Here is a 56,120-nt window from a genome sequence, read left to right on the forward strand (position 1 = left end):
GATAACTACATTGCCTTCTCGACGGAGTTGCCGACTGCGGCAATCACTGCGGTCGAAGCCGCTTGGGGCAAAGCGGAAGACGAAACAGGTTTGCGCGGAAGCTTCCCCTTCCGCGCCGCCACCTTCGGCAACGTCACCATCGCCCTCGCCCCCGACCGCGGCCGCTCCGTCGACCGCCGCGCCGACTACCACGACCCGACGCTGCCCCCGCGCCATGCGCTGATCGCCTTCGGCCTCTGGCTGCGCAAGTCGCTCGGCGTCCACGCGCTGGTCCATGTCGGCGCCCATGGCACGCTTGAATGGCTGCCGGGCAAAACCGTTGCTCTGTCGGAAAACTGCTTTCCGGAGATCGTCACCGGTCCCCTGCCCGTCATCTATCCCTTCATCGTCTCCAACCCGGGCGAAGCGGCGCAGGCCAAGCGGCGCATTGCCGCCGTCACCCTTGGCCATTTGCCGCCACCGCTGACCGGCGCCGGGCTGAACGAAAACCAGCACAAGCTCGAGCGGCTGGTCGATGAATATGCCCAGGCCGACGGGCTCGACCGTCGCCGCCGTGACCGACTGGCGAAACTGATCGTCGACACCGCGCAAAAAACCGGTCTCGCCTCCGAAGCCGGCGTCGCCACGACCGACGCGCCGGACGAGGCGCTGCGCCGCATCGACGCCTGGCTTTGCGATCTCAAGGATTTCGCCATCAAGGACGGGCTGCATATCTATGGCCGCGCTCCGGAGGATGAGCCCGACGCCATGCGCCGCCAGAGCGCTGAAGCCGAGAAGGCGGCGCTGCTTGCCGCGCTCGATGGCGGCCACGTCAAGGCCGGTCCGGCCGGCGCGCCTGCGCGCGGCCGCTCGGACGTCTTGCCCACCGGCCGCAATTTGTTCACCTCGGACCCGCGCACCATGCCGACGCCGACCGCCTATGATTTGGGCAGGGCAGCGGCGGAGGAAGTCGTGCGCGGCTACATGCAGTCGCATGGCGACTGGCCACGCTCGCTGGTCATCGATCTCTGGGGCTCGGCATCGCTGCGCACCGGCGGCGAGGAGATCGCTCAAGGCCTGGCGCTGATGGGCTGCCGGCCGCAATGGGATTTGGCCACCGGCCGCATCACCGGCATCGAAGTGCTGCCGCCGGCCACGCTCGGAAGGCCACGCGTCGATGTCACATGGCGCATATCAGGCCTGTTCCGCGACATGTTCCCGACCCAAATCGCGCTGATCGATGCCGCAGCCAACGCGGTTGCCGCGCGCGACGAGGACGATTCGGAAAACCCGCTCGCGGCCAAACCCCGCGCCGACGGCAAGATCAGCCCGCGCATTTTCGGCACCTCGCCCGGCACCTATGGCGCCGGCGTCGAGGATCTCATGTCCTCCGGCGACTGGAGCGCGCGCGACGAAATCGGCCGCGCCTATCTCGACGCTACATCGCACGCCTATGGCGGCGCCGGGGGCGAAGGCATCTCCGCGCCCGGCGTTTTCGAGGGCCGCATCGCCGAAGCCGATCTTCTCGTCCACACCGGCGACGACCCCGGCCGCGACATCCTCGAGGGCTCCGCCGATGTCGCCTTCATCGGCGGCTTTTCCGCAGCAGTTGCGGCGCTCGGTAGGAATGCCGACGTCATCGTGCTCGACACCACGGACCCGCAAAAGCCGAAGCCACGCTCGATCAGTGAGGCCGTAGCGCGCGTCGTGCGTGCCCGCGCCGTCCATCCACGCTTCATATCAGGCCAGATGCGCCACGGCCCGCGCGGCGCCTCCGAATTCGCCGAAACCGTCGACCGGCTGGTCGGCTTCGCCGAAACCACGCACGCCATTTCGGGAACGCTGATCGAGGCGGTTCATGATGCCTATCTAGGCGATCCCATGGTCCGCGCCTTCATCCTGCGCGAGAACCCCGCCGCGGCAAAAATCATTGCCGAACGCTTCCTGTCGGCGCGCCGGCGTAGTCTCTGGCATCCCTTGCGCAATTCCATCGACGACGATCTCGCAGCCCTGATCGCCGAGGCAGAAGCACTTGGGGTGGCGGCATGAGCGCCTTCTCGCGCCGCGGCGCCTGTCCGGCTTTGTCGGCACCGATGCAAACCGGCGACGGCCTGCTGGTGCGGCTCAACCCGGTTGCTGGGGGAATGTCGCCAGAGTCGTTGATCGGACTAGCCGAATCCGCTTTGCGGCACGGCAATGGCATCATGGAAGTCACCGCGCGCGGCAGTTTGCAGATACGCGGCCTGACGGCGCAAAGTGCTGCGCTGCTGGCGGCGGAGGTCGATGCGCTTGATATCGCGGTTCGCACCGGCGTGCCGGTCGAGACCGGGCCGCTGGCAGGCATTGATCCGCAAGAGATTGCCGACCCCCGGCCGCTGGCTGAACGTATCAGGGCTGCGATCGAAGAAGCTGGGCTCGTACAGCGCCTAGGACCGAAGGTGTCGGTCGTTGTGGACGGCTGCGGGCAACTCACCATGGATGCGGTCACGGCCGACCTGCGGCTTGCTGCAACGCGCACCGATGCGGGAGTTCGGTGGCGGGTGTCTGTCGCGGGCGACGGGAGGAATGCGAGGCCGCTGGCGTTTGCCGATCAAGGTGCGGCGCGCGATATTGCCGTTGCAGCTCTAAGGATGGTTGCAGAGAAAGGCCGCGAGGCTCACGCAAGGGATTTATCGGAGAGGCAATTAGTGTCCCTGGCGGGTTGGCTATGCTCGACGAGTTTGCGCGAGGCGCCCCGATCTGTCCTGCCGGACATCTCCCCCTCAGGGGGGGAGATTGGCAGCTTCGACGCCGGCTTTTCCTTAACAACACCGGAGATTGGCGAAACCATCGGTGACGGCGCAATCTCCCCCCTAGAGGGGGAGATGTCCGGCAGGACAGAGGGGGGCGCCTCGCGCAAACCTATCGGCCTTTTCCCCTTAGCCGGCCACGCCACCGCCCTCGGCATCGCCCTGCCCTACGGCAGCATGCCGGCCGACAAGCTCATCAGCCTCGCCCAACACGCCCTCGCCCTCGGCACGTCAGAAATCCGCCTCGCCCCCGGTCGCGCCCTGCTCTTCCTCGGTCAACCAATCGCCGCCAACCACCCCCTCCAGCACACCGCCGCCACCCTCGGCTTCGTCATCGCCCCCACCGACCCGCGCACGCGCATTGCCGCTTGCCCGGGCATGCCGGCCTGCGCCTCCGGCCGCATCGCCACACGCGACATCGCCGAGACGATAGCCGCTGAAACAGCCGACATCCTCGACTTCACCCTTCACATTTCCGGCTGTGCCAAAGGCTGCGCCCACCCCGGTCCGGCAGCGCTGACGATCGTCGGCGGCGAAAATGGAGCCGGACTTGTCGTGAACGCGACGGCAAAGGCCCTTCCTGCCGGCTACAGGCCGGGCTATGACGCCGCGCGCGGCATCGGCCGCGTCGCGGCGATGATCCGCAGCACACGATATCAAGGTGAAACCGCCGCCGCTTGCCTGACAAGGCTCGGGCCGGCCGGTATCGCCGAGGCCTACCGACAGGCCCAAACTGAAAAACGGAAATGAGCATGGCCGCCTACGACTACATCCATGACGGCACGGCGATCTACGAGCGCTCCTTCGCCATCATCCGCGCCGAGGCCGATCTGTCGCGCTTCTCCAAAGCTGAGGCCGATGTCGCCATTCGCATGATCCATGCCTGCGGCCAGGTCGAAGCTTCAAATCATTTTGTGTTCTCCAAGGATTTCGTTGCCGCCGCCCGCACCGCTTTGGCGGCCGGCGCGCCGATCTTCTGCGACGCGGAAATGGTCTCGCATGGCGTCACCCGCGCCAGGCTGCCGGCGGGCAACGAGGTGATCTGCACCTTGCGCGACCCGCGTACGCACGAAATTGCCAGGCAAATCGGCAACACCCGTTCGGCGGCCGCCATCGACCTCTGGGGCGAGCGCATGGCCGGCTCTGTGGTTGCCATCGGCAATGCGCCGACCGCGCTATTCTATCTCCTGGAAAAACTGCGCGATGGCGCACCAAAGCCGGCGGCCATCATCGGCATGCCGGTCGGCTTCGTCGGTGCGGCCGAATCCAAGGATGCGCTGGCCGAGAATTCCTACGGCGTTCCCTACGCCATCGTGCGTGGCCGGCTTGGCGGCAGTGCCATGACCGCCGCCGCGCTCAATTCATTGGCGAGGCCTGGCCTGTGAACGCCTTTCTCAAAGGCCGCCTCGTTGGCGTCGGCACCGGTCCTGGCGACCCCGAACTGCTGACCCTAAAAGCCGCCCGCATCCTGGCCGAGGCCGATGTCGTGGCCTATTTCGCCAAGCGCGGCAACAACAGCAACGCCCGTGCAGTCGTCGAAGCGCAGTTCCGGCCCGAAATGACGGAATTGCCGCTGCTCTATCCCGTCACAACCGAAATCGCCAGGGATCACGACGACTACCGCTCGCAGATCACGGCTTTCTACGAGGAGTCGGCCGAGAAGGTCGCCGAGCACCTCGAAGCCGGCAGAATGGTTGCGGTGCTGTCGGAGGGCGACCCGCTGTTCTACGGCTCTTACATGCATCTGCATGTGCGCCTCGCCCATCGTTTTCCGACCGAAGTCATCCCCGGCGTCACCGCCATGTCCGGCTGCTGGTCGCAGACCGGTATTCCGATCGTCCAGGGCGACGACGTGCTCACCGTGCTGCCGGGCACGATGAGCGAATTCGAGCTGAGCCGCCGGCTCGCCGACACCGATGCCGCCGTGATCATGAAGGTCGGCCGCAACCTGCCCAAGATCAGGCGGGCGCTGGAGGCTACGGCCAAGCTGTCGCGCGCCGTCTATGTCGAGCGCGGCACCATGGCCGGCAGCGTCTCGATGAAGCTTGCCGACAAAAAGGACGACAAGGCACCCTACTTCGCCATCGTGCTGGTCGCCGGCTGGTCCGGTCGCCCCGGCGCCGTGGGAGCACAGGCATGAGTGGCCGTCTCACCGTCATCGGCCTTGGGCCCGGCAATGCCGATCAGGTCACCCCGGAGGCCAGCCGCGCTGTCGCCGAGGCGAAATTCTTTTACGGCTACAAGCCCTATCTCGATCGGCTGGACCTGCGCCCGGACCAGACCCGCGTCGCTTCCGACAACCGCGAGGAACTCGCCCGCTCCAAGGACGCATTGAGCAAGGCCGCAGAGGGCCATGACGTCGCCGTGGTCTCCGGCGGCGATCCCGGCGTGTTCGCCATGGCGGCGGCCGTCTGCGAGGCGATCGAGGCCGGTCCGGTCGAATGGCGCGCGGTCGATGTCGCCGTGGTGCCCGGCATCACCGCCATGCTGGCGGTTGCCGCCCGCATCGGGGCGCCGCTCGGCCATGATTTCTGCGCCATCTCGCTCTCCGACAATCTAAAGCCATGGGAATTGATCGAACTGCGCCTGCTGGCGGCGGCCGGTGCCGGCTTCGTCATCGCGCTTTATAACCCGATCAGCAAGGCCCGCCCCTGGCAACTCGGCCGCGCCTTCGAGTGCCTGACCGCCATCCTGCCGGGCACCACGCCGGTAATCTTCGGCCGCGCCGCCGGTCGCCCGGACGAGCGTATCGAGGTCTACCTGCTGGCCGATGTCGAGGCTGAAAAGGCGGACATGGCGACCTGCATCATCATCGGCTCGCCGGAAACCAGGATTATCAAGCGCACGGAGAAGCCGGCGCTGGTCTACACGCCGCGCTCTTCCACGGGTCGGACAAAATGATCGACCCCAAATCGATCGACAATGGCGGCCAGCGCTTCGACGGTTTCAGCCGAGGGCACGTCCGGCAGATCAGGCCTGCGGATCATGACCACCTCGATGCCAAGCGCCCGCGCCGAGGCGATCTTGCCAAAGGTCGCCTCGCCGCCGCTGTTCTTGGACACCACGACATCGATGCGGTGCCTTTCGAGCAGCGCGCGTTCCTCCGCGTCGCGAAACGGGCCACGGGCCAACAGATATTCGGCGTCGGGCACGGCCAGCTTCGGCTCGACCGGATCGACACTGCGAATGAGATAGTGGTGCTGGGGCGCTGCTTCGAAAGCCGCAACCTCTTGCCGGCCCAGTGCCAGAAAAACGCGGCGCGGCGCCGGTCCAAGCGCTTGCGCGGCATCGCCGACCGTACCGACCAACGTCCAGCGGTCGCCTTCGACAGGATCCCAGCCGGGACGCCGCAGGGCAAGGATCGGCACGCCGGCCATGCGCGCGGCTTGTGCGGCATTGGCGGAGATTTGCGCCGCATAGGGATGCGTGGCGTCGATCAGCAGATCGGTGGCCGTTTCCGTGAGGTAAGCGGCCAGCCCGTCGGCGCCGCCAAAGCCTCCGCTTCGCACCGGCACGCCTTGCGCGACCGGGCTTTCGGTGCGGCCGGCCAGCGACAGTGTGACCGAGGCACGCGCCGCCAGTTTTCCGGCCAGTTGCCGCGCTTCGGTGGTGCCGCCGAGGATCAGGATACGGTGGGTCATTATGCCTGCTGAGCGTCAATCGCGAGCCGCCTGGCTGACAGTCGTCGGCATCGGCGAGGACGGTTTAGCGGGTCTCGGCGACGAGGCCAAGCAGCGGATTGCCCAGGCTGAGATCATCTTCGGCGGCAAGCGGCACCTCGCCCTTGTCGCTTCCTTCGCCAAGGGCGAGCCGCGCCCATGGCCGGTTCCCTTCGATGCCGAGATGGCTGACGTCCTGGCGCTTGCCGGCAGGAACGTCTGTGTGCTCGCGTCCGGCGATCCCTTCTTCCACGGCGTCGGCGCCACGCTCGCCCGCAAGGTCAAGGCGCAGGAGATGCACGTTATCCCCGCGCCTTCAGCCGTTTCACTGGCGGCCGCCCGGCTCGGCTGGGCGCTGCAGGATATCGAAACCGTCTCGCTGCACGGCCGGCCGCTCGACCTGATCCGGCCGCTGCTGCAGCCAGGCGCGCGCATCCTGGCGCTGACCTCGGATGCAGAAGCCCCCGCGGCGATTGCCCGCCTGCTCGCGGAACTCGACTTCGGCGCATCGCGGCTGACGATCCTGGAGGCGTTGGGTGGGCCAAGCGAGACCCAGCGCTCGGTCCGCGCCGATGCCTTCGACCTCGAAAACCTCAATCCGCTCAACGTGCTGGCGGTCGAAGTTGAATCCGGTCCGGACGCGCGCGTGCTGCCGCTCACATCAGGCCTTGCCGATCACCTGTTCGACCATGACGGCCAGATCACCAAGCGCGAAATCCGCGCGATCACCCTGTCGGCGCTGGCGCCGCGGCGCGGCGAGTTGCTGTGGGACATCGGCGCCGGCTCCGGTTCCATCGGCATCGAATGGATGCTGGCCCACCCTTCGATGCGCACTTTTGCCATCGAGGCCGATCCGGTGCGCGCTGCCCGTATTGGTCGCAACGCCGCTGCCTGTGGCGTTCCCGGCCTTGTCGTGGTCGAAGGCAGCGCGCCCAAGGCGCTTGCCGGGTTGGACACGCCAGACGCGATCTTCATCGGCGGTGGCGGCAGCGATGCCGGTGTCTTGAAAGCTGCCATCAAGGCCCTGCACACTGGCGGCCGTCTCGTGGCAAACGCGGTAACGCTGGAGATGGAAGCCCTGCTTCTTGCCCAGCATACGAAGCTCGGCGGCGATCTCACGCGGATAAACATCTCGCGGGCCTCGCCGGTCGGCTCGATGCAGGCCTGGCGGCCGGCCATGCCAGTGACGCAATGGAGCTGGATGAAGCCATGATGGTCGCAGGCATAGGCTGCCGAAAGGGCGTGGGCGTCGAAGAGGTGCTTGCGGCGATCGAAACGGCGCTGGAGGCGCATGGGTTGGCGATGACGGCGCTGTCGGCACTGGCGACTGCCGCGTTCAAGAAGGATGAAGAAGCGATCGCCGCCGCTGGCCGCACGCTGAGTCTTCCCGTCATCGTCGTCGACGACTCAGCACTTCAAGCTGCCTCGTCGGATACGCTCAGCCATTCCGATCTCTCGCAGGATGTTGCCGGCACACCATCGGTCTCCGAGGCGTCCGCCCTCGCCGTGGCCGGCACAGGCGCAAAACTGCTTGGCCCCCGCACAGTGCTCGGCCCGGTCACCTGCGCCATCGCCATCAGCGGAGATGCGCCATGACCGTTCATTTCATCGGCGCCGGTCCAGGTGCGGCCGACCTCATCACGCTGCGCGGCGCAAGGCTTTTGGCAAACTGCCCGGTTTGCCTGCATGCCGGCTCGATCGTCGCGCCCGAATTGCTGCAGCACTGCGCGCCGGGGACAAAGCTGGTCGACACCGCGCCGATGTCGCTCGACGAGATCGAGGCCGCCTATCTCGAGGCGCACAAATCAGGCCAGGATGTCGCCCGGCTGCATTCCGGTGACCTGTCGGTATGGAGCGCGGTCGCCGAGCAGATCCGCCGGCTGGAAAAGCACGGCATCCCTTATACGCTGACGCCGGGCGTCCCCTCCTTCGCCGCTGCCGCCGCAGCATTGCGCCGCGAGCTGACCATTCCCGAAGTGGCGCAAAGCCTTGTGCTGACCCGCATTTCCGGGCGCGCCTCCAAAATGCCACCCGGCGAGACGCTGGCCGGCTTCGGCCGCACCGGCGCCACGCTCGCTATTCATCTGGCCATCCACGCCATCGATCGCGTCGTCGCCGAACTGACGCCGCACTATGGCGGCGATTGCCCGGTGGCGGTCGTCTTCCGCGCTTCCTGGCCGGACGAGCGCGTGCTGACCGGCACGCTGGCGACCATCGAGGCACAGCTCGCCGCCGATCCGATGGAGCGCACGGCGATCATCTTCGTCGGCCGCTCGCTGGCGGCGCGAGGTTTTGGCGAGAGTTCATTATACGACGCCCATTATCAGCGGCGTTTTCGCGGACGGGACGGATTGTGAGCGGCAGCACCAAAAACACCGGCGAAAACGCCACGCTCGAAAAAGCCTTGTCCCGGCTGAACTTCAAGCCGCGCCAACTGGAGCCGGGCCATGTCTGGCTGGCCGGCGCCGGCCCCGGCGACCCCGGCTGCCTGACGCTTGAAGTGTTGGCGGCTTTGGCCGAGGCGGATGCGCTGGTCTACGACGCACTGGTGTCCCCTGACATTGTCGCAGTTGCGGAGAATGCCGAGCTTTTCTTTGCCGGCAAGCGCGGCGGCAAACCGTCGATGAAACAGGACGACATCACCGCCCTGCTGGTCCGGCTCGCACGCGAAGGCCGCCGCGTCGTCAGGCTGAAGGGCGGCGATCCCTATATTTTCGGCCGTGGCGGCGAAGAAGCTCTGGCGCTGGCGCGGGAAAGTATCCCGTTCCGCGTACTGCCCGGCCTGACCTCGGGCCTCAGTGCGCTGGCCGCGACCGGCATCCCCGCCACCATGCGCGGCATCAACAAGGCGGTGATCCTGGCCACCGGCCACGCCGCCGGCACCGATGACGATCTCGACTGGGCAGCGATCGCCCGCACCGGCCAGCCTGTGGTCGTCTATATGGGCATGGCCAATCTGCCCTTGATCGCCGCAGCACTGCTCGATGGCGGGCTGGCGCCGTCGACACCGGCGGCAGTGATCGTCGCCGCGACGACGCCGCAGGAACGAACCGTCGTCGCCACGCTCGCCACCATTGCCGAGGAAGCAGCGGCCGCCGGTCTCGCCTCGCCGGCGCTGATCGTCGTCGGCGGCATCGTTGCCATGCGCGCGGCCCTGGCGGGGCAAGCATGACGGCCCGCGCCATCATCATCGGCGCGCCGCGCTCCGGCTCCGGCAAGACCAGCGTCACCATCGGCATCCTGCGCGCGCTGACCCGGCGCGGCTTGAAAGTGCGCGGCGCCAAATCCGGCCCCGACTATATCGACCCCGGCTTCCACACCGCCGCCACGGGCCTCTCCGGTGTCAATCTGGACAGCTGGGCGATGCCGCCATCGCTGCTCAACGGGCTTGCCGCGCAAGCCGCCGATGACACCGATTTCGTCATCCTGGAAAGCGCCATGGGACTGTTCGACGGGATACCCGCGGCTCCCGGTCGAACCGGCTCGGCCGCCGACCTCGCCCGCCTCTACGGCCTGCCGGTGCTGCTGGTGCTCGACGTCTCCGGCCAGTCGACCACGGCGGCGGCTGTCGCCAAGGGTTTTGCCACCTATGATCCTGACGTGCGCATGGCCGGTGTCGCGCTCAATCGGCTGGGCAGCGAGCGCCATCGCAAGCTGTGCAGCGAGGCCATCGAGGCGATCGGCCTGCCGGTCGTCGGCGCCATCCTGCGCGATCCCACGCTGAACCTGCCCGAGCGCCATCTCGGCCTTGTCCAGGCTGGCGAATATGACGACCTGATGGCGCATCTCGACAGGCTGGCCGACATGGCGGAAAAGTCGCTCGATCTCGATGCGATCATGGCCCTGGCGACGCCCCTCACTCCGGCGCCCGGCGGTTTCGACGACGCGCTGGCGCCGCCCGGCCAACGCATCGCGCTGGCCGAGGATGCCGCCTTCACCTTCCTCTATCCGCATGTCGCCGCCTACTGGCGCAAGGCGGGTGCGGAAATCGTCCCGTTCTCGCCGCTCGTCGACGAAGCGCCCGACGGGACCTGCGACGTTTGCTGGCTGCCGGGCGGCTATCCCGAGCTTCACGCCGGCAAGCTCGCCGCCGCCGCGACTTTCCGCGCCGGCATGGCGCGTTTCGCCGCGACGAAGCCCATCCATGGCGAGTGCGGTGGCTTCATGGTGCTCGGCGAAGCTCTGGAGGACGCGTCGGGCGAAACGCATGCGATGCTCGGCCTGCTCGGCCACGCCACCAGCTTCGCCAGGCGCAAGATGAACCTCGGCTACCGCGAGGCGCGGCTGCGTGCCGATTGTCCGCTGGGTGCACAGGGCGCGCTGATCCGTGGCCACGAATTCCACTATGCGCAGATGACGGCCACCGGCAATGACGAGCCGCTGGCCGACCTTGCCGACGGCCAGGGCAATCCGATCGGCGCCTCGGGCTACCGGCGCGGCCATGTCAGCGGCACCTTCTTCCATGCGATTGCGAGGGGCTAGAGCATGAAATTCGGGAATCTGGCCCTCTCACCACGACAGGTCGTCGACGACATCGCGCTCTGCCTGGTCTTCTTCACCAGGCTGCCGCTGCCCGTCTTCGATTTTCGCGGCCGCAGCCTTGCCGCGGCGATCTGGGCCGCCCCCATCGCCGGTCTCGTCGTCGGCCTGATCGGCGCCATCGTTTTTGCCACGGCGGAACGGTTCGGCCTTGCCATGGGGCCGGCGGCCGCACTTGCCCTTGTGGCAACCCTGCTCACCACCGGCTGCCTGCATGAGGACGGCCTGTCCGACGTCGCCGACGGGTTTGGCGGCGGCAAATCGCGCGGCCGCAAACTTGAGATCATGCGCGACAGCCGCATCGGCGCCTATGGTGCGGCGGCGCTGGCTCTGTCGCTGCTGGTCCGCTGGAGCGCGCTGTCGGAGTTCGTCGATCCCACACAGGCCCTGTTTGCCCTCCTGGCCGCACACGCGGCCTCGCGCGGCCTGCTTGGCGCTTTCATGCATCTCTTGCCTCCAGCGCGCGTCGACGGCCTCTCGGTCGACGCCGGCACCGTGTCGCAGGAAACCGCCATGGCCGGCGCCTTGCTCGGCGCGATCCCGCTTCTCTTGCTCGGGCTGGGCGGCGCCGTCTTCGCGCTGATCCTGCTTGGCCTGCTGTTTGCCGCATTCCGCGCCCTTTGCTTCAACCAGATCGAGGGCCAGACCGGCGACACGATCGGCGCCTTGCAGCAGGCAAGCGAGATCGCGGTGCTGCTCGTCGCTTCCGTAGCGCTTTCCTGATCCCTTTGGCCTGATCCCCATGGCCTGATTCCTTTTCGGAGACTTTGCCCCCATGTCCTTCAAGTCCCTTAGTGAATTGCGCGCCGCCTGCCTCGACCTGCCGGCTGGCAGCGATGCCGCGGCCAATGCGGTCGCACGCCGCCAGGACACGCTGACCAAGCCGCAAGGCAGCCTCGGCCGGCTCGAGACCATCGCCGCGTGGCTGGCGCGCTGGCAGGGCCGCGACATGCCGAAACTCGACCGCGTCAAGGTTTTCGTCTTCGCCGGCAACCACGGCGTCACCGCGCAAGGTGTGTCGGCCTATCCCTCGGAAGTCACCGTGCAGATGGTGGCGAATTTCGCTGGCGGCGGTGCCGCCATCAACCAGCTTGCCCGCATAGCCGGCGCCGAACTCGACGTCATCCCGCTCGATCTCGACCATCCGACCGGCGACTTCACCCAAGGTCCGGCAATGGACGAAGCGCCCTTTCTGGCGGCGGTCTCGGCCGGCTATGATGCGGTGACGAAGGATCTTGACCTTATCTGCTTCGGCGAGATGGGCATCGGCAACACCACGCCGGCGGCTGCCATCTCAGCAGCCCTGTTCGGCGGCGGCGCGGAAAAGTGGACAGGGCGCGGCACCGGCGTCGATGACGCCGGCTTGAAGCGCAAGGTGGTCGCCATCGAAGCCGGCCTGAAGCGCCATGCCGCAGCCCTCGCCGACCCGCTTGCTATCGCTGCCGTGCTCGGCGGACGCGAACTGGCCGCCATCTTCGGCGCCACGCTCGCCGCCCGACATCTCGGCATACCCGTGCTGCTCGACGGCTTCGTCTGCACCGCCGCCGCAGCCCCGCTGTCGAAGCTGCACCCGACCGGCCTCGCCCACACCATCGCAGCCCATGTCTCCGCTGAGTCAGGCCATCGCGGCCTGCTCGAAGCGCTCGGCCTGCCGCCGCTGCTCGATCTCGGCATGCGGCTCGGCGAAGGCTCCGGCGCCTGCCTCGCCGTCAACATCGTCCGCTCGGCGCTGGAGTGCCATGCCCGCATGGCGAGTTTTGCAGAGGCTGGCGTTTCGGAGAAGTAGTTATTCATTCCCCGTATCGGCCGACAAAGATGCCGTTGTCACGACAAAGGAGGCATCTTACCGTAACGGCGATTCTCAAATAGATTTTTGTGGATGAAGAAATTTCATCCTGCCGCAGCTGCGGTGTTATCGCCGGGGCGGTCGCTGTTGTGTTCCGTCACAGCAGCTATTCAAGTCATGGCCCGATCGACACCGGCATTTTCGTTGTCTTCCTGGTCTTCTTCTGGTGGCCCATCAGCGATTTCTCCGGGGGAAAAGACGGAATTGGCGCCAGCGATGCTGCAGCCGGGGAAAAGAGCCTTGCTTTTCGATTCGGCCGGTTTCTGACCCGCATTTTCCAACGCGGCTGAATCGCCACAAGATCTGGATAGCGCGGTTAAAGAATCACAGTCAGACAGCCTGCCCGAGACGCGCCAAACGCGTCTCGCTTTCAGGGTCTTTCCACCAACTCTTCTAGGAATTTGGTGGGTGCGCACAGGATTGAACTGTGGACCCGCTGATTAAGAGTCAGCTGCTCTACCAACTGAGCTACGCACCCACTCGGCCGGCAAAAACCGGCGTTGGCGGGCATATAGCCGCCACCATCGGTCCTGTCCAGCCCTGCCGGAATCATTTCCCGACAAATCGACCGAGCATGCGTTCGATCAAACGAACAGCTTGCCCTCCGCCACCTTGATTGCGTTGCCGCCGATGCGCGCCGAGGCCAGTTTTCCGCCTTGCACGGTCAGTTCGAGGCGGATGCGCGATGGCCGGCCCATCTCCAGCCCCTGCTCGATCCACAGCTGTGAAATGCCATCGGTCGGCGCGTCGAAATGCATGATGGCGCCGGCAAAGGCGGCTGCCGCCGAACCGGTCGCCGGATCCTCGTAGGAAGGCGTGCCGGGCACGATCATGCGCACATGGAAGGCGCTTTCGTGGTTCACCGTCTCGCGGCAGTAGACATAGGGGCTGGCGAAGGCCCACTCGCTCTTGCGCGGCGCCAGTTCCGACCATGCCTGGTTGTCCAGCCGGATGCGGCCCGCCGCCTCGAGATTGGCAACCGGGATGGTGACGTAGGGCACGCCCGCCGACCAGAACGCGACGCGGTGATTCTCGAAGCCGATCTCATGCGGCGTCAACCCAAGCGCGGCACCGATCGCCTCCGGATCGGCATCGAGCTTCAGCGGCTCCGGCAGCTTCGCCAGATCGAACTCGGCAAAAGTGTTGCCGTCATGCTTGCTGACGGCGCACCGCACCGGACCGATGTTTTCCTCCAGCACGAAGATGCCGGCGCCGCCCTCCTCCGCAAGTTCGGCCAGCGCGATCGCGGCGCCGACCGTCGGATGGCCGGCGAACGGCATTTCATAGTCGGGCGTGAAGATGCGGATGCGGTTTTTGTGCTTGGGATTGTCCGGCGGCAGGACGAACACCGATTCGGACAGGTTGAATTCGCGCGCGATGGCCTGCATCGCGGCCGTGTCCAATCCCTTGCTGTCCAGCACGACGGCCAAAGGATTGCCGGCCAGTCGCTCGGTCGTAAACACATCGTAAAGCAAGTAATTCCGGGTTTTCATTCCTGCCTCAATCCCAACATGGGCGAAATTTAATTTGATATTTGAACCGGTAAGCCTGATCTGTGCACAGATAGGGACATTGCGCATTATAGGGGTCCAGCGTGGACCAGATTGTCAATCTGCCAAAGACGGAATCGGATTCCGCCATCGAGACGGCGCTTGGGCTCGACCAGACAGGCCGGCGCAGATCGCGCCGTCGTGGGTGGCTCTATGCGTTGCTGGCGCTGATCGTGCTCGTCGCCGCGCTTGGCGTCTATCAATGGTATGCCGGCTCGCCGGCCAGGATTGACTACACCACAGTGCCTGCCGCCAAGGCCGACCTCACAGTCGCGGTGTCGGCGACCGGCACGCTGCAACCACTCACCCAAGTCGATATTTCAAGCGAACTGTCCGGCATCATCCGCTCGGTCTCGGCCGAGGAGAACCAGCAGGTCAAGAAGGGTGACGTGCTGGCGACACTCGACACGGTGAAACTCGAAGTCCAGATCGAGCGCGCCGAAGCTTCGGCCAAGGCCGCCGCCGCCAATGTCGAGGACGCCACGGTTACGCTGGCCGAAAACGAGAAGGCGCTGGTGCGCGCCGCCGAACTGACCAGGCGCGGCATGGCGACCGACCAGTCGCTTGAAGCAGCAACCGCCACGCGCGACCGTTCCAAGGCAGCTCTAGACAGTGCGCAGGCCAACCTCGCCATCGCCCAGGCCGACCTCAAGGCGCAGCAGACCGACCTTGCCAAGAGCACCATCTATGCGCCGATCGACGGCATCGTTTTGACGCGCTCGGTCGATCCCGGCCAGACGGTCGCCTCCTCGCTGCAGGCGCCGGTGCTGTTCATCATCGCCGCCGATCTCAGGAACATGGAACTGGTGGCGGCGGTCGACGAGGCCGACATCGGTGCGGTCAAATCCGGCCAGCATGCCCGCTTCACCGTCGATGCCTTCCCCGAGCGGCCGTTCGATGCCGAGATCCGAGACATCTCCTATGCCTCGGTCACCACTGACGGCGTCGTCACCTACAATGCGCGGCTCGAGGTCGACAACAACGAGCTGCTGCTGCGGCCCGGCATGACCGCCACCGTTTCGGTCGTCACCAAGCAGGCCAAGGACGTGCTCACCGTACCGGCCACCGCCTTCCGCTATCGTCCTGCCCAACAGGCCGCACGCGGCTGGAGCCTCAGCGACCTGTTCACCGGCCGCATGGGCCGCCCCGGCGGCAACCGCCAGCGCCAGGCCGCCACAGTGCCCACCGACGGCTCGCGCACGCTCTATGTGCTGGAGAACGGGCGTCCGCACCCGGTCAACGTCAAGATCGGCTCGACCGACGGCGAACTGACCGAGATCATTTCTGGCCTCGACGAAGGCGCACAGGTCATCACCGCGTCGCAGCAGCGGAGCTGATACCGTGGCTGCCGGTGCTGCCCTCATCACCTTCGACAAGGTCTGGAAGAGCTATGGCCAGGGCGAGGCCAAGGTGCATGCGCTGGCCGGCATTGACCTCGCCATCCGGCGTGGCGAATTCGTCGCCATCATGGGGCCGTCCGGCTCCGGCAAGTCGACGGCGATGAACATCATCGGCTGCCTCGACACGCCGACGGCCGGAACCTATTCCTTCATGGGCATCGACGCCGGCCGCCTCGACCGCAACCGCCGCGCCATGCTGCGCAACCTCTATGTCGGCTTCGTCTTCCAGGGTTACAATCTGCTGGCCCGCACCACGGCGGCCGAAAATGTCGAACTGCCGCTGATCTATCGCGGCGTGGCCGCCCGCGAGCGCCGCGACCTTGCCATGCAGGCCCTGGCGGAGGTCGGCCTTGTCGGCCGCGAGCACCACACGCCGGCCGAACTGTCCGGCGGCCAGCAGCAGCGCGTGGCGATCGCGCGCGCCATCGTCACGCGGCCGACGCTGCTCGTCGCCGACGAGCCGACCGGCAATCTCGACACCGCCCGCACGCACGAGATCATGGAGTTGCTGACGCGGCTCAACAAGGAGCTTGGCCTAACCATCGCCATGGTCACCCACGAGGCCGATGTCGCCGACTATGCCGAACGCACCATCCGCTTCCTCGACGGCCACGTCGCCTCTGATTCCAGGAAGCTGGAGATCGCACAACCATGATCTGGGAAACCGTCCGCCTGTCGCTGCGCTCGATCCGCCGCAACGTGCTGCGCTCGTTCCTGACCTTGCTCGGCATCGTCATCGGCGTTGCCGCCGTCATTGCCATGCTCACCATCGGCTCGGGCACCACGCAGAAGGTCAAGGCCGACATCTCCAAGCTCGGCAGCAATCTGCTGGTCGTCCGCTCCGGTCGCCCGGCCGGTCCCGGTGGCCCGGGCGGGCTCGACCAGGTGGTGCGTCCGCTGGCCGAAAAGGAGCTGGCGGCGCTGGTTGCGCATCTGACTGGCGCCCGCGCCATTTCGCCGGCTTCGCAAAAGCAGGTCCGGGTCATCTTCGGCACCGAGAGCCTGACCTCGGGCGTCACCGGCACCGACAGCGCCTATCTCGATGCGCGCGACTGGAAACTGGTGTCGGGCCGCCCGTTCAGCGATTCCGAAACCCGCTCGGGCACCGGCGTGTGCCTGATCGGCGAGACGGTGCGCCAACAATTCTTCGGCGCTGGCGATCCCGAGGGCGAGATCATCCGCGTCAACCGCACCTCCTGCAAGATCATCGGCCTGCTCGAGCCCAAGGGCTATACCGGCTTCGGCCAGGATCAGGACAATGTCGTGCTGATGCCGCTGCACGCCTACCAGCGCCGCATCGCCGGCAACCGCGACATCGACAACATCTACATCGCCGCCGATGACCGCACGCCGACCAGCGAGCTGCAGCCGCGCGTCGAGGACATTCTGCGCGACGCCAGACGCATCACGCCCGATCGTGAAAGCGATTTCGCCATCCGCGACATGACCCAGATCGCCGACGCCATGGCCAGCGCCACCACCACCATGACCGGCATGCTGGGCGCCGTCGCCGGCGTCAGCCTGCTGGTCGGCGGCATCGGCATCATGAACATCATGCTGGTGTCGGTCACCGAACGCACCCGCGAGATCGGCATCAGGCTCGCCATCGGCGCGCATGAAAAGCACATCCTGATCCAGTTCCTGGTCGAGGCCACGGTGCTGTCGCTGCTCGGCGGCATCATCGGCATCCTGATCGGGCTGGCGCTGGCCGGCCTCGCCGCGGTGACGCTGACCATCCCGTTTGCGCCGAGCCCGGCGGTGATCCTGCTCGCCGTCGGCTTTTCCGCCCTGATCGGCATGGTGTTCGGCTTCTTCCCGGCGCTGCGCGGCGCCAGGCTCGACCCGATCGACGCACTTAGGCACGAATAGGGCAACCGGCCGAAACGCGGCCGGCGCTCCGACGGGTTTTTGCACAATCTTCGACATTTCCACCCAGCCCCGCCACTGTCGTCGCGCCGTTCATGATGCTAGGGCAATTCACGCTTGGGTGGAGGAATAGCCAATGAGCAAGAAGGCGCGACTGATCCTGGCGATGGTCATCATCGAGGCCTTCCTTGCAGGCATCTGGTGGTATCTCGCCCGCTTCGGCATGGCCAATCCCGATCGCGTCACAGCCGATTTTCAGGCAGTCGTCGGCCAGACCATGGGAATGGCGATGGGCGGTTTGCTGGGCATCGGCTTCATCCTGTTCCTCGTCGCCGCCCGCAACGATCGCAACGCGGCACAGAACAAGACGCGCCCTTAACTCCCGTTTGCGAAATGCCACTCGATCAGCGGCTTCATGTGCGGTGACAGGCCGACCGGCAGGTCGGCGGCATGGCGGATGATCACTGGCCCGTCGATCTCCGGCTCGGTTTCGGTGGCGACGAAGGCTGAGATGCGCTGGGCGATCTCGTCGGCGGGCGCCGCCGCGTGGTAGCGGCGGAAGATCACCGTGCCACTGTTGCTCGACATGGCATGGTAGCGCTTGCCGCGTTCAGCACCTGACAGGTCGAGCCCTGTTTCCTCGCGCACCTCACGCATCATGTTGAAATCGACATCGACCAGGCCATCGCGAAAATCGACCGGCTCGAATGAGCCGGCGGCAAAATAGACGCGGCCGGCGTTGACCGTGTGCGGACCCATGCGGATCGCCACCAGCGCATTGTCGGCAGCCACCAGCATGGCATGGGCATAGGCATGCTCGGCGCCCGAATTCTCGCGCCGCTTCCGCCACAGCATGAAAGTCGAATAGTTGACCGCATGGCAGCGGCCGGCGAGACGGTTGTCGCGGTAGGCAAGCTGCGACAGCAGCACCACCATGCCGTCGAACAGCGCCGGATTGGCAGCGATTTCGTGCTGCCAGTTCTCGGCGATCGCCTCTGCATTGTCCCTTGCGAACGGGTGCGGACCGGGATCGAGCCGGACGTCGATGGCGTCGACCGGCAGGATGACGTTGCGTGGCAGGTCGAAACTCATGCGTCAGGTCATGTCCAGCGTGATCGCCACCGGGCAATGGTCCGACGCCTTCGGCCGGTCCCAGCCGGCACGCGGAAACCGCTCCACTTCCTGCCCCGGCGGAAAGATGGTGCGCCAGGGCTGGCCGTTGCGGATGATGTCGGGAACAGCCGTCGCGTTGCTGGCGGCGAGCCCCTTCGACAGCAGGATGTAGTCGAGCTGGCACAGATGCCGCTCTTCCGGTCCGCGCGTGTGGTAGAAACTCCAGCGGTTCATCTCCGGCCGCCGCTCGACGACGTTTTCGCAGAAGCCGCCGGCCGTCAGCACGTTGATGCAGGACAGGGCTTCGTCGACGACCTCGAAGCGATAGCCGTCGATCGCATCGCCGGCCACCTTCACACGCTGGCGGTAATCGTTCATGTCGCCGCAGATTGCCCAGCGTTTGTCGGCGGCATAGTCCTTGCCGAAGCGCTCCTCGATGATGCGCCGCACGGCCTGCGCCTCCGCGATGCGCACCGGCATCGTCGCCTCGCGCCCGTCGAGCCCGTTGCGCGGCGAACCCATCGACTTGAAATGCACGAGATAGAGCGTCAGCGGCACGCCGCCCACGGTGACGTCGATCTCCAGGCAGTCGCGCCGGAAAATGCGCTCATTGGCCTGATTGCCCAGTGCCTCGAGTTCCGGCGTGTGCAGCCCGAACTGCTCGTAGGTGACATAGGCGTGGCTGGTCATGCGCACGAATTCGATCGGCTGGCCCTGGGCGGTCTCATTGCGCATCATCACGGCAACGTCGATGCCGCGTGAATCATTGCCCGATGTGGTGTATTTCTGCCGGTAGCCCTGCCCCACCATCTTGAACAGATAGCCATATTCGAAGGCCTTCAGCGCCTCGATGTTGTCGACCTCCTGCATGCAGATGATGTCGGCCCGGGTGGCAGCGATTGCCAGCGCCGTCAGCTGGCGCGTGTCGTCGGATTGGGCGATGGCGCGGGCCTGCTCCAGCATCCTGTATTCCGCCTCGCTCTGGATATCGAACAGCGCCAGCGTTCGATCCTCGTTGAGCTGGTTGCGATAGCCGGAATAATCGAACCTGTTCATCAGGTTCTCGACATTGAAGGTGGCAAGGCGCAGCGACATGCCATGACCTTTGCCCGCAAGTGCTTCGGAAAACAAGCGCGCAGGACCACCATCTGAGATCGATTGGTCCTGGGTGCGTTCGCGTCATGGTTGACGGAACCTTTCCGTTCATCCGCCGTTCAGATGCAAACATCCATTGTTGCCCCATTCCTCGGGTGGGCGTGGGGCCTGTAACTCTTGGAGAGTGCAATGAATTCGCTCTTTTCTTCCACGGTCAAATCGGGGCTGCTAGCCCTGGGTATCCTCTCCGGCGTCACGGCACCGTCCGCCGCCGGCCCGATCATGCAACCGGACCTGTCGATTCCCACCAGCACCGCGGCGCCGAATGTCACGCCGGTCCGCGACAGCTGGGCGGGCGGCAACAACAACCGTCAGTTCAACAACGACAATTGGAGATGGCGCCGGTCGGGCAATTGGGACGGCGGCCGTCGGCACTGGCACGGCGGCGGCGGTCACTGGAATGGTGGAGACAACTGGCGTTGGCGCCATGGTCGCCATCACTATCGCGGCGGCCGTTACTACGATGATGGCGCGAGTGCCGCGATCCTGGGCCTTGGCCTGGGGCTTGGCCTCGGCAGCATGTACAACAACTACGACTACTATGACCGGCCGGCGCCGCGCCGCTACTACCGCGCGGGACGGCTTTCGAGCGCCCATGTCCAATGGTGCTACAACCGCTACCGGTCGTACCGGGCCTACGACAACACGTTCCAGCCCTACAACGGCCCGCGCCAGCAGTGCTACTCACCCTATTGATGGGCTGGCCCTGTAGCTGAGCTGACCGACAGAATGAAAAAACGGCGCCACGTGGCGCCGTTTCTTGTTCATGGAAGCTGCTATTTTCGAGCGCTTGTGGATTTCGCTCAGTTCTTCGCCTTGTCGACCAGCTTGTTTTTGGAAATCCACGGCATCATCGCGCGCAGCTTGGCGCCGACTTCCTCGATCTGGTGGCTGTCATTGTTGCGGCGGATGCCCTTGAAGCGGGACATGCCGGCGCGGTACTCCTGCATCCACTCCGAGGTGAATTTGCCGGTCTGGATGTCCTTCAGCACGCGCTTCATCTCGGCCTTGGTCTCGGCGGTGATGATGCGCGGACCCGAGACATATTCGCCCCATTCGGCGGTGTTCGAAATCGAGTAGTTCATGTTGGCGATGCCGCCTTCATAGATCAGGTCGACGATCAGCTTGACCTCGTGGAGGCACTCGAAATAGGCCATCTCAGGCGCGTAGCCGGCTTCCACCAGCGTCTCGAAACCGGCCCGGATCAGCTCGACCAAGCCGCCGCACAGCACGACCTGCTCGCCGAACAGATCGGTCTCGCATTCCTCGCGGAAATTGGTCTCGATGATGCCCGAACGGCCGCCGCCGACGCCGCAGGCGTAGGACAGTGCCAGGTCGAGCGCATTGCCCGAGGCATCCTGGTTGACGGCGACCAGGCACGGCACGCCGCCGCCCTTCTGGTATTCGCCGCGCACCGTGTGGCCGGGACCCTTCGGCGCGATCATGACGACGTCGACCGTCGACTTCGGCTCGATCAGGCCGAAATGCACGTTGAGGCCGTGCGCGAAGGCGATCGCGGCACCATCGCGGATGTTCGGGGCGATCTCGTTCTTGTAGATGTCGGCCTGCAGTTCGTCCGGCGTTGCCATCATCATCAGGTCGGCCCATTTGGCCGCGTCCGCCACGCTCATCACCTTGAGACCGTCGGCCTCGACCTTCTTGGCGGTTGCCGAGCCGGCCTTGAGGCCGATGGCGATCTCCTTGGCGCCGGAATCCTTGAGGTTGAGCGCATGCGCCCTGCCCTGGCTGCCATAGCCGATGATGGCGACCTTCTTGCCCTTGATCAGATTGAGATCGGCATCACGATCGTAATAGACGCGCATTTTGTCTTCCTTCCCGTTTATAAATCAGAGCATGATGCCGAAAAGTGTGAAGCGGTTTTCGGACGACATCATGCTCTATCTTCTTGATTTAGAGACGGATTCAGATTTCAGGTCGACTTGACCTGAAATCATCCGGCTCTAGGGCCTTGCGGCCGGTTGTTGCTCCATGAAGAGCGAGAAACTGCTGCGTCGCCCGCGCGGCATCGCCGCCGATCGCCGCCTCAGTCAATTCCAGCCGGTCGCCGAGCAGCAGACGGATCTGCACATCGCGGGCGACCAGCCCGAAAAAGGTGCGGAACGCCGTCTCGGCATCCGCGAAATCCAAAAGCCCGGTCCGTCGGCCGGCCTCGAGCACCGGCTTCAGCCGCTTGGCCAATGCGAAGCGGCCGTTCTCCAGCACCACGGCGCCGAGATTGTCCTTGCCGGAGCCCGCATGGCTGACCGCCACCCGATTGAGCGCGATCGACGTGTCGCTGGAAATCACCTTGAGCCAATCCGAGGCGAAGCGCTCGAGGCTCGCGGTCAGCGAGGCAAGATCGAGCCCCTTGCGGTCGACCGGTGCCACCCGCACTTTAGAGGCCTGCCATTGCACCGTCGCCGTCAGCAGCCCGTCGCGGTCGCCGAACCATTTGTAGAGCGTTTCCTTGGAACAGCTGGCGCGGCGCGCCACGGCGGTCATGGTCAGCTGGTCGCCCTCTTCGACCAGCAGCCGCAACGCCGCGTCGAGCACGGCCTTCTGCCGCTCTGTCAGCGCTTCGCTGGTGTCGATGTCAGGCACGATGTGCAACACGCTCTTCTCTCGAAAGGTCGGCATTCCCGATAAGCCGTACCGTACGTTACGGTTCTGCATATTGCGCGATCCGAGGCCGTGCGCAAGAGGACGAGAGCAAAATATCTGCAAAATGGACAGGCGCTGGCGCGACAGGCTCGCTTAATCGCTGGCTGGCGGATGGCGCAACCGTCCAAGCAGTGCCGAGACCATGGTCAGCTCATCCGCCGACAGTTTGGCGCCAACCAGTTCGGCGATCGAGCGTCCGTAGACAGCCCACATCTGGCGGCGTGTCTCTCGCCCCTTGGCCGCGATGCGGATGGTCTGGCCACGGCCGTCATCGGCCACCGGCAGTTTCTCGACGAGCCCATCGGCCTCGAGCCGGGTCAGCAGGCGCGAAATGTTGTATTGCGCGAACAGCGTGTGCTCGATGAGCTGGAACGGCCGCAGCCCGCCCTCGCCCGCCTCGGCGAGTTCATGCAGCACGTCGTACCAGGCAAGTGGGGGCAGACCGGCGGCCTTCAACGCCTCTTCGGCGCTCTCCATCAACTGGCGCGATACGCGCATCAGGCGAGCCCAGGCCTTGATGGCTTCGGGCGAAGGCGCGGCTTTCTCGGTCATGGCGCACCTTAGACGATAGATGCAATTGCATCAAGCTTGACGATCAATGCATATGCATCTACATAGATGCAATTGCATTAATCAGGGAAAGCCAATCCGATGAAACACGAAATCTGCAAACGCGCCGACAAGCTCATTCTCGTCAGCCATCACCTCTGCCCCTATGTGCAGCGCGCCGCGATTTCGCTCACCGAAAAGGGCGTGCCGTTCGAACGCGTCGATATCGACCTCGCCAACAAGCCGGACTGGTTCAAGGCGATCTCGCCGCTCGGCAAGGTGCCGCTGCTGCGCGTGCAGCGAAATGGCGAGGAAACGGTGATCTTCGAATCGGCCGTCATCCTCGAATTCCTCGAAGAGACGCAGGCCAATCCCCTCCACCCTGCCGATCCCTATGCCCGCGCCCGGCATCGCGCCTGGATCGAGTTCGGTTCGGCAACCCTCAATGCCATCGGCCGGTTCTATTCAACATCGACCGAGGCCGGCTTCCTTGACGAATCCAGCGCGCTGTCCGCCATGTTCGACCGTCTCGAAGCCGAGCTGGCGGACGAGCCTGGCGGCCCCTGGTTCGCCAGCAAGCACTTTTCGCTGGTCGACGCCGTTTACGGTCCGGTCTTCCGCTATCTCGATGTCTTCGACCGGATCGGTGATTTCGGCATTCTTGACCGTAAGCCCCTCGTCCGCGCCTGGCGCCAGGCTTTGAGTGAACGCCCGTCGATCAGGCAAGCCGTGGCGCCGGACTACCCACAGCGCCTGCATACCTTCCTGCGGGCAAAGGGATCGTACCTTTCGAGCCTCATTGGCCAAAACGATCCGGCCACCGCGCTTCGACCAGTCCTATCCGCTTGAACGGATCGATTACGGTGCCGGCCACCATCGAGGCGAGAAACTGCGGCGCCGGCGGGATTTTTGCCACCGTCGCCACAAGCCTGTCGCGGATGAAGGGCAGCGCCACCGAATCCGACTGGTAGAACGGCGTGAACGCCAGCGACAGCGCCTGGAAGATGCGGACATGCCAGCGCCGCGCCCTCGCATAGGCTTCAAGTGCCGCTTCGATACTGTCCGTCCGCGCCAGCGCATGGCTGAGCGCCGCGGCATCGAGCAGCGCCATGTTGGCCCCTTGCCCGAGCTGCGGGCTGGTCGAGTGCGCCGCGTCGCCGATGATGGCCAGCCGCCGCCCAACCGGCCGCTTCATCGTGTGGTGGCCATAGCGCGCCAGCGAGAGCTGGTCGAAACTGTCGATCTGGCTGACATACGCCTCGCTCTGCGGCCACAGCCGGATCACCCTCTCCTTCCAGGCATCCAGGCCCCGGACGCGCACCTCATCGGCGTTCGACGGCTTCAGGCTCCAGAAGAAGGCCGCCATCTTTTCAGCGCCCGGCTGCGGCCGGCCGATCGGCAGCACGCCGATCATCACGCTCGCTCTGTCGTAGCGTTGCAGCAGCGCGCGCTCATCGAAACCGTCGCCGCGCCAGCCAAGCGAGGCCCAGAACGCGCCATAGGTGAGCGGTCGTGGCTCGCCTGCAGCGCTTGCGCCGCGCAGTTTCGAGCGCGAACCGCTGGCGTCGATGACGAGGTCGAACGGCCCCGCCCTTCGTCCGTTGCCGCAGATCAGCGTCGTCCGTTCGCCCGTCTCCAAGGCCTCGACCTCGACGCCGGTTTCGATGGCGATCGCTTCGCGTTGGGCGGCGCGGAAGAGCACGCCGAACAAGGCCGCCCGGTGCACCGCCAGCCCGAAGCGGCCACCGCGCTGCGCATCGTAGCGGACATCGAGCACGGTACGGCCTGTGGTGGCATCGGCGCCATGCAGGCGGTCGATGCGGCTGCCCAGCGCCAGCATGTCGTCAAGCAGGCCAAGATCGGCCAGCACCGTCAGCCCTGTCGGCTGCAGGATCAGCCCGGAGCCGACCGGCTTCGGCTCATCGAAGCGCTCAAAGACCGTGACCTGATGCCCGGCGCGCTTGAGATAGAGCGCCATGGCCAGTCCCGCCGGCCCGGCGCCTGCTATTGCGATGTCGTAGGAAATGCCAATGCCCCCAAAGCCGAACTGGCCGGGACAATCCTTCAGCAGCCCGGCGAAATCAAGCCGCACCCTGGGGCTTTAGCGGTCGTTCAAGCCTGGGCCTTGGCGGCCGTTCAAGCCTGGGACGCATCAAAATCGGCGCGCGCTGCGCGCACCGCATCATGGTTGAGTTCGGCCCACAGAATCAATTGGTGAAAGGCGCCGAACATAGAGCGCCCGAGATCGGTCAGGCTGTATTCGACGCTCGGTGGTTTGGTCGGGAACACCTCACGATGCACATAGCCATCGCGCTGAAGATCGTACAGCGTCTGCGTCAGCATGCGTTGCGAAATGTCGGGCACAAGGCGCCGCAACTCGCCGAAGCGATAGGGTTTTTCAGCCAGCGCCATCATCAGCAGCGATCTCCATTTGCCGCTCACCCCTTGAATGACCTCGCGAACCGGACAATTGGCAATATTGCCGCCGCCTGAGATGGCCTTATAGACCTCCAACTTCGATTTCAGATTGATGACCTTGCCGTCCATGGCTGGTTCCCTGCGTGTGCCTACCTCCCGAAAAACTGCCTTCTTTACGGCACCACGTCAATTCCTATTTTAGTGCTGGTCTCTTTTTGAGACTGCCACTCGAACCGCCTTAGCGGCGCAATGTCAGGACCTTCCATGAGCGAAACCCTTCTCGTCACCGGCGCTTCCGGCCAGCTCGGCCGCGGCGTCATCCAATATCTCCTGGACAAGCACAAAGTTCCACCGGCAAACATCATCGCCGCCACACGCAATCCGGAAAGCGTGGCCGATCTGGCGCTGCGCGGCGTCGTTGTCAGGGCCGCCGACTTCAACGACGCGGCGTCGCTGGAAACCGCATTCAAAGGCGCCGACAAGGTGCTGATCATTTCGACCGGCGATCTCGATCTCAAAAGCGGCAGGCGCCTGAAGCAGCACGAAAATGCCGTCGCCGCGGCCAAAAATGCCGGCATTTCGCATCTGCTCTACACCTCGATGCCCAATCCGGAGCCGGTATCGCCAGTCCTGTTTGCAGATGACCACTACAGCACCGAGCAGGCGATCAAGGCGAGCGGCATCCCCTACACGATCTTCCGCAACGGCTGGTACCAGGAAAACCTGTTCATGGCCCTCCCGCACGCGATCGCCTCGGGAAAATGGTACACGTCGGCCGGCGACGGGCGCATTGCCCACGGTGCGCGCGACGACATGGCAGCGGCGATCGCCGCCAGCCTCGCTGGCGCTTCAAACGAAAGCAAGACCTACACCTTGACCGGTCCGCACGCCTACACCACGGCAGAGATTGCCGCCCTGGTAAGCGAGGTCACCGGCAAGTCGCTCGATGTCCTGCAGGTTCCGGATGAAGCGCTCACCGAAGGGGTAAAGGCATCAGGCGTTCCCGAGGATTTTGCTGAAGTCATCGTGTCCTTCGACGTCAACACGCGCTCCGGCCGCATCCCCATGGTGACCGACGCGATCGAGACGCTTTCCGGCCGCAAGCCAAAAACGCTGAAGCAGTTCCTCGAGGCGAACAAGGCCGCGCTGGCCGGTTGAAGCGGAGTGACATGGACTGTGCCGCAAGACACAGCTCATTCGCCAGGACATATCGAGATTCAGGTCAGGCTGGACCGAGAATGTGGGTTCCGAGAACCGGAACGGAGCGGACACTTGGTCCGTGAGTACCGGAAGCGCAGGAACCTGCCGTTCGCAGGCCGGCCTCACCTGAATATCGGCATGTCCTAGATGGCCACCTGAGTGCCGATCTCCACCACGCGCCCGGTCGGGATCTGGAAATACTCCGTCGCGTCGGCCGCCGTGCGCGCCAGGCCGATGAACAGCCGGTCCTGCCACACCGGCATGCCGGAATTGGGCGAGGCCTTGAGCGAACGCCGCGACAGGAAGAACGAAGTCGTCATGATGTCGAATTTCCAGCCCTGCTTGCGGCAGATCGCCAGCGCGCGCGGGATGTTGGGCTGCTCCATGTAGCCGAAGGTCAGAGTCACGCGCATGAACAGCTCGTTGACCGTCTCCATCTTGACCCGGTCGCTGTCGGGCACCACCGGCTGCGGCGCGGTCACCACTGAAAGGATGACGTTCTGCTCATGCAGCACCTTGTAGTGCTTCAGGCTGTGCATCAGTGCGGTTGGCGCGCTGAGCGGATCGCTGGTCAGGAACACGGCGGTGCCTGACACCAGCTGCGGCTTCTTCTTCAACAGATTGCCGGCGAGGAAATCGAGCGGGATCTCGTTGCGGCGGGTCTTGTCGAACAGATAGCGGCTGCCGCGCACCCAGGTCCACATGGCCAGCACAATGGTGAAGGCAACGGCCAGCGATGCCCAGCCGCCCTCAAACACCTTGACGATGTTGGAGGCAAAGAAACCGACGTCGATGAAGCCGAACAGCGCCGTCAGCGAGACCGCCAGCCACAGCTTCCATTTCCAGATCCGCGTCATGACCACAAACAACAGCACCGTGGTCACCAGCATGTTGCCGGTCACCGAGATGCCGTAGGCCGATGCCAGCCTGCTGGACTCGCCGAAGCCCACCACCAGCATCATCACCACCAGCGCCAGCAGCAGGTTGACGCGCGGCATGTAGATCTGGCCGGACTGTTTCTCCGACGTATGCAGAATTTCCAGGCGCGGCAGCATATTGAGCTGCACCGCCTGCCTGGTCAACGAGAAGGCGCCCGAGATCACCGCCTGGCTGGCGATGACCGTGGCGGCGGTCGCCAGCACGACCATCGGGATCAGCGTCCAGCCTTCATTCATTTCGAAGAACGGATGGCCGACGACGCCGTTCTTGGCCAGCACGAAAGCGCCCTGCCCGGCATAATTGAGCAGCAGGCACGGAAACACGACCCACAGCCAGGCGAGCACGATCGGCTTGCGGCCGAAATGGCCGAGATCCGCATAGAGCGCCTCGGCGCCGGTCACGGCGAGGAAGATGGCGCCGATGGTGACGAAAGCGACATCGGGCGAATTGATCAGGAATGCGACGATGTAGTGCGGGCTGATCGCCCACAGGATTTCCGGATCGGCGATGATGTGGTTGAGGCCGGAAAGGCCGATCGCCAGGAACCACACCGCCGTCACGGGACCGAACACCAATCCCACGCCGCCCGTGCCGAAACGTTGCACCGCGAACACCATGGCGAGAATGACCAGTGTCAGCGGCACGACATAAGGCTGGAAGGTCGGCGTGACGACGTTCATGCCTTCGACCGCCGACAGCACCGAAATCGCCGGCGTGATGACGGCGTCGCCGAAGAAAAGCGACGCCCCGACGATGCCGATGCCGAGCATCAGCGCCGAGCGCTTGGGGAAACTGCCGCGCGCCAGCGCCATCAGCGACAGCACGCCGCCCTCGCCGCGGTTGTTCGCCCGCAGCACGAACATGATGTATTTGATGGTGACGATGATGGTCAGCGACCAGATGATCAGCGACAAAACGCCCAGGATGTCACCGCGGTCGGCCACCTGTCCGCCGGAAGATGCCACCAGCGCCTCGCGAAAGGCGTAGATCGGACTGGTGCCGATATCCCCATAGACGACACCGAGCGCGCCCAGCATCAGAACCTTGGTGCTGTGCTGTTCGACTTCCGAATGGCTCGATTGTTCGACGGGTTCTGCCTCACTACCAGTATTGGTAAGGGCCATGGACGACACTCCGATAAGCGCGCGGTGCTCTACGCTTGCTGCGATGCAATATCAAGTGCCGTCGCGTAATGGCTGCCATGCCTGCCATGCGAGGCTGCCCATCGCTACCATCCGCAGGCCTTGAGGAACCGACCCACCGTACCGGCCATGCCATACTCCAACGCGTCGGCTGTCAACCCATGTCCGATCGACACTTCGGCCAATGCCGGAATGCGCTTGACCAGCGCCGGCAGGTTGCCGACCACCAGATCGTGCCCGGCATTGACCTGCAGCCCGGCGGCAAGCGCGGCGTCAGCGGTTTTTCCCAGCCTTTCCAGCTCTTTGGCGGCTTTGGCGGAATCTGTGTGATAGCTGCCATATGGACCTGTATAGAGCTCGATGCGGTCGGCGCCGGTGTCGCGCGCGGCCGCCACCCAATCGGGATCCGGATCGGAAAACAGCGACACGCGAAAGCCCCCCTTCTTCAGGCGCTTGACGATCGGTGTGAGGAACGCGGCCTGGGTAGCGAAGTTCCAGCCATGGTCCGATGTCGCCTGAGCCGGATCGTCCGGCACCAAAGTCACCTGTTCGGGCTGATGCTTTTCCACAAGCAACAGGAAATCCTCGGTCGGATAGCCCTCGATGTTGAATTCCGCGCCCGGAAACTCGTCGTCGATCAGCGACCGGATCTCAGGCACATCGGAGTGTCTTGTATGCCGTTCGTCGGGGCGTGGATGCACCGTCAGCCCATGCGCTCCGGCCGCCAGCGCGATGCGGCCGATGCCGGTGACGCTGGGCCACGGCAGGTCGCGCCGGTTGCGCAGCATGGCGATGGCATTGAGGTTGACGGAGAGCTTTGCAGGCATGCGGGTGGCCTCGGAAATCGTTAGACGCGCCCACCTATAATGCCTTTGACGGGAACAGTAATGCCTTTGGTGGGAACAGACTGGGGGTTTCGGGTGTTCCAAGCCTGATGAACCAGCGGGGAAAGGTAGCGCCGATGAATTTTCTTGATGAGGTGCCGGCAATCCGCCGTATCGAGACCAGCCGTGACGACCTTTTCGCCATCGATGTCGTCGGGCACGTTTCCGCGGCCGATGGTGAAAATCTTTTCGGATTGCTGGAGGCAGCCTACGCCCTGCATCCGCGCGTCGATGTGCTGGTGCGCCTCGTCGACCACGACGGCGTCGACTGGGCCGACATCGCTGACGAGACCCTGAAGCAGGGCGCCATTCATGCATTGGAACATGTCGACCGTTGCGCGACGATCGGCGAACCGGACTGGATAGCGGACGCACAACGCTTTCTGCCGTCCTCACCGCCCATCGAAATCAGGCATTTCAGGGCGGAGGACGAGGCTGCCGCCTGGCAATGGCTTGCCGCACAGCCTATCGGGGCAACAGCATCCGGCGCCCCTACCTGACGATCGTCAGCCGCTCGGCCGCCCGCGTGATGGCGGTGTAGAGCCAGCGCTGGCGGGTTTCCTTGAAGGCCCAGCTTTCATCGAACAGCACGATCTCGTTCCACTGTGAGCCCTGCGCCTTGTGCACGGTCAGCGCGTAGCCATAGTCGAAATCGTCGAAGCGCTTCTTCTGCTGCCAGGGGATATCGGCGTCCGGATCCTCGAACGCCGCCTTGAGCAGCTTGATCTTGGCGACGCCGCGATCCGGATCGTCCTCTTCCGGCGACACCAGAAGGTTGATGCCGGGCTTCACCGTCTCGCGCGACGATGTCATCACCTTCCACAGCGAGCCGTTGAGCAGGCCCTTTGCCGGATCGTTGCGCAGGCAGACGAGCTTGTCGCCGGCCTGCGGATAGTCGGCGTTGAAGCCCTTGAGCTCGCGCAGCCGCTGATTGTAGCGGCGCCGCGTGCGATTGGTGCCGACCAGCACCTGGTCCGCCTTCAGCACCAGTTCCTGGGTAACGTCTTCCTTGCCGATCACCTGCGCCGTGCCATAGTCGCCACGCATGAACTCGCGGCCCTCGCGCACATCGAGCGCCAGCCGCAGGATCGGGTTGTCGCGCGCCTGCCGGTGGATTTCGGTGAGCAGAAAATCCGGCTCGTGGTCGGTGAAGAAGCCGCCGCCCGAGATCGGCGGCAGCTGGCCGGGATCGCCAAGCACCAGGATCGGCGTGCCAAAACTCATCAGGTCACGGCCGAGCTGCTCGTCGACCATCGAGCATTCATCGATGACGACCAGCTTGGCGCGCGAGATCGGGCTTTGACGGTTGAGCGAAAAGGTCGGCGACATCGAGGTCTTGCCGGTGACTTCGTCCGACACCGATTCCTCGCCTTTCGGCCTATAGATCAGCGAATGGATGGTGCGGGCGTTGACCGCGCCCTTGGAGCGCAGCACCTGCGCCGCCTTGCCGGTGAAGGCGGCGAACTGCACCTGGCCGTCGACATGTTCGGCGAAATAGCGCGCCAGCGTCGTCTTGCCGGTGCCGGCATAGCCGAACAGCCGGAACAGCTGCGGCTGGCCGATCTTCAGCCAGCGGGCGACCGCTTGCAGCGCCTCGTCCTGTTGGGGAGAGAATTCCATCAGCGCGAGAGACCGGATTCGCAAGGGAAAGACAAGACAGCCGCCATCATCATCGATGCGCCGGGACGCTTCAGTGCCGCCGACGGGTCAGGCTATCAGGCACAGACAAGAACGTAAAGGGAACAACCGACCACGTCGGCTGGAAGCGAAATTCAGGCAATGGCCATGGCGGCCCGCGGGTCGCGGTCGTCGGGTGGTAGCGGAACGGGAGCGTATCCGGCATAGCTGACGCTCAACCGTGCCTGCCCGTTCGAACAGGACCGGAGTGCATCCTCCAGCTTGGACATATTTCTAAGCGGCACTGTCGCGTTGACGACGACGACCACGCCGCGGATTTCCCGACTCAGGATCTGGCCACGGCGGCTTTGCAGTTCGGCGATGACGTTGCCGACATGGGTTGCTGAAGTCATTACTTCGACCTTCATGATCGGCTCGAGCAACTGCACGCCGAGGCGTGGCGCGGCTTCGCGAAAGCAGGCGCGGCCGGCGATCTCGAAAGCCAGAGCCGAGGAATCGGGATCGTGAAAAGCGCCATCCATCAGCAACGCCTTGACGCCGATCATCGGGAAGCCCGCAAATGGACCTGAGGACAATATGCTGCGCAGCCCCTTTTCGACGCCCGCAATGTATTCGCCATGAAGCGCACCACCGACGATCCTGGACTCGAACACGGAGTCCGCGCTGTCCGCGTTCGGCTCGAACATGATCTTGACGCGGGCGAACTGACCGGTGCCGCCGGACTGCCTCTTGTGCGTGAAGTCCTGCTTGTGCGTACGGGTGATCGTCTCGCGATAGGCCACTTGTGGAGAACCAATATTCACATCGACCTGGGACTCGCGACGCAGGTGGTCAATGATGATGTCGAGGTGGAGTTCGTCCATGAAGGCGATAATGGTCTGGCCCGATTCCTCGTCTTGCATGACGCGGAAGAAAGCATCCTCGTCCGCCAGCTTCGCCAAGGCGATACGCAGCCGCTCCTGATCGGCCTTCGATTTCGGCTCGATCGCGATTTGCAGCAAAGGCCAGGGCGCGGCAGGCTTTTCCATCATGGGGATATGGTCGCTGGTGGCCCCAATATTTGCAACTGAGTGCAGGAGCGAAATCCGGACTGAGATAACGGAAGACTAAACTGATCTTTTTGGCCTGGCTGCTCGCAGCCTGCTGTCAGGGTCCAGGATCGTTCTCCAGCAGGATCGGCTTGCCGTGCGGGGTGGCATGCGCGGCGCGTTCCCATGCCTCTGCCATCGCATCGACATCGGACTTGGCGGCCAGACCTTTTGAGGCAAGCAGCTTTTCCAACGCAGCCAGCCAATGTTCGTAATAATCATGGCCGTCCGCTGCGGCGCCCGGTCTCTTCACTTCTGCCGACAGTGCCTGCGCCCACTCGCTCCACGAAAACAGGCCCTTGTCGTGCAGCGCAACCGTCATGGCGAAGGCTTCGGCTTGCCATGGCTCGGCGAAAACAGGCGCATCGGCGCCCGGCGGCAAATCGGCGGGGCCATCACGCCGGCTCAAGATAGCTCTCCCAGGCGTCGATCGACACAACAAGCGTCGGGTCGGCGCCCTCGCCCCAGATCTCCGATCCTTCGAAAACCACGGTGTACACCCATTGCGGATTTTCGCCGTGTCCATGCGCGTTGCTGTCGGGAAAAACAAAACCGTCGTGCACCGCCTCGATCACGCCGTGCTTGCCGCGTGCGTAGCGCGGCAGCCGCGTGTGGCCGGTCGGGTTGAAGTTTTTGGTCCGCACGGCGTCGCCCGCCTTGAACCGCGCCGCTTGCGCCACCGGCCGGTCGCAAGGGCTGCCCTTGGCCAACACCGCGGGCACGTTTTCCGCCTTCAGCACCCTCTTGGGAGTCGCTGCTGGATCGACTGCCTTGCCCGCTTCGAGATCGCGCTGGCTGACGAAGCCATGGCGCTTTAACAGCACCTCCAGCGCCTTGATCCATATCTCGTAGTAGCTCGATGAATAGTAGACAGCCGGATGCAGCGATTCCCGTGCATGCCGGCTCTCGTCGATGTTCCACGCGCCCATGGCGCCGGCAGTCAGCGTCACGCCGAGCGCCCGCCTTTCCCAGGCGGCATGGAAGTAAGGTTCGTCCTTTTCCGGCGCGACCGGGCCGAACCCCATCTGTCCGCCGAGATCTTGCGGCCCGTTCATGCCGGCTGCCCCTCTATTCCAGGTCTTTGGGCCAGGCCGGTGCCGATCATCGCATCGCGGCTGACCAGCTCCGCCAGCCGCTCCTCGCTCCAGCCCTTGGTACCCTCGGGCCGCATCGGCACGACGAGATAGCGCAGCTCGGCAGTGGAATCCCAGACGCGGATTTTCTTGTCCGCCGGCAGCGTCAGCCCGAACTCCTCCAGCACGCCGCGCGGATCGATCACCGCGCGCGAACGATAGGGCGGCGCCTTGTACCAGACCGGCGGCAGGCCAAGCACCGACCACGGATAGCAGGAGCACAGTGTGCAGACGACGAGATTATGGGTGTCCTGCGTGTTGAACACCGCCTGCATGTGCTCGCCCTGGCGGCCGGTATAGCTTAGCGAGCCGATCGCCGCCGTCGCATCGCGCTTCAGCCAGTCGGCATAGGCTGGATCGCGCCAGGCTTTCGCCACCACCCTGGCGCCGTTGCGCGGCCCGATCTTCGTCTCGTAGGTGTCGACGATGACGTCGATCGCGGCCGGATCGATCAGACCCTTCTGGGCGAGGATCGTCTCCAGCGCACGCACGCGGGCGGCAAACGGATCGAGTTCGTTGTCGTGATCATGATCGTGTGACATGGCTACAAACTACGTTTGCAGTGATGCCGCTGCAAGCATGAGGGCTTGGGCCAGCGGACCATGGCGCCAGCTCTACCCCCTATTCGGCGGCCGCCCGCTGCGGCTCGGGCAGCATGTCTTCCCTGGGCTTGAACAGCGAGGGCTGATCCCCCGCTTCGACCGAGCCCGGCTCGCCCTTGCGCTTCGACCAAAGCCCCACCAGCCAGCCCGAGAAATTCTCCATGTAGACATAGATGACCGGCGTCACGAACAGGGTCAGTGCCTGCGAGGCAAGCAGGCCGCCGACAACGGCAACGCCCAGCGGCTGGCGCAGTTCGGCGCTGGCGCCGGTGCCGAGCGCAATCGGGAACGTGCCCATGAGTGCCGCCAGCGTCGTCATCATGATCGGCCTGAAGCGCATCAGGCAAGCCTTGTGGATCGACTCGGTCGCCGACATGCCTTCTCGTCGCAGTTCGAGCGCGACATCGACCATCATGATGCCGTTCTTCTTGACGATGCCGATCAGCATCAGGATGCCGATCACCGCGATGACCGACAGATCCATGCCGGCGAAGCGCAGCGCAACGACCGCTCCCAGCACGGCCGACGGCAGGCCGGTGAGGATGGTCAGCGGGTGGATGAAGCTTTCGTAGAGGATGCCGAGCACGATGTAGATGGTCAGGATTGCGCCGCCGATCAGAAAACCCTGGTTGGCCAGCGAATCCTGGAAGGTCTTGGCCGTGCCGGCAAAGGTCGTCGAGATCACCGTCGGCATGCCGATCTGCTCTTTCAGCGCATTGATGCGTGTCACGCTGTCGCCCAGCGCCACGCCCTGCGGCAGATTGTAGGAGATGGTCACGGCTGGAAGCTGGCCGAGCTGGTTGACGGTCAGGGCGCCGGCCGTGCGATCGACGCGGGCGAAGGCGCCGAGCGGAACAAGACTGCCGCTCGCCGTCCTCATCTGGATGGCCAGCATCCGCTCGGGCGACCACTCGATCTTGGGATCGAGCTCGGTGATGACTTCATAGCTGTCGGCCGAACCGAAGATGGTCGAAACCTGGTCGGTGCCGAACCCGCCATAGAGGGCGGAGCGCAACGTGTCGGTATCGATACCGAGTTGGGCGGCCTTGTCGCGATCCACCACCAGCGTCGCCTGCAGCGCATTGTTCTGCAGGTCGCTGGTGACGTCGGTGAAGTTCGCATGGTCGGCCGCCATCGCGTCGTTCAGTTTCTGCGCCCAAATATCGGTGAGGCCGGTATCAAGGCCCTGAACCACGAGCTGGTAGGCGCTTGCGGACGACCGCGAGCCCAGCCTCAAATTCTGCACCGGCTGCATGTAGGTCTCGATGCCAGCAACGCCGGCCAGTTGCTTGCGCAGATCCGCAAGCACCTTCTCTATATCGGGACGCTGGTCCTTGCCCTTGAGCTGGACGAAAAGCTGCCCCTGGTTGAGCGCGTTGTTGCCGCTGCCCGCCGACCACGCCACATGGTCGACATAGGGCGAATGCGAGAAGACGCTGGCGACCTGCCCTTGCAGCCTGGACATGGCGTCGAACGAGATGTCCTGGCGGGCGATGGTGGTCACCGATATCTGGCCGATGTCCTCCTGCGGGAAGAAACCCTTCGGCGAGATCTGGATCAGCCACACCGACGCTGCCGCGGTGCCGACGAAGACGAGGAACACCAGGAAGGTGTGCCGCAGGCAGAAGCTCAAGACCCTGTCGTAGCCGCGCGTGACGAGGTCCTGCTTGTGACCGGGGCCATGCTTGTCGCGGTCGGCTTTGGTCACCGACAGCAGCCGCGAGCACAGCATCGGCGTCAGCGTCAGCGACACGAACATCGACGCCAGGATGGCGACCGTCACCACCACGGCGAACTCGTTGAAGATGCGCCCGATGACGCCGCCCATCAGCAGCACGGGGATGAAAACCGCCACCAGCGAGATCGAGATCGAGATGATGGTGAAGCCGATTTCGCGCGCGCCCTTCAGCGAGGCGTCGAAGGCCGACAGCCCGTCCTCCTCCATGTGGCGGAAGATGTTTTCAAGCATCACGATGGCGTCGTCGACGACGAGGCCGACCGCCAGCGTCAGGCCCATCAGCGAGATGTTGTCGATGGAAAAGCCGAACAGGAACATCGCGCCGAGCGTGGCGATCAGCGAGATCGGCACCGCCACGGCCGGGATGATTGTCGCCGTCACCCGGCGCAGGAACACGAAGATCACCATGATGACCAGGGCAATGGTGAGCAGCAGCGTGAACTGCACGTCGCTGACCGCCTGCCGGATCGAACTGGAGCGGTCGTTAAGCAGCTTGATGTCGGCGGCGGCCGGCATCTGGTCCTTGAAGGACGGCAGCATCGCCTTGACCTTGTCGACGACGTCGACAGTGTTGGCGTCGGGTTGACGCTGCACGGCCATGATGATCGCGCGGGTGCCATCGTACCAACTCGCCGTCGTGGTCGTCTGCACCGAATCGACCACGCGGGTCACCTCGCCCAGCCGTACCGGGTGACCGTTTTTGGTGGCGATGATGATGTTGGAGAAACCGGCGGCGTCGGTCAGCTGCGTGTTGGCGGTGATGGTGAGCTGCTGCTTGTCGTTCTGGAGCACGCCGAGCGGCGTGTTGCTGTTGGCCGAGGCAACCGCCGCCTGCAGCTGATCGATCGAGATGCCGCGTGCGGCAAGCGCGGTCGGGTCGATCTGGATGCGCACCGCGTATTTCTGCTGGCCGAAGATCGAGACCTGCGCCACGCCGTCGATGGTCGACAGCGACGGCGAGATGACGTTTTCCGCGAACGCATCGAGGTCGGTCAGCGGAACCGTGTCGCTGACCAGCGACATCAAAAGGATCGGCGCGTCGGCCGGATTGACCTTGCGATAGCTCGGCGGCGCCGTCATCTGCGACGGCAATGATTTCTGCGTGCGCGCGATCGCCGCCTGCACGTCGGCCGCCGCCGCGTCGATGTCGCGGTTGAGCACGAACTGGATGGCGATCGAGGTCTGGCCAAGCGAGTTGGTGGTCGAGATCGAATCGATGCCGGCGATGGTGGCGAACTGCTTGATCAGCGGCGTCGCCACCGATGTCGCCATGGTTTCCGGCGAGGCGCCGGGCAGCGAGGCCGAGACGTTGACCACCGGGAATTCGGCGCTGGGCAGTGCCGCCACCGGCAGGAACTTGTAGGCGAACAGCCCGCCCAGCACGAGGGCGAACGACATCAGAAGGGTGGCGACGGGCCGGCGTATGCAGAATTCGGAAATCATTGGGCGGCCTCGCCGACCCTGGTCGCCTCGGCCACCTTGGGCGCAGCGGCACCCGCCGTGGTCTTGCCTTCATGCACCGCGGCGCCGTCCTTCAGCCGTGTCTGGCCCTCGGTGACAACCTTCTCACCGCTTTTCAGCCCCTGGCTGATGGCGCTGTTGTCGCCTTCGGTCAGCGCCACGTGCACCGGCCGCATCTCGACCGTGTTGTCCGGCTTGACCACATAGACGAAAGGGCCCTTCTGGCTTGGCTGCACCGCGACAGTAGGAACCGATGTCATCTGCGGCATGATGCCGGCGTCGAGCACGACATTCACATACTGGCCGGGCCATAGCGAAAGGTCGGCATTGGGAATACTTGCCCGCGTCGCGATAGTGCCCGACGCGGTGTCGACGCTGGAGTCGACGAAATCGAGCGTGCCCTTGCCGATCGGCGTCGGGTCACCATCCTTGGTCAGTGTCACCGCGCCCTGCTGCGGATTGGCAAGCGCCTTGTGCAGCAGGGCGAGATTGCTTTCCGGCAGATTGAAGTTGACCTGCAGCGGGTCCATCTGGGTGATGGTCACCAGCGGGGTCGCCGTGCTGCTGTTGCCATTGCTGACGGTGACGAGATCGCCGACGGCGACGCTGACCGCACCCAGCCTGCCGGAAATCGGCGCCGTGATCGTGGCGAAGCCAAGCTGGACATTGTCGGCGTCGATTGTCGCCTTGTCGGCGTCAACGGTCGCAGCGGCAGCCTTCTGCGCGGCGACGGCCTGGTCGTAGGTCTGCTGCGTGCCGGCCTGCTTGGCAACCAGATCCTTGGCGCGCTGGAGATCGGAATTCGAACTGGCAAGCAGCGCCTGATCCTTGGCGAGCGCCGCTTGATCCTTTGCCAGCTGCGCCTTCAGCGCCCGGTCATCGAGCGAGAACAGAACGTCGCCGACCCTGACCATCTGCCCATCCTTGACGTCGATCGAGACGATCTGGCTGGACACCCGCGCGTTGATGTTGACGACGGCGGGAGACGAGACGAAGCCGATCGCATAACGCCGGATCGGGAAATCGGCTGTCGAGGCGACGGCCGAGAGGATGGAAGCCGAGCGGGCGGCACCGCCGCCACCTGCCACCTTGTCGCCCGCTGCCGGCTTGCCGGTTGCCGATTTGTCCGCGGCAGCGACCTGCTTTGCGCCGATGAGCTGCTGAGCCTTGCTCAGCGCGTCCGGAGACACATAGAGCCAGGCCGCGCCCGCACAGGCGACGGCAAGCAACGAAAGAACGACTTTTCCACGCATGGTCAAAGGCCCTCTCCACCCGACACGTCGTGGTCCGATGGTTCTACTCTAGCGCAAATCACGGCCCGTTGCCGCGATTTCGCCGAATAGATAGGACGCGCCTTTGTCGGAAAAGGGCCAAAACACGGCATTACGAAGATTTAATGTGCACTGCACAATGGATGTGCAACACGGGCTGAATCCCCATCCGACGGCTTGCGAGCCATCGCCTTCCGGCCTGAGACGACCAGAATGTGCGCGTCTCGACCTATTTGAGCATCGGCCAAAGCGTCGCCGCCAGCAGCACGCCCATGGCGATGTTGAACCATTTCAGCCGTACCGGGTCCGACAGGAAACCGCGCAGCGCGGTGCCGAACCCAGCCCACACCGAGACGCTCGGTAAATTAACGATGGTGAAGGCCACAGCGATCAACACCACCGACAGGAACGGGTGCTCGGCATTGGCATAGACGGCCATGGCGGTGATCGCCATCACCCACGCCTTGGGATTGACCCACTGGAATGCAGCCGCCTCGATGAAGCGCATCGGCCGCGCCTTCGTCTCGCCCTTGCCGGTCAGCGTGCGCGACATGGCGATCTTCCAGGCGAGGTACAAAAGATAGGCGCCGCCGGCGATCTTGAGCGCGGTATGCAGCGCCGGAAACGCCGTCAACACAGCGCCAAGGCCAAGACCGACGGCAAGCAGCAGCACGAGGAAACCCATGCTGATGCCAAGCATGTGCGGAACGGTTCTGACGATGCCGAAATTCACGCCCGATGCCAGAAGCATGAGATTGTTCGGCCCCGGCGTGATCGAAGTCACCAAGGCGTAGACAAGCAGGGCAAGGAAAGCGTCAAGCGACATGGATATCCTCCCCGACAAGTCAGGATCGTTGTCTTTTCTAGGCAACCCGCAAAGGCCCACGGACGGCCCACAGCGGGGCCAGAAGCCTCACTGTGGAAGCTGGCTGGCGCGCCCGGCGCCAGCACCGAAGGCCTACATCGCCTGCGGGCCGCGGTTCAACGCCGCCACGCCGGTGCGGCAGATTTCGACCAGGCCGAGCGGCTTCATGATGGCGATGAACTGATCGATCTTGGAGCCCTTGCCGGTGATCTCGAAGATGAAATGCTCGGTGTTGGCGTCGATGACGCTGGCGCGGAACGCATCGGCCAGCCGCAGCGCCTCGACCCGGGCCTCGCCGAGGCCGGCGACCTTGACCAGCGCCAGTTCGCGCTCCAGCGGCCGCTCCTGGCCGGATTCATGCGAGCGCACGGTCAGGTCGACGACGCGGTGCACCGGCACGATGCGCTCCAGCTGGTGCTTGATCTGCTCCAGCACATGCGGCGTGCCGCGCGTCACGATGGTGATGCGCGACAGGTGTTTTTCATGCTCGGTCTCGGAGACGGTCAGGCTCTCGATGTTGTAGCCGCGCCCGGAAAATAGGCCGATGACCCGGGCAAGCACGCCCGGCTCATTGTCGACCAGCACGGAAAGCGTGTGGTTTTCCGGCTTTTCCGTTTCCTTGGCGATAAAATAGGCCGAACCGGTCGGTTGTAGCTGTGCGTTCATGACATGAATCTCGATTTCAAGCTCTTGAGCTAATTCTTTGTTTGCGCAGGGCTTTCTCGCGACAGCCCTGCCTTGGTTCTGCCGGCTACACCAGTTCCCTGCCCTTGGCGTCGATGGCATTGGCCACCGCCTCGTCGGTCGCCTCGTCGGGCAACAGCATCTCGTTATGCGCCTTGCCCGACGGGATCATCGGGAAGCAGTTGGCGAGCGTCGCCACGCGGCAATCGAACAGCACCGGCTTCCTGACCGAGATCATCTCCTTGATCGCGTCGTCCAGCTCGTCCGGCTTTTCGCAGCGAATGCCGTGGCCGCCATAGGCCTCGGCCAGCTTGACGAAGTCCGGCATCGCCTCGGTATAGGAATGCGACAGCCGGTTGCCGTGCAGCAACTGCTGCCACTGCCGCACCATGCCCATATACTGGTTGTTGAGGATGAAGATCTTGATCGGCGCATTGTGCTGCACCGCCGCGCTCATCTCCTGCATCGTCATCTGCACCGAAGCGTCGCCGGCAATGTCGATGACCAAAGCGTCGGGATGCGCGATCTGCACGCCGAGTGCTGCCGGCAGGCCATAACCCATCGTGCCCAGCCCGCCCGACGTCATCCAGCGGTTCGGCTTCTCGAAACGATAGTGCTGCGCCGCCCACATCTGGTGCTGGCCGACCTCGGTGGTGATGTAGGTGTCCATGCCCTTGGTCAGTTCGTAGAGCCGCTCGATGGCGTATTGCGGCATGATCACGTCGTTGTTCATCTTGTAGGCGAGCGAGTCGCGCGCACGCCATTTGGCGATCTGCTCCCACCAGGGGTAGAGCGCCTTCTTGTCGGCCTTGGCGCTCGCCCGCCACAGCCGCACCATATCCTCCAGCACCCGGCCGACATCGCCGATGATCGGCACCTCGGTGTGGACGTTCTTGTTGATCGACGACGGATCGATGTCGATGTGGATCTTCTTCGAGTTCGGCGAGAAGGCGGTCAGCCGACCGGTGATGCGGTCGTCGAAGCGCGCGCCGATGCAGATCATCACGTCGCAATCATGCATGGCCATGTTGGCTTCATAGGTGCCGTGCATGCCGAGCATGCCCATCCAGTTCTTGCCTGATGCCGGATAGGCGCCGAGGCCCATCAGCGTCGAGGTGATCGGGAAACCGGTGAGATCGACCAGTTCGCGCAGCAGATGGCTCGCTTCCGGGCCGGAATTGATGACGCCGCCGCCGCTGTAGATGATCGGCTTCTTGGCGCCCGCCATCAACTCGACCGCCGCCTTGATCTTCTCCAGGTCGCCCTGGACCTTTGGCTGGTAGCTGGTGCGTGGCGCGATCTGCGGCGGGACATAGAATCCCTTGGCGAACTGCACATCCTTCGGGATGTCGACGACGACCGGACCGGGACGGCCGGTGGTCGCGACATGAAAGGCCTCGTGGATGGTGGCGGCGAGCTCGTTGACGTCCTTCACCAGCCAGTTGTGCTTGGTGCAGGGGCGCGTGATGCCGACCGTATCGCATTCCTGAAAAGCGTCCGAGCCGATCAGCGAGGTCGGCACCTGCCCGGTCAGGCAGACCAGCGGGATCGAATCCATCAACGCGTCCTGCAGCGGCGTCACCGCATTGGTGGCGCCCGGGCCGGAGGTCACCAGCATCACGCCGGCCTTACCGGTCGAACGCGCATAGCCTTCCGCCGCATGGCCGGCGCCCTGCTCATGGCGCACCAGTATGTGCTCGACCTCGTCTTGCTGAAAAATCTCGTCATAGATCGGAAGGACAGCGCCGCCGGGATAGCCGAAGACATGCTTGACGCCATTGTCCTTCAGCGCCTGCACCACCATTTCGGCGCCCGTCATCTCGCGCCGCTCGTTCTGTCCGTTGCTCATCGGTCTGGTCCCGTACTGTCGCCATTGGGCGTTTGCTGGTCGTTTAGTCGTGTTTCAGGCAATAAAAAAGGCCCCCGAGGGAGCCTGTGTCTTGCGCATGGGGGGTTTTCGCCCGGCGGTTACACCGCCTTGCCCACGCGCTTTCCTACGAGAATGAGTGCTGTTTTCATGGTGGCGGACACTAAGGGCGGGCAAGGCGACCTGTCAACGGGAAAAATCACACCGGCGCGCACAGCGTGCCGGCGCGATTGAGGCGATCAGCGCGGCGCCTTGCAGCGGGAAACGCGCGGATCGCATCTGGACACCTTCCTCGCCTGCATCTTCGCTGGCGGATGGTGAGGTGCCACCCTTGCCGGGCCATGGTGCTGGGGCATATGCATTGCCATCGCCTGCTGATGCGGCTTCTGTTGCCCGGCACCGCGTGCAGGACGCTGCCCCGAGACCGGCTTGGCCGACCCCGGTTTGGCCGACGATTTGACAACGATACGTCCATCGCCCGCGGTCCTGTCGGCATGCAGCTTGAGCGCATCGGCCTTCGCGCCGTTGCCGGCGACCATCCGCTTGCGCACAGTGTTGCCAGGCTTCACGACGGCTGGATTGCTGGCAGCCACCGCGCCCGGGGAAATGGCCTTGCCGCCGATCGCAGTCTTGGGGCCCGCCACGATTTGCCCGTTCCCCATTGCATTGCCGGCAAGCTTCTTGATTTCGGCGCCCCTGGAAGCATCGAGACGTGCACTGGCAAACACGCCTTTGGGCGGAGGAACCAGTCTTGCCGCCTTGATCGAGTCGATGACTGGCTTCGGGAGTTGCTGCAGCCGGGGTCCGGCATTGATTGCAACCACCTGGTTGCCAAGCCGCACGCGTGGCGCATTGTTGACCGCGACCGTCTGGTTGATGAATGTCGTGTTGCGCACGATGACGACGTTCTCCTGAACCGGCCGCACCACCCTGACCAGATCCACCGCGCCGATCGCCGCCACCGGCACGAAACACCACCAGGCGTCGTCGAAGGCGGCACCGACGTCGGGCGGCGCCGGAGCCCAGCCGACATCATTGCCGCCCTGACGCCAGACCACCCAGGCTGGCGCCCATTGATCGCCGGCGATCCACACCCAGCCGAAATCGGGATCATACGCCCAGCGGCCATAGTGATAGACGACATCGCCGAATGGCTCGGTGGACTGCCAGTACCAGCCATTGTCAGTCCAGACCCACCTGCCTTCGGTGTAGGGCCGCCATTGGGTATGCACCGAGGGAACCCAGACATCGCCGAAGCGGCTGGAGGTTCGCCATCCGCCATAGTTCGAAAGCCTTTCGCGGACGGTGACGGAAATTTCCGCCGCATGCGCCTGTGTTCCGGGCAGCACCAGCGGGCCGGTCACCGTCGCACTCAAGGCCATGACCGCGGCCATTGCTGCAGCACGTCCACGCCGGCCGAGAGAGTGGCGTGAAGACGCTTGGAAAAAGGATATGATAATCATAACGGGCTCCAGAGTTCCGCATCCAGAAAATCCCGGGAACCGCCCTGCTGCCCGCCACCGCTTCCCGGCTTCTCACCGATCGGTTGTTATCGGCCCCGGTGACCGCATTGCGGCATTTGACCATCAACTTTGCGCGACCGGCGCGGCATTCACAAATGGGACGGTCGTTTCCGGCGCCCGGGCGATTGCGAAACCGCCGGGTGATCCCATTTTGCGAATAAACCATTGAAACCGCTGGAAACTATGGTGGGGCGTGACGAGGGCCGCCATCTCTGACGATACTTGATCGTCCGGCGGCAAGCCCGTCGGAGCCACCACCATGACGATCTGGATTTCACGGGAGGAAACCTGATGCTCGACAAGCCCTCTAGCAAGAAACTGTCTGACGTACTCGACCAATTCGGCGCCGCGCTTGCTGCCAATGACATCGAGAAGGCGGTCGATTGCTTTCAAGAAGATTGCTACTGGCGCGACCTCGTTACCTTCACCTGGAACATCAAGACCATGGAAGGCCGCGACCAGGTCCGCGACATGCTGAAAAGCCAGTTGTCGAACACCAGGCCATCGCACTTCGCCATCGCCAAGGGCGAGGACGCGACCGAGAGCGGCGAACTGATCGAGGGCTGGATCAGCTTCGAGACGGAGGCGGCACGCGGCTTCGGCCATATCAGGCTGAAGAACGGCAAGATCTGGACGCTGCTGACCACCATGGCCGAACTGAAAGGCCACGAGGAGCCGGCAGGCTTCGCGCGGCCGATGGGCGCCAGGCACGGCTCGGGCAAGAACCGTCCGACATGGAAGGAAGAGCGCGAGAGGGAAGCCGCCGAGCTCGGCTTCAAGACGCAGCCCTATACGGTGATCATCGGTGGCGGCCAGGGCGGTATCGCGCTCGGCGCGCGGCTGCGGCAGCTTGGCGTGCCGACCATCATCATCGAGAAGAACGAGCGTGCCGGCGACAGCTGGCGCAAGCGCTACAAGTCGCTCTGCCTGCATGACCCGGTCTGGTACGACCATCTGCCCTATATCGATTTCCCCAAGAACTGGCCGGTCTTCTCGCCCAAGGACAAGATCGGCGACTGGCTGGAAATGTACACCAAGGTAATGGAGCTGAATTACTGGTCCTCGACCGAGGCCAAAAGCGCTTCCTATGACGACAAGACGAAGGAATGGACCGTTGTCGTCCACCGTGACGGCAAGGACATCACGCTGAAGCCGAAGCAGCTGGTGCTGGCGACCGGACAGTCCGGCAAAGCCAATCTGCCGAAATTCAAGGGCATGGAGACCTTCAGGGGCGATCAGCACCACTCGTCGAAGCATCCGGGTCCCGACGCCTATGCCGGCAAAAAGGCCGTTGTCATCGGATCCAACAATTCCGCCCATGACATCGCTGCCGCACTTTGGGAAGCCGGCGCCGACGTGACCATGGTGCAGCGCTCGAGTACCCATATCTCCAGGTCCGACACGTTGATGGAAATCGGACTGGGTTCGCTCTATTCGGAGCAGGCGCTGCAGAATGGCATCACCACCGCCAAGGCCGATCTCATCTTCGCTTCGCTGCCCTACAAGATCCTGCACGAGTTCCAGATCCCGGCCTATGCCGAGATGAAGAAACGCGATGCGGCATTCTACAAGGGACTGGAAAAGGCCGGTTTCATGCTCGACTGGGGCGACGACGAGTCCGGCCTGTTCATGAAGTACCTCAGGCGCGGCTCTGGCTATTACATCGATGTTGGCGCATCGCAGCTGGTCATCGATGGTTCGATCAAGCTGAAGAGCGGCGTCGACGTCGAAGAGATCAAGCAGCACTCGGTTCTGCTCAGCGACGGGTCGGAACTGCCTGCGGACCTCATCGTCTACGCCACCGGCTACGGCTCGATGAACGGCTGGGCCGCCGATCTGATATCGCGCGAAACCGCCGACAAGGTCGGCAAATGCTGGGGCCTCGGCTCGAACACCACCAAGGATCCCGGCCCCTGGGAAGGCGAGTTGCGCAACATGTGGAAGCCTACACAGCAGGAAGCGCTGTGGTTTCACGGCGGCAACCTGCACCAGTCACGCCACTATTCACAATTCCTGGCGCTGCAGCTGAAGGCCAGGCAGGCCGGCTTGGCGACGCCGGTCTACGGGCTGCAGCAGGTGCATCACAAGGGGTAGGCGAGCGCGATTCCGGCGAAGCCGGAAGAAAGAAGGCAGGGCTTGCACCCTGCCTCCTTCCTTTGAGGGAATTACGCCGGCTTACCCGCCGCGAACTGCGTCACCACCCGCTGCAACAGCGGCACGTAATCGCGAAACGTCCGCGTCTTCATGTTGGCAATCTTGCCGCTCTCGTCCCAGATGCGGACCCGGACCGCTTCCTCACGGAACGGGTTCTTGCGGAACTCGGCCACCTCCTCGGCATTCATCGGCCCGCCCTGCAGCGACAGCGTGTGCACCGAGGCCGGCGAAAGCCTGCCAAAATAGGTCGGGTCGGTGGCGCAGAGATAGCGCTTGGCGGCGACATGCAGCCTGACGCATTCGACGATGACAGGTGGAAAGAACCGCGCCAGCACTTCGCCGCCGGCTTCGTCATGATGCTTGTCCTCGACATCCTCGGGCGAATAGGTGCCGAACTCGCTGGTGTAGTGGCCAATGTCGTGCAGCAGCGCCGCCGCCACCAGCTCGTCCGGCGCGCCGTCCTTTTCGGCGAACCAGGCGCCCTGCAGCATGTGCTCCGACATGGTGACGGGTTCGCCGAGATAGGATTCCGCACCCCGGCGCTCGAAGATGTCGGCGATGAATTCGACGATATTGTCCGCGTTCAAATCCTGGCCGCTCATTCCGCCGCCTCCTTGAACCCGTGTTCTATCGACGCGAGCGTCGACAGCAGGCCATCCTTGTCGGCGTAACAGCCCTGCAGCCAGCGCTTGCCGGTTCCGGAAAACGCCTTGCGGGCGTGCATGACGCGCGTGTTGTCGACGATGAAAGCCTGCCCCGCTTCGAGCTTGAACGTCACTTCGAAGGATGGATCCTCGATCAGTTCGGCGAACCGGCGGTAGGCGGCGTAGTACGCCTCCATGTCGGCGAAGGGCACGTCGACCGTCGGCGCCAGCGAGCGGTTGTTGAAGCGGATGCAGATCAGCTCGCCATCGGGCCCGAGCTCGATCATCGGCCGCTTCGCCTGCAGCCGCACACCGGAAGAGCCGGCATATTCGAAGCGCGCCGGGCATGAGCTCAGCAGCCGGAAGCCTTCCGGGTTCTCGGCCTGCAGCGCAGCCGCGACGGCAAATCCGTCGACGACGCTGGATTCGCCGCCCTCAACCGTATTCTCGATGCAGGACAGGATCTGCAGCGTCGGCACGGGGTCGCGATAGGGATTGTCGGTATGCGCCTGGAGCCCGAGATTGGTGTAGGCGAGATTGCTCGGATCGACCTCGGCGCGCACTTCGAACCAGCGGCCGTAATTGGTCTCCCTGATATAGCCGAACAGATCGGACACCTTGCACAGCGCTCCGGATTCGGTCGGCAGATCGTCCATCACCGCGAAGCCATAGGTTTTCACCGCCGACAGCCATTGCCCCAGCACAGCGCGATCATGGCTGGCCGCAGCATAGCCGGCGCGCGGCACCGAATTCTGCATCGAGGCCTTGGTCCATCGCACGGTGGCCTCGTCTGTCCAGCCGGGCTGGCGGGCCGCGTCACGATCATAGGCATTGGCGCTCAGCCATGCCGCCGGGAAACTCACTGTTTTCTGCTCCGGCACGAAGCTGACTTCCAGGGCACCGCCCTTGACCGATGCCGCGCCGATCCTGGTGTCGGCGGGAATGTCGAGGATGGTGATCAGCCGTTGGCCATTGCCGGCGCTGCGCGTCTTGTCGTCCAGCGCATTGTCGCGCAGCCACATGGCGTGAAAGCGGCTGCGCGACCCGTCCTTCCAGCCAAGTTCGATTGTTCTACCTTCGTTGCCGATCAGCGCCTGGGTGAGCATGGAGATCCGTTCCTGTCCATTGCGTCCCCTGCAGCTGATCCGCAGGGTTTCGATTGCATGTTGATCGCGCGAGAGGCATAATTCAAATTATCATATTTTGGGCAATGACCACGATATACTAATGTCTCGAACCACACCCCTGCCGCCGCTCGACTGGCTGCGCAGTTTCGAGGCTGCGGCGCGGCTGTCGAATTTCACCGCGGCGGCAGCCGAGCTTGGCCTCACCCAGGCGGCCGTCAGCCAACACATCCGCTTTCTCGAGGAGCGGCTAAAGACACGTTTGTTTTCGCGGCTGGCGCGCGGCGTCGCCCTGTCGCCGGAGGGGGCAGCCTATCTCCCCCACATCCAGTCGGCCTTCGCCACCATCGGCAACAGCACCGCGGAACTGTTCGAGCCGCGCGCCGTCCAGACCGTGACCATCCGGGCGCCGATTTCCTTTGCCTTGCTGATGCTGGTTCCGGCGCTGCCCGATCTCGCGAAGGCACTGCCGCGCATCCAGCTCGACCTGGTGACGATCCATCGCCCTACCGATTACGACCTGCCGGGCTCGGTGCTCGATATCCGTTTCGGCAACGGATCCTTCCCCGGCCGCGAAGCCGACAGGCTGACCGCCGAGCGGCTTCTGCCGGTGGCGGCTCCGGGTCTGGTCGGCGACGCAGACTGGACCTCCTGGCCGCTGCTTCTGGTTGCCGGCGCGCGCGAGATGTGGGCGGAATGGTTCGCTGCCGCCAGGCTGGCCGGCCATCCCAGGCGATCGCACCGCTTCGACAGCTTCGTTGCCGCCATGGAAGCGGCCAAGGCCGGCGCCGGCGTGCTTTTGGGCTCGCGGCCGCTGGTCGATGCGGCGCTCGACAGCAAGACGCTGGTCAGGCTTTCCGACTTCGAACTCTCCAGCACATCGGGCCATTTTCTGACCAAGGCGTCGACAGCGCGCCTGACCGGCGCCGAGCAGGATTTCCGCCAGTGGTTGCTGTCGCGCCTCTCCGCGCCGGCATGATTGGTTACGAGATTTGCCCGATCCGCTTCCAGTAGATCAGCGTGCCGGTCAGCCCGCCATGCGGCTTCAGTGCATAGTCCGGTATCTCACCGGCCAGCGTGAAGCCCAACCGCTCATAGAGGCGTGAGGCGCCCTCCTCGGTTGCCGTGTCCAGAACCAGCAGCATGCGGCCCTTCTCCACCGCAAGCCTCTCGGCGGCCCGCATCAGGCGCGTTCCCACGCCCCTGCCCCGGTAGTCGGTGCGTGTCATCAGCTTGGCGATCTCGGCCCGGTGCGGCTGGTTGGGCGGACAGTCGAGCAGCAAGGTCACGGTGCCGACCAGGTTTTTGCCGTCCCAGGCGCCAAGCACCGCTCTTTCGCCCCTTGCCGCCGCGGCCAGCGATTTCTCCCAGAAACCCCTCGCCGCCTGCGGCGCCAACGGATGCATGAAGCTGACCGAACCGCCTGCCGCCACCGTTGCGACCAGCAATTCGGCCAGCCCGTCCTGCGTCTCGGCAGCCGGGGTCAGGGTTGCGATCTCGATCGAGTTCATGTGCGGGATATCCTGTGATTGCGATAGAAGCGGGCGCATTGCCGTCACTCCAGATGGCGCGCGCGGCGACGCTTTCGCGCCGCCTTGATGGCGCTGATGCGGTCGGCATCTTCGTGCCCGAGGTGCCGCCCGCGCTCGAGAATCTCGAGCGTGTACTCCTCGTAGGTCAGGCCAAGCCGCTCGGCTCTGTCCATGCGCAACAGCATGACCTCGTGGCTCGGCGCCTTCCACGCCTTGGCGTGCGCTGCCTGCCAGGCCAGGAAGATATAGGGATCGCCCGTGCCCCATGGCGGGCCCTTGTACTCATCGAGAGGCGGCCCCCCATTGTGGGAGCGCTTTGGTCTCTTTGCCATTGTGTCAGCCTCTGACCAGGGCGACCAGATAGTCGGCGCCGGGCTCCAGGGCATGGAAGGTGCAGTCCGACGGCGCCCCAAGCGCCAGGCAGTCGCCGGGCTCGAGCTTGTGCGCCATATCGCCTTCGATGAATTCGAGCCGCCCGGAAATCAGCCATATCTGCTGCTTGATGAAGGCGTATGAAGCAGCCGGAAAACTGACCCTGGCGCCCGCCGGCAGATGCACCTTGATCAGTTCCAGCGGCATATCGCCAGCCGGCGAAAGATGCCGCCTGACATAGCCGGTATCGGGATCGCGCCATACCGGCTGGTCGGCCTCGCGCAGCAGCCCGCCGCCCTGCAGCTCGGCGCGCGCGATCAAGGTCGACAGCGTCATGCCGAAGGCCGACGCGATGCGCACCAGAAGCGCCGCCGTCGGGCTGGTCTTGCCTCGCTCGATCGTGCTGAGCATCGCCTTCGAGACGCCGGAATGCTCCGCCAGTTCGGCCAGGGACCAGTCACGCATGACCCTTTCGGCGTGTATCCTGCGGCCTATCGTCGAGGAAATTTCGTTCGCTATATCATCCATATGTCTATTATAGCGAAATATTGACGCCGGAGAAGAGCCGCCTTGCGACAATTTTCACAGGCCCCTTAATGCTCTCTACACCATCCGACCTCATCGGGCCTTAACCCCATTCGGGTAGGATCGACTCTCCAGGGAAATGGGGATTGGCCTGTCCATGTATGTCGAACGCGAAGCCTCCGTGGGGGAACCGACCTCGCAGGAGCGCCGCCAGACCGAGCAGAACGACAAGCGCATCCTCGGCAATGTCGTGCAATGCGACGGCGCTCGCGCCACCATCAGCGCCTATGCGGACGATGCCGACGGCGCGGTGACCGGCCTGTGGACAGTCGGGAAGATGATTTCCATCAATCTCGGATCGACGCGAACCGTCGGCCTTGTCTACGCGATCGGCAAGTCGGACCGCGCCTGGAGCAATGAGGGCCAGAACGCCATCGAGGTCAGCATCGAGCTGATCGGCGAAGTCCGTGACGGTGCGGAGCCCGGCGCCAGACCGGTCTTCGACCGCGGCATCACCACCTATCCGCATATCGGCGCCGTTGCGCATCGCATCCGCACCCGCGACCTGCAGGCGGTCTATGACCTTGCCGGGCGTCATTCGATCACGATCGGCACGCTCGCGCAGGACGAGACGATCGCCGCCAACATCGCTATCGACGATACGCTGGCGCGTCACTTCGCCATTGTCGGCACGACCGGCGTCGGCAAATCCACCGCCGTTTCGCTGCTGCTGCGCAAGTCGATCGCGGCACGGCCGGATCTGCGCATCCTGATCCTCGACCCGCACAACGAGTTCGCGGCATCGCTGCCCGAATACTGCGTCAGGGTCGATTCCAAAACCTTGGATCTTCCGTTCTGGATGTTCACGCTGGAGGAATTCGCCGAGGTGCTGTTCCGGGGCCGCGAGACCGAGCCGGAAGAAATCGATGCCTTGCGCGACCTGATCCCGGCCGCCAAGAATCTCTACCGCAACCCGAATTCGGGCTCCTATATCAGGCGCGGCAGCGATGCGCTGACCGCCGATACGCCAGTGCCTTACCGCATCGCCGACCTGCTCAAGCAGATCGATGAGCGCATGGGCATGCTCGAAAGCAAGACCGATCGCCCGACGCTCAAATCGCTGAAGACGCGCATCGAATCGGCGGCGGCCGATCCACGTTATCGCTTCATGTTCAACTCGCGCCTGATCGAGGACACCATCCACGAGACGATCGGCAACATCTTCCGCGTGCCGCATCATGGCCGTCCCGTGACCTGCTTCGAGATGGCCGGCATGCCGTCCGAAGTGGTCAATTCCGTCTGTTCGGTGCTGGCGCGCCTGGCCTTCGATCTCGCTCTGTGGAGCGAAGGCAAGCTGCAGCTTCTGTTTTTGTGCGAAGAGGCGCACCGCTATATGCCGGCCGACCCGCGTCTCGGATTCGCGCCGACCAGGCATGCGCTGTCGCGCATTGCCAAGGAAGGCCGCAAATATGGCTGCTATCTCGGCGTCGTCACCCAGCGCCCCGGCGAGCTCGACCCGACCATCCTGTCGCAATGCTCGACCTTCTTCGCCATGCGGCTTGCCAATGAGCAGGACCAGGCGATCATCCGCTCGGCGATTGCCGACTCTTCTGCCTCGACGCTTGCCTTTCTGTCCTCGATGGGCCAGCGCGAAGCCATCGCCTTCGGCGAAGGCGTGGCGACGACCATGCGGCTGAAGTTCGAAAAACTGCCGAGCCACCTGCTTCCCGGCACCGCCAAACGCGAAGAGGCCACGTCGAAGCCGGGCGACGATGTCGATCTGGTGGCGATCGTGGAACGATTGCGCAACGTGCCGAAATCGACGCAGCAGGCGATGGCCTTCGCCGAGGTCGTGGATTCAGGCCGCCAGGCCGGCGACCCCGACTACCGCAAGCCACCCGCCGCACGCCCGCCATCGGACGACGATTTCGACATGCGCTACGGCCTCAAGCCCGCAACCTTCGGCCTGCGCCCGCAAAACGATTGAGCTTGCGACCCGGCTGTTCTGCCGGCCGATTGAGAAGCCGCGCTAAGCTCGCGCCCTGCCTGGACCGCTTGGGTAAATCCCGTCAGGGAATTCGTCAGGCTGAGTCGGGTGGTGCTGTTTTCGAGAACCGAAGCGGAGCGGACATTTGAGTCCGTGAGGATCGGAAGCACAGAAAACGGCGCCAGACGGCCAGCCTCACGAATTCAGGGACGGGATTTTAGGCGCAGACGCGGTTGCGGCCTTGCCTCTTCGCCTCGTAAAGCTGGCGGTCGGCGCGGCGATAGAACTCTTCCGCTGTTTCCTTGCGGTCCCAGACGGCTAGCCCGACGCTGGTGGTGATCTTGAGGCGGACATTGCCCGACAGCACCGACATGTTGGCGATCGCCTTGCGGATGCGCTCGGCAAACTTGCCCAGAAGCTCGGCGTCCATGTTGGGCGTGACCACGGCGAACTCCTCGCCGCCCAATCGCGCCACCACATCGTGGTAGCGCGTCATATCCTTGAGACAGCTCGCGACCGCCTTGAGCACCTCGTCGCCGACGTCATGGCCATGGGTGTCGTTGACCTGCTTGAAATGGTCGAGATCGAGGATCATCAGCCCGACAGGCTTTTCGATGCGCCGGAACTCCTCGAGATACTCCTTCAGCGCATCATCGAAATAGCGCCGGTTCTGCATGCCGGTCAGGCCGTCGGTCAGCGCCGCATGCTCGAGTGTTTCCGACCGCGCGCTGAGCGAGACCGTCATGGCGCGCAGCTTGCCCTCCTCCGTCGCCTGTTTTCGAATCAGCGGATAGATGAAGAAAATGCCGAAGAACAGCGCGGTGGCCAGGAGCACGCCGGTCGCGAACAAGAGCTTGTTGAGATAGATGACCTTGTCCAGACCCGAAGCCGTATGCAACTCGTCGGCGAAGGACTGCAGAAGTCCATAAGCATGCAGCGTCACCAGGCCGGCGGCCAGGATCACGAATATAAAGACGAAAAATGCTGATTCCGCCTTGTGAAAACGCATCTGCTCCCCGTTGGAAAAGTGCCCATCGACCTTATGGCATGGGCGGGCTTACGGAGGGTTAATTTGGACAACCACAACGGGAACCTTTCCTTGCAGGTAAACTTTTCAGGTTGCATCGGAAGCAAGCGCTGAGATCGTGGTTTCCAGATCATCACCGGGGTGCAACCTCAGCCATTCCGGCCCCAATTGATGCCTGAACCAGGTGGTTTGCCGCTTGGAATATTGCCTGGTCGCGATCTTGGCGCGTTCGATTGCCTCGGGAAAGCCAATCCCTCCGGCCATCGCCGCCTGCAGTTCGCGAACGCCGATCGCTTTCATCGCCGGCAATTCGGGATCGAGGCCAAGTGCCGCAAGCCGCTTGACCTCGTCCAGCGCGCCCTTGTCCAGCATTTGGTCGAAGCGTTTGTCGATGCGTCCGACCAACGCCGCCCGATCCGGCTCGATCACCAGGAAATGCGCGCTTTGCCTGTCGATGAGCGGCTGGCCGCGCTCTGCCTGCCATTCCAGGATCGAACGGCCAGACGCATCGAGAACCTCCAATGCCCGCACGATGCGCTGGCTGTCGGTTGGCTTGAGCATCATGGCGGCCGCCGAATCCTCGCGCAGCAGCAGGCTGTGCAGCTTGACGGCGCCCTGCTCCTTCAATTCGTAGCGCCAACGGTCGCGGACCCGTTGCGGAATGTCGGGCATTTCCGAAATGCCCTCGGCCAATGCGCGAAAATAGAGCCCGGTGCCGCCGACAAAAATCGCTGTCCGTTCGGAGAATGTGCCGTCGTCGATCAGTTTCATCACGTCGCGCAGCCAGGCGCCGGTGGAATAGGGTGTCGCCGGATGGACATGGCCGTAGAGGAAATGCGGTGCGCGGGCGAGGTCGGCCGCCTCCGGCCGGGCGGTCAGCACGTCGAGCACCGAATAGCCCTGCATGGAATCCGTATTGACGATCACGCCACCCCTGCGCTCGGCCAGATCGAGCGCAAGCGCCGACTTGCCGCTGGCGGTCGGCCCGGCTATCAGGATCGCGTTCTTCACGCGGCCCTTGCCCGCCTGCCCGCCGGAATGTTCCATGCCGCTCATCGCCACGCTTGTTTCCCGTCCCACTGAGCGCGCTTTGTCGCTGTCGCTTGCGAATATGGCCTCACGGTCGGTCGGCGCAAGCGCTGTTGTCTGGCTGGCTGAAGGTATCGCCTGCGATCTCGTCCTGCCTGAGGCAGCCGACGCCGCCGCTGCGAGTGCCGTCTTGCGCACGGCACTCGCCAGCGAGTCGGTCGACGTGATCGTCCAAGAAGCAGAAACCCGCCGCAAGAAAATCCTGATCGCCGACATGGATTCGACCATGATCGACCAGGAATGCATCGACGAGCTGGCCGACGAGATCGGCGTAAAGGATCATGTTGCCACGATTACCGCGCGATCCATGAATGGCGAGATCGCCTTCGAACCGGCTTTGCGCGAGCGGGTGGCGTTGCTGAAGGGCCTCGACGCCACCGTGGTCGATCGCATCGTCGCCAATCGCCTGACGCTGGCCTCGGGCGGCCGTGTTCTGGTCCGGACCATGCGCGCCAACGGTGCCTGGACGGCACTCGTGTCTGGCGGGTTCGAGGTGTTCACGACGCGCATCGCCGCAATGCTCGGCTTCCAGGAGAACCGCGCCAATCGCCTGCTCGAACAGGACGGGCGCTTCACCGGCCTGGTCGGCGAACCTATCCTCGGCCGCGCCGCCAAGGCCGACGCGTTGATCGAAATTTCAGCGCGTCTCGGCCTGACGCCCGCCGACGCCATTGCCGTCGGTGACGGCGCCAATGATCTCGACATGATCCGCCTTGCCGGTACCGGTGTCGCGCTTCACGCCAAGCCGACGGTGGCGGCACAGGCCAAGGTCCGCATCGATCATGGCGACCTGACCGCGCTGCTCTATATGCAGGGCTACAGGCAGGAGGACTTTGTGCAATGAAACCAATGCGTACCGAGCGCCTGATCCTGCGCAACTGGGAGGATCGCGACCGCGACCTGTTCCACCGCATCAACTCCGACGACCGGGTGATGGAGTTCTTTCCATTCCGCCGTGACCGTGCCCAGGCGGATGCCAAGATGGACGAGCTCCGGGCCTGGACCACGAACGACGGATACGGTTTTGCTGCCGCCGAGATCACCGCCACCGGTGAATGCATCGGCTTCATCGGTCTCCTCGACACCGATCATGTGCCATCCCTGCCAGCCGGCACCATCGAGATCGGCTGGCGGCTGGCACCTGAGTTCTGGGGCAAAGGCTATGTCACCGAGGCAGCCGAAGCGTGGCTGGCCTACGGCTTCGAGACGCTTGGCCTCGATGAAATCGTGTCATTCGCCGTCGCGGCCAACCGCCGCTCCACCGCCGTCATGCAACGCCTCGGCATGAGCGCGGATCCGTCCGGCGATTTCGACCACCCCAGCATTCCCGACAGCCATCCGCATCTCAAACGGCATGTCCTCTACAGACTGTCGCGCCAGGACTGGCAGGCAAGAAAAAGGGCAGCTCGCTAGCCGCCCTTTTTTCAGTGTTGTCGTGTTGTCGATCTTCCGGACCTCAGTCCATCCTGATCGTCACGAACCTGAGCTCGCCGGTCTTCGAGGCCAGCATCAGCAACGCATTCTTGCGCCCCTGTTCCTTCAAGGCGCCGATGCGGTCCATGACGTCCTTGGGGGTAGCAACCGATTCCTGTGCGATCTCGGTGATCACCTCGCCGGGCTGGATGCCGCGTTCGGCGGCGGCCGAGTCCTTGGTGACGTCGGTGATGACGACGCCCGAAACATCGGCCGCAATGCTGAACTTCTTGCGTGTCTCGTCGTTCAGTTCGCCGACCGTCATGCCGAGCACCGAGGCAGTGGAAACGGCCGGAGCCTTGTCGCCCTTGTCCTGGTCGGTGTTGCCCTCCTCGGCGTTGGCGGCCTTCTCGCCATCCTCGAGCCGGCCGAGGGTCACTTTCACCGTCTGTTCAACGCCCTTGCGCACGATCAGCACGTCGACCGCCTTGCCGACAGGGCTTTCGGCGACGACACGTGGCAGGTCGCGCATCTCATGGATATCCTTGCCGTCGAACTTGATGATGACGTCGCCGGCCTGGATCGTGCCATTGTCGACCGGGCCGCCCTTGATCACGCCGGCAACCAGCGCACCCTTTGCGGTCGCCATGCCGAGGCTTTCGGCGATGTCGTCGGTCACCGGCTGGATGCGCAC

Annotated in this window: 55 protein-coding genes, 1 tRNA gene and 1 pseudogene (1 of these 57 running past the window's edge); 26 read left to right on the forward strand and 31 right to left on the reverse strand. The window is 64.2% G+C overall.

The features are described from left to right. The 5 genes from EN990_RS15180 to EN990_RS15200 form a co-directional block, all read left to right on the forward strand. Positions 1-2,028, forward strand: a 2,028-nt coding sequence (locus EN990_RS15180; protein ID WP_206526343.1) for a cobaltochelatase subunit CobN, incomplete at its 5' end; no start/stop codon positions are given. Beyond that, a complete protein-coding gene (gene cobG, locus EN990_RS15185) occupies positions 2,025-3,518 on the forward strand; it encodes a precorrin-3B synthase (RefSeq protein WP_127385522.1) in 1,494 nt (497 codons plus the stop codon). The genes EN990_RS15180 and cobG, both read left to right, overlap by 4 nt. Positions 3,519-3,520: 2 nt before the next feature. Next, a complete protein-coding gene (locus EN990_RS15190; RefSeq protein WP_127370535.1) occupies positions 3,521-4,153 on the forward strand; it encodes a precorrin-8X methylmutase in 633 nt (210 codons plus the stop codon). Continuing rightward, entirely contained in the window at positions 4,150-4,908 is a 759-nt protein-coding gene (locus EN990_RS15195; RefSeq protein WP_127385521.1) for a precorrin-2 C(20)-methyltransferase, read from the forward strand. The genes EN990_RS15190 and EN990_RS15195 overlap by 4 nt, the downstream gene beginning before the upstream one ends. Next, positions 4,905-5,669, forward strand: coding sequence for a precorrin-3B C(17)-methyltransferase (locus EN990_RS15200; RefSeq protein ID WP_024501370.1), 765 nt, complete (start codon positions 4,905-4,907; stop codon positions 5,667-5,669). The genes EN990_RS15195 and EN990_RS15200 overlap by 4 nt, the downstream gene beginning before the upstream one ends. Here EN990_RS15200 and EN990_RS15205 read toward each other — a convergent pair. Continuing rightward, positions 5,633-6,409, reverse strand: a complete 777-nt coding sequence (locus EN990_RS15205; RefSeq protein WP_127371420.1) for a cobalt-precorrin-6A reductase — start codon at positions 6,407-6,409, stop codon at positions 5,633-5,635. The two genes, EN990_RS15200 and EN990_RS15205, sit on opposite strands and share 37 nt — an antisense overlap. A 1-nt stretch (position 6,410) precedes the next feature. On the opposite strand from EN990_RS15205, the gene cbiE reads away from it, so the two are divergent. The 8 genes from cbiE (at position 6,411) to EN990_RS15245 (ending at position 13,102) form a co-directional block, all read left to right on the forward strand. Further along, positions 6,411-7,640: a precorrin-6y C5,15-methyltransferase (decarboxylating) subunit CbiE gene (gene cbiE / locus EN990_RS15210; RefSeq protein WP_127385520.1), complete on the forward strand. Its 1,230-nt coding sequence runs from the start codon at positions 6,411-6,413 to the stop codon at positions 7,638-7,640. Beyond that, positions 7,637-8,023, forward strand: coding sequence for a cobalamin biosynthesis protein (locus EN990_RS15215; protein ID WP_013531079.1), 387 nt, complete (start codon positions 7,637-7,639; stop codon positions 8,021-8,023). Before cbiE ends, EN990_RS15215 begins: the two co-directional genes overlap by 4 nt. Then, positions 8,020-8,784: a precorrin-4 C(11)-methyltransferase gene (gene cobM, locus EN990_RS15220; protein WP_024501374.1), complete on the forward strand. Its 765-nt coding sequence runs from the start codon at positions 8,020-8,022 to the stop codon at positions 8,782-8,784. The genes EN990_RS15215 and cobM overlap by 4 nt, the downstream gene beginning before the upstream one ends. Then, complete coding sequence (cobA, locus tag EN990_RS15225; RefSeq protein WP_024501375.1) at positions 8,781-9,599, forward strand: uroporphyrinogen-III C-methyltransferase; 819 nt, start codon at positions 8,781-8,783, stop codon at positions 9,597-9,599. The genes cobM and cobA overlap by 4 nt, the downstream gene beginning before the upstream one ends. Further along, complete coding sequence (locus tag EN990_RS15230; RefSeq protein WP_064993762.1) at positions 9,596-10,909, forward strand: cobyrinate a,c-diamide synthase; 1,314 nt, start codon at positions 9,596-9,598, stop codon at positions 10,907-10,909. Before cobA ends, EN990_RS15230 begins: the two co-directional genes overlap by 4 nt. Positions 10,910-10,912: 3 nt before the next feature. Next, positions 10,913-11,689 (forward strand): adenosylcobinamide-GDP ribazoletransferase, encoded by a 777-nt coding sequence (gene cobS / locus EN990_RS15235; protein ID WP_024501377.1) that lies wholly within the window; start codon positions 10,913-10,915, stop codon positions 11,687-11,689. Positions 11,690-11,741: 52 nt separating this feature from the next. Continuing rightward, the gene (gene cobT, locus EN990_RS15240) at positions 11,742-12,752 is read left to right on the forward strand and encodes a nicotinate-nucleotide--dimethylbenzimidazole phosphoribosyltransferase (protein WP_064993764.1); all 1,011 of its coding nucleotides are present in this window, start codon (positions 11,742-11,744) and stop codon (positions 12,750-12,752) included. Between the two features lie 89 nt (positions 12,753-12,841). Then, on the forward strand, positions 12,842-13,102 hold the full coding sequence (locus EN990_RS15245; protein WP_024501379.1) for a hypothetical protein: 261 nt from the start codon (positions 12,842-12,844) through the stop codon (positions 13,100-13,102). A gap of 112 nt (positions 13,103-13,214) precedes the next feature. Here EN990_RS15245 and EN990_RS15250 read toward each other — a convergent pair. Continuing rightward, a tRNA-Lys gene (locus EN990_RS15250) sits at positions 13,215-13,290 on the reverse strand. Positions 13,291-13,396: 106 nt separating this feature from the next. After that, on the reverse strand, positions 13,397-14,305 hold the full coding sequence (locus EN990_RS15255; RefSeq protein WP_027160563.1) for a PhzF family phenazine biosynthesis protein: 909 nt from the start codon (positions 14,303-14,305) through the stop codon (positions 13,397-13,399). 101 nt (positions 14,306-14,406) lie between these two features. Here EN990_RS15255 and EN990_RS15260 point away from each other — a divergent pair, with 101 nt between their 5' ends. The 4 genes from EN990_RS15260 (at position 14,407) to EN990_RS15275 (ending at position 18,007) form a co-directional block, all read left to right on the forward strand. After that, on the forward strand, positions 14,407-15,699 hold the full coding sequence (locus EN990_RS15260) for an efflux RND transporter periplasmic adaptor subunit (protein WP_127369570.1): 1,293 nt from the start codon (positions 14,407-14,409) through the stop codon (positions 15,697-15,699). 4 nt (positions 15,700-15,703) lie between these two features. Beyond that, the gene (locus EN990_RS15265) at positions 15,704-16,417 is read left to right on the forward strand and encodes an ABC transporter ATP-binding protein (protein WP_027160565.1); all 714 of its coding nucleotides are present in this window, start codon (positions 15,704-15,706) and stop codon (positions 16,415-16,417) included. After that, on the forward strand, positions 16,414-17,631 hold the full coding sequence (locus EN990_RS15270; RefSeq protein ID WP_063168255.1) for an ABC transporter permease: 1,218 nt from the start codon (positions 16,414-16,416) through the stop codon (positions 17,629-17,631). The genes EN990_RS15265 and EN990_RS15270 overlap by 4 nt, the downstream gene beginning before the upstream one ends. Positions 17,632-17,764: 133 nt before the next feature. After that, the gene (locus EN990_RS15275; RefSeq protein WP_127368756.1) at positions 17,765-18,007 is read left to right on the forward strand and encodes a hypothetical protein; all 243 of its coding nucleotides are present in this window, start codon (positions 17,765-17,767) and stop codon (positions 18,005-18,007) included. On the opposite strand, the gene EN990_RS15280 is transcribed toward EN990_RS15275, so the two are convergent. Together EN990_RS15280 and EN990_RS15285 are read right to left on the reverse strand one after the other, a co-directional pair. Beyond that, positions 18,004-18,720, reverse strand: coding sequence for a hypothetical protein (locus EN990_RS15280; protein ID WP_127368757.1), 717 nt, complete (start codon positions 18,718-18,720; stop codon positions 18,004-18,006). The two genes, EN990_RS15275 and EN990_RS15280, sit on opposite strands and share 4 nt — an antisense overlap. A gap of 3 nt (positions 18,721-18,723) precedes the next feature. Next, complete coding sequence (locus EN990_RS15285; protein WP_024501382.1) at positions 18,724-19,836, reverse strand: endonuclease/exonuclease/phosphatase family protein; 1,113 nt, start codon at positions 19,834-19,836, stop codon at positions 18,724-18,726. Positions 19,837-20,025: 189 nt separating this feature from the next. Between EN990_RS15285 and EN990_RS15290 the strand changes: the two genes are divergently transcribed. Beyond that, a complete protein-coding gene (locus tag EN990_RS15290) occupies positions 20,026-20,592 on the forward strand; it encodes a BA14K family protein (RefSeq protein ID WP_013531066.1) in 567 nt (188 codons plus the stop codon). A 107-nt stretch (positions 20,593-20,699) separates the two neighbouring features. Here EN990_RS15290 and ilvC read toward each other — a convergent pair whose 3' ends face one another. From ilvC to EN990_RS15305, 3 genes are all read right to left on the reverse strand, one after another. Beyond that, complete coding sequence (ilvC, locus tag EN990_RS15295; RefSeq protein WP_013531065.1) at positions 20,700-21,719, reverse strand: ketol-acid reductoisomerase; 1,020 nt, start codon at positions 21,717-21,719, stop codon at positions 20,700-20,702. A 100-nt stretch (positions 21,720-21,819) separates the two neighbouring features. After that, positions 21,820-22,533, reverse strand: coding sequence for a TetR/AcrR family transcriptional regulator (locus tag EN990_RS15300; protein ID WP_244514306.1), 714 nt, complete (start codon positions 22,531-22,533; stop codon positions 21,820-21,822). A gap of 117 nt (positions 22,534-22,650) precedes the next feature. After that, positions 22,651-23,109, reverse strand: a complete 459-nt coding sequence (locus EN990_RS15305) for a MarR family winged helix-turn-helix transcriptional regulator (protein WP_064993769.1) — start codon at positions 23,107-23,109, stop codon at positions 22,651-22,653. Between the two features lie 99 nt (positions 23,110-23,208). Between EN990_RS15305 and EN990_RS15310 the strand changes: the two genes are divergently transcribed. Beyond that, on the forward strand, positions 23,209-23,955 hold the full coding sequence (locus EN990_RS15310; protein ID WP_027160572.1) for a glutathione S-transferase family protein: 747 nt from the start codon (positions 23,209-23,211) through the stop codon (positions 23,953-23,955). On the opposite strand, the gene EN990_RS15315 is transcribed toward EN990_RS15310, so the two are convergent. Together EN990_RS15315 and EN990_RS15320 are read right to left on the reverse strand one after the other, a co-directional pair. Next, positions 23,903-25,198 carry an NAD(P)/FAD-dependent oxidoreductase gene (locus tag EN990_RS15315; protein ID WP_127368758.1) on the reverse strand — a complete coding sequence of 432 codons (1,296 nt, stop codon included), beginning with the start codon at positions 25,196-25,198 and terminating at the stop codon, positions 23,903-23,905. The genes EN990_RS15310 and EN990_RS15315 overlap by 53 nt on opposite strands. Before the next feature lie 44 nt (positions 25,199-25,242). Next, positions 25,243-25,653 (reverse strand): helix-turn-helix domain-containing protein, encoded by a 411-nt coding sequence (locus tag EN990_RS15320; RefSeq protein ID WP_013531060.1) that lies wholly within the window; start codon positions 25,651-25,653, stop codon positions 25,243-25,245. Positions 25,654-25,788: 135 nt separating this feature from the next. Here EN990_RS15320 and EN990_RS15325 point away from each other — a divergent pair, with 135 nt between their 5' ends. Continuing rightward, complete coding sequence (locus EN990_RS15325) at positions 25,789-26,682, forward strand: SDR family oxidoreductase (RefSeq protein WP_127388321.1); 894 nt, start codon at positions 25,789-25,791, stop codon at positions 26,680-26,682. A gap of 185 nt (positions 26,683-26,867) precedes the next feature. Here EN990_RS15325 and EN990_RS15330 read toward each other — a convergent pair whose 3' ends face one another. Beyond that, positions 26,868-28,787: a potassium transporter Kup gene (locus EN990_RS15330; RefSeq protein ID WP_127385429.1), complete on the reverse strand. Its 1,920-nt coding sequence runs from the start codon at positions 28,785-28,787 to the stop codon at positions 26,868-26,870. A 104-nt stretch (positions 28,788-28,891) separates the two neighbouring features. After that, a complete protein-coding gene (locus EN990_RS15335) occupies positions 28,892-29,632 on the reverse strand; it encodes a pyridoxine 5'-phosphate synthase (RefSeq protein ID WP_127369871.1) in 741 nt (246 codons plus the stop codon). 134 nt (positions 29,633-29,766) lie between these two features. On the opposite strand from EN990_RS15335, the gene EN990_RS15340 reads away from it, so the two are divergent. Continuing rightward, positions 29,767-30,189, forward strand: coding sequence for an STAS/SEC14 domain-containing protein (locus EN990_RS15340; protein WP_127369872.1), 423 nt, complete (start codon positions 29,767-29,769; stop codon positions 30,187-30,189). Here the strand turns inward: EN990_RS15340 and EN990_RS15345 are convergent. The 11 genes and pseudogenes from EN990_RS15345 to EN990_RS15395 all read right to left on the reverse strand — a co-directional run bounded on the left by EN990_RS15345 (position 30,182) and on the right by EN990_RS15395 (position 43,418). Beyond that, positions 30,182-31,309, reverse strand: coding sequence for an ATP-dependent RecD-like DNA helicase (locus EN990_RS15345; protein ID WP_127369873.1), 1,128 nt, complete (start codon positions 31,307-31,309; stop codon positions 30,182-30,184). The two genes, EN990_RS15340 and EN990_RS15345, sit on opposite strands and share 8 nt — an antisense overlap. A gap of 152 nt (positions 31,310-31,461) precedes the next feature. Further along, positions 31,462-32,358 (reverse strand): annotated as a pseudogene (gene fusA, locus EN990_RS15350) (elongation factor G); the annotation flags it as partial. Between the two features lie 115 nt (positions 32,359-32,473). Further along, the gene (locus EN990_RS15355; RefSeq protein WP_027160577.1) at positions 32,474-32,824 is read right to left on the reverse strand and encodes a nitrile hydratase accessory protein; all 351 of its coding nucleotides are present in this window, start codon (positions 32,822-32,824) and stop codon (positions 32,474-32,476) included. Further along, on the reverse strand, positions 32,811-33,470 hold the full coding sequence (nthB, locus tag EN990_RS15360) for a nitrile hydratase subunit beta (protein WP_027160578.1): 660 nt from the start codon (positions 33,468-33,470) through the stop codon (positions 32,811-32,813). Before nthB ends, EN990_RS15355 begins: the two co-directional genes overlap by 14 nt. Continuing rightward, entirely contained in the window at positions 33,467-34,090 is a 624-nt protein-coding gene (gene nthA / locus EN990_RS15365) for a nitrile hydratase subunit alpha (protein ID WP_127369810.1), read from the reverse strand. The genes nthB and nthA overlap by 4 nt, the downstream gene beginning before the upstream one ends. A 79-nt stretch (positions 34,091-34,169) precedes the next feature. Continuing rightward, positions 34,170-37,331 carry an efflux RND transporter permease subunit gene (locus EN990_RS15370; RefSeq protein WP_127385510.1) on the reverse strand — a complete coding sequence of 1,054 codons (3,162 nt, stop codon included), beginning with the start codon at positions 37,329-37,331 and terminating at the stop codon, positions 34,170-34,172. After that, positions 37,328-38,602 carry an efflux RND transporter periplasmic adaptor subunit gene (locus EN990_RS15375; protein ID WP_127385509.1) on the reverse strand — a complete coding sequence of 425 codons (1,275 nt, stop codon included), beginning with the start codon at positions 38,600-38,602 and terminating at the stop codon, positions 37,328-37,330. Before EN990_RS15375 ends, EN990_RS15370 begins: the two co-directional genes overlap by 4 nt. Before the next feature lie 247 nt (positions 38,603-38,849). After that, the gene (locus tag EN990_RS15380) at positions 38,850-39,446 is read right to left on the reverse strand and encodes a LysE family translocator (RefSeq protein ID WP_024501399.1); all 597 of its coding nucleotides are present in this window, start codon (positions 39,444-39,446) and stop codon (positions 38,850-38,852) included. A gap of 132 nt (positions 39,447-39,578) precedes the next feature. Then, entirely contained in the window at positions 39,579-40,151 is a 573-nt protein-coding gene (ilvN, locus tag EN990_RS15385) for an acetolactate synthase small subunit (RefSeq protein WP_127369654.1), read from the reverse strand. Between the two features lie 85 nt (positions 40,152-40,236). Further along, entirely contained in the window at positions 40,237-42,018 is a 1,782-nt protein-coding gene (locus tag EN990_RS15390) for an acetolactate synthase 3 large subunit (protein ID WP_082826477.1), read from the reverse strand. A gap of 257 nt (positions 42,019-42,275) precedes the next feature. Next, complete coding sequence (locus tag EN990_RS15395) at positions 42,276-43,418, reverse strand: DUF6600 domain-containing protein (RefSeq protein ID WP_245469184.1); 1,143 nt, start codon at positions 43,416-43,418, stop codon at positions 42,276-42,278. 432 nt (positions 43,419-43,850) lie between these two features. Here EN990_RS15395 and EN990_RS15400 point away from each other — a divergent pair, with 432 nt between their 5' ends. Then, complete coding sequence (locus EN990_RS15400) at positions 43,851-45,653, forward strand: NAD(P)/FAD-dependent oxidoreductase (protein WP_064993779.1); 1,803 nt, start codon at positions 43,851-43,853, stop codon at positions 45,651-45,653. A 71-nt stretch (positions 45,654-45,724) separates the two neighbouring features. On the opposite strand, the gene EN990_RS15405 is transcribed toward EN990_RS15400, so the two are convergent. Together EN990_RS15405 and EN990_RS15410 are read right to left on the reverse strand one after the other, a co-directional pair. Next, positions 45,725-46,315, reverse strand: coding sequence for an HD domain-containing protein (locus EN990_RS15405; RefSeq protein WP_127369890.1), 591 nt, complete (start codon positions 46,313-46,315; stop codon positions 45,725-45,727). After that, the gene (locus EN990_RS15410) at positions 46,312-47,463 is read right to left on the reverse strand and encodes a gamma-butyrobetaine dioxygenase (RefSeq protein WP_127369889.1); all 1,152 of its coding nucleotides are present in this window, start codon (positions 47,461-47,463) and stop codon (positions 46,312-46,314) included. Before EN990_RS15410 ends, EN990_RS15405 begins: the two co-directional genes overlap by 4 nt. Positions 47,464-47,584: 121 nt before the next feature. Between EN990_RS15410 and EN990_RS15415 the strand changes: the two genes are divergently transcribed. Continuing rightward, a complete protein-coding gene (locus EN990_RS15415) occupies positions 47,585-48,460 on the forward strand; it encodes a LysR family transcriptional regulator (protein WP_127385240.1) in 876 nt (291 codons plus the stop codon). Between the two features lie 4 nt (positions 48,461-48,464). On the opposite strand, the gene EN990_RS15420 is transcribed toward EN990_RS15415, so the two are convergent. Genes EN990_RS15420 through EN990_RS15430 form a run of 3 tightly spaced genes read right to left on the reverse strand, consistent with a single transcriptional unit; the run spans position 48,465 to position 49,913 of the window. After that, positions 48,465-48,992: a GNAT family N-acetyltransferase gene (locus EN990_RS15420; protein ID WP_127385241.1), complete on the reverse strand. Its 528-nt coding sequence runs from the start codon at positions 48,990-48,992 to the stop codon at positions 48,465-48,467. Between the two features lie 44 nt (positions 48,993-49,036). Continuing rightward, positions 49,037-49,345: a hypothetical protein gene (locus EN990_RS15425; RefSeq protein WP_013531040.1), complete on the reverse strand. Its 309-nt coding sequence runs from the start codon at positions 49,343-49,345 to the stop codon at positions 49,037-49,039. A gap of 4 nt (positions 49,346-49,349) precedes the next feature. Further along, positions 49,350-49,913, reverse strand: coding sequence for an XRE family transcriptional regulator (locus EN990_RS15430; protein WP_027160588.1), 564 nt, complete (start codon positions 49,911-49,913; stop codon positions 49,350-49,352). A gap of 154 nt (positions 49,914-50,067) precedes the next feature. Here EN990_RS15430 and EN990_RS15435 point away from each other — a divergent pair, with 154 nt between their 5' ends. Beyond that, a complete protein-coding gene (locus tag EN990_RS15435) occupies positions 50,068-51,897 on the forward strand; it encodes an ATP-binding protein (RefSeq protein ID WP_024501408.1) in 1,830 nt (609 codons plus the stop codon). A gap of 217 nt (positions 51,898-52,114) precedes the next feature. Here EN990_RS15435 and EN990_RS15440 read toward each other — a convergent pair whose 3' ends face one another. Next, entirely contained in the window at positions 52,115-52,906 is a 792-nt protein-coding gene (locus tag EN990_RS15440) for a GGDEF domain-containing protein (protein ID WP_013531037.1), read from the reverse strand. Positions 52,907-53,011: 105 nt separating this feature from the next. Then, on the reverse strand, positions 53,012-53,980 hold the full coding sequence (miaA, locus tag EN990_RS15445) for a tRNA (adenosine(37)-N6)-dimethylallyltransferase MiaA (protein WP_013531036.1): 969 nt from the start codon (positions 53,978-53,980) through the stop codon (positions 53,012-53,014). On the opposite strand from miaA, the gene serB reads away from it, so the two are divergent. Together serB and EN990_RS15455 are read left to right on the forward strand one after the other, a co-directional pair. Continuing rightward, positions 53,970-54,857 carry a phosphoserine phosphatase SerB gene (gene serB / locus EN990_RS15450; RefSeq protein ID WP_127370536.1) on the forward strand — a complete coding sequence of 296 codons (888 nt, stop codon included), beginning with the start codon at positions 53,970-53,972 and terminating at the stop codon, positions 54,855-54,857. The two genes, miaA and serB, sit on opposite strands and share 11 nt — an antisense overlap. Continuing rightward, positions 54,854-55,426, forward strand: a complete 573-nt coding sequence (locus EN990_RS15455; protein WP_127385238.1) for a GNAT family N-acetyltransferase — start codon at positions 54,854-54,856, stop codon at positions 55,424-55,426. Before serB ends, EN990_RS15455 begins: the two co-directional genes overlap by 4 nt. Before the next feature lie 43 nt (positions 55,427-55,469). Here the strand turns inward: EN990_RS15455 and EN990_RS15460 are convergent, their stop codons facing one another. Beyond that, on the reverse strand, positions 55,470-56,120 hold the final stretch of the coding sequence (locus tag EN990_RS15460) for a DegQ family serine endoprotease (RefSeq protein ID WP_127369764.1). The gene runs 864 nt beyond the window's last position; only the last 651 of its 1,515 coding nucleotides appear in the window; its start codon lies beyond the right edge, outside the window; its stop codon occupies positions 55,470-55,472.

The sequence above is a fragment of the Mesorhizobium sp. M7A.F.Ca.US.005.03.1.1 genome, from assembly GCF_003997975.1.
GTDB classification, from domain to species: Bacteria; Pseudomonadota; Alphaproteobacteria; order Rhizobiales; family Rhizobiaceae; genus Mesorhizobium; species Mesorhizobium ciceri.

Excerpts from the sequence above, each read along its gene's own strand:
- cobG (WP_127385522.1), top strand. The coding sequence starts at position 2,025 with ATGAGCGCCTTCTCGCGCCGCGGCGCCTGTCCGGCTTTGTCGGCACCG.
- EN990_RS15190 (WP_127370535.1), top strand. The coding sequence starts at position 3,521 with ATGGCCGCCTACGACTACATCCATGACGGCACGGCGATCTACGAGCGC.
- EN990_RS15200 (WP_024501370.1), top strand. The coding sequence starts at position 4,905 with ATGAGTGGCCGTCTCACCGTCATCGGCCTTGGGCCCGGCAATGCCGAT.
- EN990_RS15205 (WP_127371420.1), bottom strand. The coding sequence starts at position 6,409 with ATGACCCACCGTATCCTGATCCTCGGCGGCACCACCGAAGCGCGGCAA.
- cbiE (WP_127385520.1), top strand. The coding sequence starts at position 6,411 with ATGCCTGCTGAGCGTCAATCGCGAGCCGCCTGGCTGACAGTCGTCGGC.
- EN990_RS15215 (WP_013531079.1), top strand. The coding sequence starts at position 7,637 with ATGATGGTCGCAGGCATAGGCTGCCGAAAGGGCGTGGGCGTCGAAGAG.
- cobM (WP_024501374.1), top strand. The coding sequence starts at position 8,020 with ATGACCGTTCATTTCATCGGCGCCGGTCCAGGTGCGGCCGACCTCATC.
- EN990_RS15230 (WP_064993762.1), top strand. The coding sequence starts at position 9,596 with ATGACGGCCCGCGCCATCATCATCGGCGCGCCGCGCTCCGGCTCCGGC.
- cobS (WP_024501377.1), top strand. The coding sequence starts at position 10,913 with ATGAAATTCGGGAATCTGGCCCTCTCACCACGACAGGTCGTCGACGAC.
- cobT (WP_064993764.1), top strand. The coding sequence starts at position 11,742 with ATGTCCTTCAAGTCCCTTAGTGAATTGCGCGCCGCCTGCCTCGACCTG.
- EN990_RS15255 (WP_027160563.1), bottom strand. The coding sequence starts at position 14,305 with ATGAAAACCCGGAATTACTTGCTTTACGATGTGTTTACGACCGAGCGA.
- EN990_RS15270 (WP_063168255.1), top strand. The coding sequence starts at position 16,414 with ATGATCTGGGAAACCGTCCGCCTGTCGCTGCGCTCGATCCGCCGCAAC.
- EN990_RS15275 (WP_127368756.1), top strand. The coding sequence starts at position 17,765 with ATGAGCAAGAAGGCGCGACTGATCCTGGCGATGGTCATCATCGAGGCC.
- EN990_RS15280 (WP_127368757.1), bottom strand. The coding sequence starts at position 18,720 with ATGAGTTTCGACCTGCCACGCAACGTCATCCTGCCGGTCGACGCCATC.
- EN990_RS15285 (WP_024501382.1), bottom strand. The coding sequence starts at position 19,836 with ATGTCGCTGCGCCTTGCCACCTTCAATGTCGAGAACCTGATGAACAGG.
- EN990_RS15290 (WP_013531066.1), top strand. The coding sequence starts at position 20,026 with ATGAATTCGCTCTTTTCTTCCACGGTCAAATCGGGGCTGCTAGCCCTG.
- ilvC (WP_013531065.1), bottom strand. The coding sequence starts at position 21,719 with ATGCGCGTCTATTACGATCGTGATGCCGATCTCAATCTGATCAAGGGC.
- EN990_RS15300 (WP_244514306.1), bottom strand. The coding sequence starts at position 22,533 with ATGCCGACCTTTCGAGAGAAGAGCGTGTTGCACATCGTGCCTGACATC.
- EN990_RS15305 (WP_064993769.1), bottom strand. The coding sequence starts at position 23,109 with ATGACCGAGAAAGCCGCGCCTTCGCCCGAAGCCATCAAGGCCTGGGCT.
- EN990_RS15310 (WP_027160572.1), top strand. The coding sequence starts at position 23,209 with ATGAAACACGAAATCTGCAAACGCGCCGACAAGCTCATTCTCGTCAGC.
- EN990_RS15320 (WP_013531060.1), bottom strand. The coding sequence starts at position 25,653 with ATGGACGGCAAGGTCATCAATCTGAAATCGAAGTTGGAGGTCTATAAG.
- EN990_RS15325 (WP_127388321.1), top strand. The coding sequence starts at position 25,789 with ATGAGCGAAACCCTTCTCGTCACCGGCGCTTCCGGCCAGCTCGGCCGC.
- EN990_RS15330 (WP_127385429.1), bottom strand. The coding sequence starts at position 28,787 with ATGGCCCTTACCAATACTGGTAGTGAGGCAGAACCCGTCGAACAATCG.
- EN990_RS15335 (WP_127369871.1), bottom strand. The coding sequence starts at position 29,632 with ATGCCTGCAAAGCTCTCCGTCAACCTCAATGCCATCGCCATGCTGCGC.
- EN990_RS15340 (WP_127369872.1), top strand. The coding sequence starts at position 29,767 with ATGAATTTTCTTGATGAGGTGCCGGCAATCCGCCGTATCGAGACCAGC.
- EN990_RS15345 (WP_127369873.1), bottom strand. The coding sequence starts at position 31,309 with ATGGAATTCTCTCCCCAACAGGACGAGGCGCTGCAAGCGGTCGCCCGC.
- nthB (WP_027160578.1), bottom strand. The coding sequence starts at position 33,470 with ATGAACGGGCCGCAAGATCTCGGCGGACAGATGGGGTTCGGCCCGGTC.
- nthA (WP_127369810.1), bottom strand. The coding sequence starts at position 34,090 with ATGTCACACGATCATGATCACGACAACGAACTCGATCCGTTTGCCGCC.
- EN990_RS15370 (WP_127385510.1), bottom strand. The coding sequence starts at position 37,331 with ATGATTTCCGAATTCTGCATACGCCGGCCCGTCGCCACCCTTCTGATG.
- EN990_RS15375 (WP_127385509.1), bottom strand. The coding sequence starts at position 38,602 with ATGCGTGGAAAAGTCGTTCTTTCGTTGCTTGCCGTCGCCTGTGCGGGC.
- EN990_RS15380 (WP_024501399.1), bottom strand. The coding sequence starts at position 39,446 with ATGTCGCTTGACGCTTTCCTTGCCCTGCTTGTCTACGCCTTGGTGACT.
- ilvN (WP_127369654.1), bottom strand. The coding sequence starts at position 40,151 with ATGAACGCACAGCTACAACCGACCGGTTCGGCCTATTTTATCGCCAAG.
- EN990_RS15390 (WP_082826477.1), bottom strand. The coding sequence starts at position 42,018 with ATGAGCAACGGACAGAACGAGCGGCGCGAGATGACGGGCGCCGAAATG.
- EN990_RS15395 (WP_245469184.1), bottom strand. The coding sequence starts at position 43,418 with ATGGCCTTGAGTGCGACGGTGACCGGCCCGCTGGTGCTGCCCGGAACA.
- EN990_RS15400 (WP_064993779.1), top strand. The coding sequence starts at position 43,851 with ATGCTCGACAAGCCCTCTAGCAAGAAACTGTCTGACGTACTCGACCAA.
- EN990_RS15405 (WP_127369890.1), bottom strand. The coding sequence starts at position 46,315 with ATGAGCGGCCAGGATTTGAACGCGGACAATATCGTCGAATTCATCGCC.
- EN990_RS15410 (WP_127369889.1), bottom strand. The coding sequence starts at position 47,463 with ATGCTCACCCAGGCGCTGATCGGCAACGAAGGTAGAACAATCGAACTT.
- EN990_RS15415 (WP_127385240.1), top strand. The coding sequence starts at position 47,585 with ATGTCTCGAACCACACCCCTGCCGCCGCTCGACTGGCTGCGCAGTTTC.
- EN990_RS15420 (WP_127385241.1), bottom strand. The coding sequence starts at position 48,992 with ATGAACTCGATCGAGATCGCAACCCTGACCCCGGCTGCCGAGACGCAG.
- EN990_RS15425 (WP_013531040.1), bottom strand. The coding sequence starts at position 49,345 with ATGGCAAAGAGACCAAAGCGCTCCCACAATGGGGGGCCGCCTCTCGAT.
- EN990_RS15430 (WP_027160588.1), bottom strand. The coding sequence starts at position 49,913 with ATGGATGATATAGCGAACGAAATTTCCTCGACGATAGGCCGCAGGATA.
- EN990_RS15435 (WP_024501408.1), top strand. The coding sequence starts at position 50,068 with ATGTATGTCGAACGCGAAGCCTCCGTGGGGGAACCGACCTCGCAGGAG.
- EN990_RS15440 (WP_013531037.1), bottom strand. The coding sequence starts at position 52,906 with ATGCGTTTTCACAAGGCGGAATCAGCATTTTTCGTCTTTATATTCGTG.
- serB (WP_127370536.1), top strand. The coding sequence starts at position 53,970 with ATGCCGCTCATCGCCACGCTTGTTTCCCGTCCCACTGAGCGCGCTTTG.
- miaA (WP_013531036.1), bottom strand. The coding sequence starts at position 53,980 with ATGAGCGGCATGGAACATTCCGGCGGGCAGGCGGGCAAGGGCCGCGTG.
- EN990_RS15455 (WP_127385238.1), top strand. The coding sequence starts at position 54,854 with ATGAAACCAATGCGTACCGAGCGCCTGATCCTGCGCAACTGGGAGGAT.